This is a genomic window from Ruegeria sp. CG11, from assembly GCF_056537245.1.
Map to the genome: position 1 here is coordinate 332,075 of NZ_JBQFRE010000003.1, position 50,579 is coordinate 382,653.

Below are 50,579 nucleotides of genomic sequence, written 5' to 3' on the forward strand. Positions count from 1 at the left end.
CGCGGCACAGCCGACGCCCTGCGCGACCCGCGCAATCAGAAGCAGCTCCAGCGAAGAACTGGCCCAGGCGATGGCAGCGGACACGATGTACAAAGCCGAGCCGACATAGATCACTGGCTTACGTCCAAATGCGTCGGACAGAGGCCCCATGAAGAACGTGCCAACCCCCATGCCCAGTACGAAAGAGGTCAGGATCAGCTGCGCCCGGTTGATGTCATCGGGGCTGAGCTGTTCGCCGATCTCGGGCAGGGCTGGCAGCATCGAGTCGATGGAAAACGCAATCGTCGCAAACATCATTGCGACAAGTGCGATGAACTCACCTTTTGACATGCGATTGGTCATTGCGCCCTCCTGACCTGATCGCGCTATCACGACATGTCAGGCGGCGCTAGGCATCAATGCGCACAGACCCCTGTGCTAATTTGCAGGGGAGGCCTCAAGTTGAGACATGATCTCGCCGATCACTTTTTCCCACATTTCAGGCGGTTGCGCGCCGGGAACAGCGTGTTGATTTGCGACAATGAAGGTTGGCACCGAATTGACGCCCATCTGACGCGAATGGCTATCCCGATTGCGAATATCTTCACGATCCGCGTCCGATTTCAGAAGTTTCAGCACAACGGCAGCGTCCATGCCGACAGCGTCGGCGATGTCGGCCAGAACCTCGTGGTCGCCGATATCGCGGGCCTGCACGAAATAGGCGTCGAACAGAGCGTCCACGACCTCGTTCTGCTTGCCCTCGATCCCGGCCCAGTGGATCAGGCGGTGAGCGTCCAGCGTGTTGGGGGTGCGTTTCATGCCTTCGAAATCGATGTTCAACCCGGCTTTCTCGGCGTGTTCAACCACGGGGGCATAGGCCTGTACGGCACCGTCCTTGCCACCAAACTTGCGTTCAAGATATTCTCGCCGATCCATACCTTCGTCCGGCATGTCGGGGTTCAGCTGAAACGGGTGCCATTCGATCACCATCGGATGATCCGGAAGCGCGGCCAGCGCCTTGTCCAGATGGGTTTTGCCGATATAGCACCATGGGCAGATCGGGTCGGACATGATGTCGAGTTTGACGGTCTGGGTCATGGTGTGGTCGCCTTGAAATAGGCCGGCAGCGCCCGGCGCAGGAGTTTGCCGTTCCCGCCGGTCGGCAGTTCAGGCAGGTGGATGAACGCGCGCGGTTGTTTGTACCGCGCCAGATTTGCCTCCACATAGGTTTGCAGGGCACCGTCGTCCAGCTTTTCCGGCCCGGTATAGAAGGCAGCTATAACAAATGTGTCCTGTTTGACCTCAACCGCCGCTGCGCCGACCTGTGTGATGCCGGGGAATTTGGACAGGGCAGCTTCGACCTCGACCGGTGAAACGCGATAGCCGCCCGCATTCATCATGTCATCGTCGCGACCCAGATAGGTGATCTGCCCGTCAACGGCCATGGCGCCCTGATCGCCGGTCAGGAACCAATCGCCCTGCATCCGCGCCTCGGCCTCGTCCGGGGCGTTCAGGTATGTCAGCATCAGGCCGGGGTCCGAGCGGTGAATGGCGATGGTGCCCTCTTGCCCCTGCGGCACGGGGCCATCCGGCCCAAGGATCGCCACCCGGCGGCCTGGTTGCGGCTGTCCCAGCGACTCGCCCCGCGCCGGATGGGCCGGGCTGGATGAGATGAAGGTCGAGCATTCGGACATGCCGTAGGCTTCGTAGAGTTCGGTTTCCGTCACCTCGGTCCATTGCGCATGCAGGTGCCGCGACAGTTTCTCGCCGGCGCAGAGGCCGTGGCGGAGCGTGGGCAGGTGCATGTCCTCCGACGTTTTCAGCAGTTTGCGAAACACGCCGGGGGCCGCCGCAAAGATTGTCGCGCGGTTCTTCTTCAGCAAGGCGGGCAGGACGTCCGGATCGGTTCCCGGTTCAGGGATCAGGGCGGTCGCACCAATGGTCCACGGGTCCATCAACCCGGTGCCCAGCGTATAGGTCCAGTTGAACGCGCCCGCATGGCACAGGCGATCCGTATCCCGCAGCCCGTACCAGCCATCTACCATCATCTGACGCGCCCAGATCGCGCGATGCGCATGGGCCACCGCGCGCGGCTTGCCGGACGTGCCCGAGGTATAGACGACATAGGCCAGCCGCTCGGGGTCGCCCATCTGAAACTCGGCCGGGGGCAGGGTGCGCATTGCTGTCAGCTCGGACAACGTGATCTGCAGTGGGTGCGGTGCGCAGGCGACGGCCGGATCCCGTAGAATGGCGGCCGGTTGCAGATCCGCAATCATGCGTTCGGTTTCCGGTTCGGTCAGTTGTGAGGATGTCGGGACAGGCACGATTCCCGCAGCAATCGCTCCAAGATAGGCTATGGGGAAATCAACTGTGTTCCCCAACCGCATCAGCGCAATGTCGCCCGGTTTCAGCCCTGCACGCAGCAGACCTGTGGCGGTGCCCATGATGGCGGATTTGAGTGCACGATAGGTCCAGTCCTCAGCGCCGTCGGCCCGCAGAACCGACAACGCAATCTTCTCCGGATCATCATCCGTTCGGTGCAGCACATGAGCGGCCAGATTGAAGGGCGCAGGGCAGGCCGGAGGTGGCCCCTGATCAAAAACAGACAGCATGGCAACTGGCTACCTTGGTGCTTGGCGCGTTGCAAGCGGGACGGGCTGGGCCTATAGAGTTGAACATGAGCACCAATGAACAACCTTCCCTGATCCGCATTGCGCGGGACTCGGGTAACCATGCCGAGCTTGAACCGCTTGATCTGGGCGCACGCGTGCGCCAATTGCGCAAAGCGCGGAACTGGACGCTGGAACAGGCGGCCACGCAGGCGGGGCTTGCACGTTCGACCCTCAGCAAGATCGAAAACGGGCAAATGTCGCCCACCTATGACGCGCTGAAAAAGCTGGCGATCGGGTTGGAGATTTCTGTGCCGCAGTTGTTCACGCCGCCGCAACGCGATCAGGTGATCGGGCGCATGGCGGTGACGCGGATGGGCGAAGGGGCCGCACATCCTACCGCGACATATGAACATGAACTTCTGGCTGAAAACCTGACGAAAAAGCAGATGCTGCCCTATCGCGCCCGTGTGCGCGCGCGCTCAATGGATGAATTTGACGGCTGGGTGCGCCACGATGGCGAAGAATTCCTGTATGTGCTGACGGGGGTCGTCCAGCTTTATACCGAGTTCTACGAACCCGTCGAAATGCGTCGGGGGGACAGCGCTTATTACGACGGCAGCATGGGGCACAACGTGATTTCGGTCAGTGACGAGGATGCGATGATCCTCTGGGTCACGTCACTTGCTTAAAGACCGGCTGAACTCGCGGTTCAGGCCTTCGGTGAACAGAAAATCCTCAAGCTCTTCGTGTGCTTCATTCACGGTCAGGTGGTGGCGTTCGGCCAGATACGCTTCGAACCCTTTGCGGTCTTTGCTCAGCCGCACCTTGTCCTGATCGCGCAGGTTCGGAAAACGCCGTTTTGCGCGGGAATACATAGCGTCCCAGTCTTGCGTCAGGTCAGTCCAGTTCAACATTGTCAGCTTTCCGTAATTCGGGTTTCACGGCTGCTCGGCCCTCATAATCAGGGTACGGACGGCATAGGGGTCCGCGCGAATGACAAAATGTCGCACCTTGTTTGGGGTTACGTAGCGTCAAAGAGGCCCGTCACGCTGATCGCGCGACGGGCCTACGGACCTGAGGTGTGAGTGAGTGGAGGCCGGTCCGCAAAACTCAGGTAGGACGCGTCGAAAGATCAGCTATCTAACGAATTTATCAGTATTAATCTGATCAAACGGTGCGTCTAAATACAGATAGGCTATATCGTCGAGGGGCGATCCGTAAAGCCCCTTGTGGTTATTTTTCCGACTTTCGCTGGAAATGGGTGTTTTCACTGTATGTGGCGAAAGTCATATTATGTCTGCACTATATATGGTTGTAATTTGCGCGTGTGCCAAAATCCGCCGAAGGGTGCGACCATTTGGCATGGCATTTCATCCCGTTTAAACCTGCGGGTGAAGGACATCTTCGTGTCGAAGGTCCTGAGGCGTATTGCGCTGGTGATTAGCCCAAAATGGTCATTCTTCGTACCACCAAACCTGCGGCATATACTCCGGCCCATCACCGTAGATCGGCACGGTTTTGGGCTGCTTCAGTTCTTTGGCATGGGCAATGCGCCCGACGTCGAAATTCCAGATCGGAATGACATAGCGCCCGGCGGTCAGAACCCGGTCCAGCGCGCGGGTGGCGGCTACGAAGTCTTCGTGGCTTTCCGAGGCCAGCATCGCATCGATCAGCCCGTCCACAGCCGGTGAGGCAACCCCCATGAGGTTGCGCGTGCCCGGTGTGTCGGCATTTTCGCCCCCCCAGTACAGGCGCTGTTCATTGCCCGGCGACAGGGACAGAGCACGGCGGAAGAAGGTCATGTCGAAATCCTGTTCAGCTGTGCGACCAGTGAATTGGGCGCTGTCCACCTGTTCGACGGTGACCTGAATGCCCAGCCGTTCCAGCGCTCGGGTATAGATCTCAATCGCCGTCTGGCTTTCGGTGTCCCCCTGTTGCAGCAGGACGGTGATCGAGAAGTCTTCGCCGTTCTGATTGCGAAGGACACCGTCCTGAACAGTCCAGCCTGCCTCGGACAGCAGTTTATTGGCCTTGCGGATATTGGTGCGGTTGCGGACCGAGCCGTCGCCGACGGGCAACGCGTAGCCCTCCAGCGCTCCTGGTGGCAGGTCGGCGGCGTAGGGCTGTAGCAACTCGGCAACGCGGCCGGTGGCGGGCCCGGGCTGCATACCCAGATCCGAGCCCGAGAAATACGAGGTGATCCGGGGCTGTGCACCGCCGGTGATCGTGTCGTTGATGTATTCGAAGTTGAACGCCAGCAGCAGCGCCTCACGCACGCGCCAGTCGTCGAAGGGGGCTTTGCGCGTGTTCATCACGAACCCGGTCATGCCCGAAGGTTTGCCGTGCGGGATCTCGGTCTTGACGACATCGCCGCGTTGCACGGCAGGGAAGGTGTACTGAGTATCCCATTTGTCGGCGTTGAATTCGCGCACAGCGGTCAGTTCGCCAGCCTTGAACGCCTCGAACAGGACAGTGCCGTCGCCGTAGAACTCGATCCGCATCTCATCGAGGTTCATGGTGCCGCGACGAAACGGGATATCGGCGCCCCAGTAGTCGCGGTTCCGCCGCAGGGTCACATAGCGTCCAGCCTCGTAGTCATCGACCACATAAGGCCCCGATCCGAGAGGAATATCGTGCAGTGACGCGTTGGCGAAATCTTTCCCTTCCCATTGTGCTTTTTGCAGGATCGGGCGGAGGCCGGCGATCAGGGCCAGTTCCCGGTCCGGTTCGTTGAAGGTGATCCGCACCGTGCGTGGGCCGGTCTGTTCTATGCTGTCGATCTTGCCCCACAGCCCGCGATAGCGAAGGTGCCCCTCGGTGCCCAACGTCTGATACGACCAGATGACATCGTCCACGGTGACCGGGCTGCCATCCGAAAACCGGGCGTTTTCGCGCAGGGTGAATTCGACCCAAGAACGGTCCGGCGCAGTCTCAACTGATTCGGCTAACAACCCGTAAAGAGTGAAAGGTTCGTCCCAGGACCGCCCCATCAGGCTTTCGTGCGTCCAGAAGCGCAGCTGCCAGGGTGCGGTGCCTTTCTGCACGAAGGGGTTCAGGCTGTTAAAGCCGCCGGTATTTCCGAAAACAACTTTGCCGCCTTTCGGCGCCTCTGGGTTGGCGTAGGGCAGAGACACAAAATCCGGTGGTAGGGCGGGGTCTCCGTACATAGTTATGCCATGAGCCGATTCTGCATGGGCAATTGTGGCGGCAAAAACAGTTGCGATTCCCGCAATCACTGGACGAACGGGGCGTAGAAAATCGGGGCGCATTTTGGAAACAATCCTGCTCTGGCCTTATTTTGTTGGGATTCACCGTACCGATGATTTTTCTTATTTTCAAACTTTTAGCTTGGACGAAGGCGGGGAATTGCGTATAAAGGATGCACTGCTCGATAGGTTTCTTGCCTGTATGAAACCTGCCTCAATAACTTAACGCCCGCTTCGTGCGGGCGTTTTTTTTGGGCAATTTTCCCGGTGACTTCTGAACCCGGATGTTTCCCCGTTTTCTTTGCAGATGCAGCATGGCACTGTGCGCACAAAGCGGATTTTGAGGGAGAGAACCCATGGACCTTTCGGGAAAAACAGCGATCATCACGGGGTCGAATTCGGGGATCGGTTTGGGCGTCGCGCGCGAGTTGGCGAAGGCCGGGGCCGATGTGGTTCTGAACTCGTTCACCGACCGGGATGAGGATCACGCGCTGGCGGCAGAGATTTCACAAGAGACCGGCACCAAGGCGCGCTATATCAAGGCGGACATGTCCGTTGGCGGTGAATGCCGTGCGCTGATCGAAAAGGCAGGGGCTTGCGACATCCTGGTGAACAACGCGGGCATACAGCACGTCGCACCGATTGATCAATTCCCGGTCGACAAGTGGGACGCGATCATCGCGATCAACATGAACTCGGCCTATCACACCATGGCGGCGGCGCTGCCGATGATGCGTGCGGCCGGTTGGGGGCGGATCGTGAATATCGCCTCGGCCCATGGCTTGACAGCGTCGCCCTACAAGGCGGCCTATATCGCGGCCAAGCATGGCGTCGTCGGGATGACCAAGACCGTGGCACTGGAAACCGCGCAAGAGCCGATCACCTGCAACGCGATCTGCCCGGGCTATGTTTTGACTCCGTTGGTCGAGGCGCAGATTCCGAACACGATGAAGGAATACAACATGAGCCGCGAGGACGTAGTGAAAAACGTCCTGCTGGAGCGTCAACCCTCGAAGGAGTTTGCGACGGTTGAACAGCTGGGCGGCACCACGGTGTTCCTGTGCTCGGACGCGGCGGCGCAAATTACGGGTACGACGATTTCGGTGGATGGTGGTTGGACGGCTCTTTGATTCAGGAGGCCCATCGTGAAACGGATCAATCTGGCCTTGCAGGGTGGTGGCGCTCATGGCGCGTTCACTTGGGGTGTTCTCGACCGGCTGCTGGATGAGGAAGATATCGAGGTTGCGGCGATCACCGGGACCTCGGCCGGGGCGCTGAACGGGGCGGCCTTCAAATCCGGTATGGTCCGGGATGGGCGTGACGGCGCGCGCGCCAATCTGAATGGGCTGTGGGAGCGGATGGGCGCGGTCGGTGACATGCGCCTTGCCAACTGGATGCAGGCCATCGAGCCCGCGCAGATTGCGCAGGCGATGGAGTATTCCTTGCCGTTTTCCGTTGGGGACGCCTGGTCGCGACTGGTGTCACCTTATGCTTATGGTCCGTTTTACCGCAACCCGCTGGAGCCGGTGGTAGACCGGTTCAACTTTGATGAGATATGCGCTGACGAAGGCCCGCGTTTGCATGTCTGCGCCACCTGTGTGCGCAGCGGCAAGATCCGGGTGTTCACCGGGGATGAGATTTCGACGGATGCCATTCTGGCCTCGGCCTGCTTGCCGACCCTGTTTCAGGCGGTCGAGATTTTTGATCCCAAATCGGGCCGGACAGAGGCCTATTGGGATGGCGGTTATACCGGTAACCCGGCGCTGTATCCGCTGTTCAACAACGATCTGCCTGATGACGTGGTGATCGTGAACATCAACCCGCTGGAACGCGACGAGGTGCCGAAAACGCCGCAGCAAATCCAGAATCGGATCAACGAGATCAGCTTTAACTCCTCCCTGTTCCGCGAGCTGCGCGCGATCAGTTTCGTTCAGCGTCTGCTGGCTGAAGGGAAACTGAAGGCGGGTGAGATGAGCCGCGTTCTGGTTCACATGATCGCGGATGACGAGCTGATGAACGATCTGTCTGTGGCGACAAAGACGGTACCGAACCCGGTGATCCTGCATAAATTGAAAGACGCCGGGCGCGCGGCGGCTCATCGATTTATCTATGATCACAAAGCCGATCTGGGCGAGCGCAGCACCGTCAATCTGCCCGAGATGTTCGGCTGATTATTCCGGCGGCTGCGTCGGGTCTTTGTCGTTCGGATAGACAAGCCCGGCAGAAATCACCAACTTCGCGGCCTCTTCGATCGACATGTCCAGCAGGATCACATCTTCTTCTGGGAAGAACAGCAGAAAGCCCGAGGTCGGGTTGGGTGTGGTCGGGACGAAGATGCTGAGTAGTTCTCCGCCGGTTTCAGCGCGATCGCTGACCTCACCCTTGGCGGTGGTCGAGACGAACCCAATCGCCCAGATGCCGCGGCGCGGATACTGGATCAGGCAGGCCTTTTCGAACGACCTTTCTGTCTGCGCAAATACCGTTTCCGAAATTTGCTTGATCCCGGAATAGACCGACCGGACCACGGGCATTCTGTCGACGAGGCTTTCCGCGAAGTGGATCAGTGAACGGCCGAGGATACCCTTGGCAATCCAGCCGACTAGGACAGTGAAGATCAGGAAGATGACCACACCGACGCCGCGCAGGTTGACGCCCACGTACTCTTCGGGCTGGAACTGCTGGGGGATTAGCGGCAAGACTGCGCTGTCGACCCATCCCACCACGGACCAGATCAGCCAGACAGTCAGCCATACAGGTGCAATGACGACAATGCCCGTCAGAAAAGACGCGCGCAGCCGGGAAAACAGGCCCGGTCGGCGGTGAGGTTCTTCGTCAAAGGGCGTGTTCATTGCAGTCCTGAGTGGTTCGCCGAATTAGTTAAGCAGTCCGGGGCCTTGGTACAATAGGTTTATGTCACGCTGACCTTTCTGTGAGTGCGCGCGCGATTCCAGCAGCCAGTTTTGCATTGTTCCTGACCAAAGCGATGTTGGCGGTCAGCGAACGGCCCTCGGTCTGTTCGTAAATCCGCTGCAGCAGGTAAGGCGTGACGCCTTTGCCGGTGATCCGGTGCGTGTCGGCGTCGATCTGGGCCGAGGCGATGATGGGGGCCAGTTCCTCGGCCGGGATCTGATCCTTGGCGGGGATCGGGTTGGCGATCAGCTGGCCTCCGGGTACTCCAAGTGCGCGACGGGTGGCGTGGGCCTTGGCGATGTCCTCGGCGCTGTCCATGCGCAGGGGTGCGGCGTAGGGCGATTTGGCCGACCAGAAGGCGGGGAACTCGTCCTGACCATGCGCGATGACGGGAACGCCTAGCGTTTCCAGAACTTCCAGCGTTTTGGCCAGATCAAGGATCGCTTTTGCACCTGCTGCCACAACCGTCACCGGTGTTTGTGCCAGTTCGTGCAGGTCAGCTGAGATGTCGAATGAGGTTTCGGCCCCCTGATGCACACCGCCGATACCGCCGGTGGCAAAAACCTCGATCCCGGCGAAATGCGCGGCGATCATGGTAGCGGCGACTGTTGTGGCTCCGGTGCCGCCGGTGGCCATGCAGGCGGCCATATCCGCGCGCGAGAGTTTGGCCACGCCTTGCGCTTGACCCAGTGCCTGCAACTGATCGGATTCCAGACCGACATGCAGCTTACCGTCGATCACTGCGATCGTGGCCGGAACTGCGCCCGCATCGCGAATGTCCTGTTCGACCTGCGCCGCAACCTCGATGTTCTGAGGGTAGGGCATCCCGTGGGTGATAATAGTGCTTTCCAGCGCGACAATGGGTTGGCCTGCGTCTTTGGCGGCGCGGACCTCGGCGGAATAATGGATGTCGATCACAGTGGGGTTTCTCCGGAAACGTAAGTTGCTGCGGCGTGCAGAGCGCGGGACAGGGCCTCGTCGCTTGAGGCACCGCCGGATTCGGACGCGATATGCGCCGCCATAAAGGTGTCGCCTGCACCGGTCACGCGGGTGACCAGAACGGACGGGGGTGTTTGGGTCAGAATTTCATCGACGCTGCCGACGGTGGCCGAGTTGCCGCCATCCGTGACCAGCACCCGCAGCGCGCCGCGGTCCAGCAGGCCTTTGGCGGCGGATTCGGAATCGGTGAATTCGCGCTGGCACAGGATGCCAGCCTCTTCGAGGTTCACGTAAAGCGTTGCGCGGGCGTGTTTCAGGAAGGGCAGCAGGCGCTCTGCCTTACCGGGCGAGGCCGGGGCCACGCGCAGATCCGCCCGCGCAAAGGCCGGGCTTTGGGCGATTTCTTCCAGCAGGGTCAGCGTCAGGTTGCCGTCCAGCGCGATGGGGCCTTCAAACGGCGCATTCTCATAGCCCAACGGCCCGTGCATCAGGGGGCGCAGGATTTTGGCCCCTGCAGCCTCAAGCGAATGGGCATCCGCAATCGCGGCGATCAGACCGTTGGCGCCTTCGACGGCCATATATCGGTCGGTCGGCAAATCCTGAGAACGGTAGATGTGCTCTGTGACCATTCCCAAACGGGCACAGGCATTCACCAACTCGTCGCCCTCGGGGTCGCGGCCAATGGCGGTCAGCAGGGTTGGGGTCATGCCGAACCGGACCAAAGTCATGGCGATATTCATGGCGACACCGCCGGGCAGGCGGGTGATCCGCCCCGGCACGTCGGAACCTTGCCTCATGGCGCTGGCCGAACGCCCGATCACGTCCCACAGGACCGAGCCGATACATAGGATTTCGCTGTTCTGAGTCATGACGATCTCATGCCGCAGCCCTGGGGTGGGTGCAAGGGTTAACGCTCACATCGCGTCGGTGAGGGTCTTCAGCGCGGCAACCGAGTCTTCTTGCGACCAGATTTCATCGCCAATTCCAAAGAAATCGGTATGGGGGGCTAGGTCGTGGATCAGGTCAGGGGTCAGACCACCTTCGGCAACGACCGGAACCTCGATCATCTCGGACCACCACTGGAACAGGTCCTTTTCGGCGATGGTGCCATCGCCCAGGGCCGACGCACCGACCGGACCGAAGGCGACGTAATCTGCGCCAGCCTCTCCGGCGCTCATGCCGTCATGGCTGGAGGCGCTGCAGAAGCTTCCGACGATTGCATCCGCACCAAGTTCCTTGCGTGCTGCCCGAACCGAACGGGCTGCGTCGTCCAGATGCACCCCGTCCAGCCCCAGACGTTGCGCCAGCAGGACGTGGTTCGAGATCACGATGGCCACGTCCCGCGCATGAGCCACCTCGCGGCAGGCATCGGCTGCGCGGGCAATGGTGTCCTCGTCACTGCCCGCCAGCGCCAGCCGGATGCAGGCGATATCGGCACTGTCCAGCACGCGGCCAAGCTGGTCGGGGAACGTGCTCAGGGTAATCGTGGGCGGGGTGATCAGGTAAATCTGCGGCTGCTCGGGGGTGTCCATTGGCGCGTCCTTCGCTTTCAGTCATTGGCGCGGTTTAGCGGATTGCGCCGGGGAAGCAAACTTTTATGGCATTCGGGGGGTAAATTGCCGCCTCAGCGCCTTGCCCTGTTGGGGTACGACCATTACAGCATCCCGAAGTTTTCCGGAGACAGCCATGCCCAGCGACAAATCTCAGCCCTCCTTTGTGCTTGTGCGCCCGCAGATGGGTGAAAACATCGGTGCCGCCGCGCGGGCGATGTGGAATTTCGGTCTGGACCGGATGCGGATCGTTGCCCCTCGGGACGGATGGCCGAACCCCAAGGCGGTGGCGATGTCCAGCGGCGCGGGGCGGCTGCTGGATGAGGCGCAGCTGTACGACGATCTGGCCGGGGCACTGTCCGACAGTACCTTTGTTTTCGCCACCACGGCCCGGCAACGGGGCCTGACCAAGCCGGTTTACAGCCCAGAACGCGCCATGCAGATCGCGGCTGAAAAGGTGGCAGCGGGTGAGAAGGTCTCGGTGCTGTTCGGACCCGAACGCGCAGGACTAGAGAATGAGGATATCGCCAAGGCCAACGCCATCATCTCGGTGCCGGTGAACCCGGAATACGCCTCGCTGAACCTTGGCCAATGTGTGTTGCTGACCGCCTATGAGTGGATGCGCCAGACCGGGGATGTGGTGCATGAGGCCACCGATCTGGGCAAGGGCGACTGGGCCACAGGGATCGAGGTCGAAAAGCTGGTCGAACATTACGAGGATCGGCTGGACGAGGCCGGGTTCTTCTACCCGCCCGAAAAGGCCGAAGGCATGAAGACCAATCTGCGCAATCTGTGGTCGCGGATGCGGATGACGCGGGCCGATGTGCAGATGCTGCACGGGATCATGCGGCAGATGGTCCGCTGGAAGGACAAGGGCTGAGGCTGGACCTATCTCCACTCAGGCCCTAGCTTGCGACGAAAATCAGGACATGAGGACGGCATGAGCGGTAAGCGCAGCATCTTCGAAGAGGTCTCGGACACCGAGAAACAACAGGCGGTGCAGCCTGGCATGATCGACCGGGGCCGCGGCGGCGCACGCGGTGCGATCCGCGTCTGGCTGATGATCCTGTTTGCGCTGGTCGTTGTTATGATCGCCGTTGGAGGCCTCACACGCCTGACGGATAGCGGGTTGTCGATCACTGAATGGCGTCCGATCACAGGGGCCATCCCGCCTATGACCGAGGCCGACTGGCAGGCCGAGTTCGACAAGTACAAAGAGATCGACCAATGGCGCATCCAGAACCAGTGGATGGAGCTGAGTGATTTCCAATTCATCTACTGGTGGGAATGGGGCCACCGCCAACTGGGCCGCGTGATCGGTCTGGTCTGGGCGCTTGGGTTCTTCGGCTTCCTCGTCGCACGTAAAATCCCAACCGGGTGGACCGGCAAGCTGCTGATCCCTGGCCTTCTGGGCGGTGTTCAGGGTGCTGTCGGCTGGTGGATGGTGGCCTCGGGCGTGACACAGGGCGAGGGCATGATCGCCGTCGCCAGCTATCGCCTCGCGGTGCACCTGGGCCTGGCCTTCGTGATCCTTGGTTTCCTCGCCTGGTATATCTTTGAACTGGGTCGCGAAGAGCGTGACCTGATGCAGGCCCGCCGAGCGAAAGAGGCAAAATTGTTCTCGCTGTCGACCGGCCTGATGCACTTTGCGTTCCTGCAAATCCTGATCGGTGCGTTGGTGGCCGGGATCGACGCGGGTCGGTCTTACACCGACTGGCCGCTGATCGGCGGGCAGCTTTTGCCACCGGATGCGGCGATGCTGGAACCGATGTGGCGCAACTTCTTCGAAAGTCCCGGCTTGGTGCAGTTCATTCACCGCTGCGCGGGTTACCTGCTGTTCATCTTCGCCATCATTGTCTGGCGACGCGGCAGCACCAGCGCGCACCCGCAGACGCGCTTTGCCTTCAACGCGGCTTTTGCGGCGTTGTCGTTGCAGGTGGTCATCGGTATCCTGACCGTGGTCTACGCTGCCCCGTGGCAGCTTGCCATTTTCCACCAGTTCATGGCCATCGTAGTTTGGACCCTGATCCTGCGCGCGCGGTTCCTGACCGCTTACCCCATCGCCACTTCAATCCGCGGAGCCTGACCCCGATGACCGCCTATGACGACCTGATGGCCTTTCAGCGCGAAACCTCGGCCCTCGGGCAGATTGCCGGGCGATTGGGCTGGGATCAGGAAACAGTGATGCCGCGTGGCGCCGCCCCGCAGCGCGCCGAAGAGATGGCCGCGATCGAGGCAGTGCTGCACGCCCGCCGCTCGGACCCGCGCGTGGCCGAGTGGCTGGAGCAGGCCGATCCGCAAGACGATACGGCTCGCGCCCAACTGCGTGACATCCGCCGATCATACGAGCGCACGGTCAAAGTGCCCGCCGATCTGGCGAAAGCCATCGCGCGTGTGACCTCTGCCGCGCAAGGCACATGGGCGCTGGCCCGTGCGAACGAAGACGTGGCAGCGTTCCTGCCAGTGCTGCAAGAAGTCGTCGCGCTGAAACGCGAAGAGGGCGCGGCTCTGGCGCAGGGCGGCGATGTCTATGACGCCATGGTCGAGGATTATGAACCCTACACAACGGGTGCACAGATTGCCGAGATTTTCGACCAGATGCGCCCGCGTCTGGTGGCCCTTCGTGCTGCTGTTCTGGGCAAACCTGCGCCGCAAGCCCTGACCGGAAAATTCGACGAGCTGGCGCAAATGCGCCTGTCGCAAAAACTGGCGACCACCTTCGGCTATGACCTGAACACCGGCCGCGTCGACAAGGCGGTGCACCCGTTCAGTTCCGGCAGCGGGTTGGACGTGCGGATCACCACACGCACCAGTGCGACCGACCCGTTCAATTGCTTCTACTCGACCATTCACGAGGTCGGCCACGCCGCCTATGAACAGGGCATCGCCCCAGATCTTCTTCTGACGCCACTGGGGCAGGGCGTGTCTATGGGCGTGCATGAAAGCCAAAGCCGGATCTACGAAAACCAACTGGGCCGCTCGCGCGCTTTCACCGGCTGGCTCTACGGCCAGATGGTCGAGACGTTCGGCGATTTCGGAATTGCGGATGCCGATGCCTTTTATGCCACGGTCAATGGCGTCCATAACGGCTATATCCGTACTGAGGCCGATGAGGTGCAATACAACCTGCACATCATGCTGCGCTTTGATCTGGAGCGCGCCCTGATGGCCGGAGACCTGCAGGTCAGCGATCTGGAGGCCGCGTGGAACGACAGGTTCAAGGCCGATTTCGGCCATGCGGTCGACAAGCCCTCGAACGGGTGCTTGCAGGACGTGCATTGGTCGGTTGGGCTGTTTGGGTACTTCCCGACCTATTCGCTGGGCAATGTCTATGCAGGCTGCCTCTGTGAGGCGCTGCGGGCAGCGGTACCGGATCTGGATACGCAACTGGCCAAAGGCGATACATCCGGTGCAACCGGCTGGTTGCGGGAAAACCTGCAGCGTCACGGAGGCCTGTACGCCCCGCGCGACACCATCCAGCGCGCCAGCGGAATGGAGCCGGGGCCGGAGCCTCTGCTCAGCTATTTAGAAGAGAAGTTTGGGGTGCTGTACGGTCTGAAATGACTTGGGTGGCCTCGGCTACCCCGCTTGGTGATCGAAAAGTCGGTATCGGCTGAACGCGCCCTGCGCTTTAGCGTGCTGTGCAATTCATGACACGTCCGTCGGAACGCGCAACGCTCAGCGATCCATCGGCAATTTTTTCGACCCTACGTTCGTCGCCATATCCGTCCGAGGTGAGGCGACCGTCGACGCTTATGCTATATTCAGCCTCGACTGTCTTACCCCGCACGATAGCGGAATAAGGAACGGACGTGGCGTCCAGCGTCACGTCCGAAACGATCCATTCCAGAGGGTTCTCCCCCATCATGCAGTCAAAGTGCTGACCACTGATTTCTTCTATTAACGCAGGCCCGAGCAACTCATCGGCGTGTACTGGATGTGCGGCCAAGGCAGAAATAGCAGCGATGGGAAGAAAGAGGTGTTTCATTTTGCTTTCCGAAAAGAAAATGAGCGGCTTTTGCGCCGCTCATCTTTGTCAACATTAGGCGTCTGCCTCATCGTCCCCCTGATCGGCGATCCAGGCGACGCTGACGACCTCTTCGCCCTTGCCGGTGTTGAACACCTTCACGCCGCCCGCGCTGCGGGATCGGAAGGAAATGCCATCGACCGGCACCCGGATCGACTGACCCTTGGAGGTGGCCAGCATGATCTGGTCGTCGATCTCAACCGGGAAGGATGCGACCAACTCACCGCCGCGCATTGCCTTGTCCATCGCCGCAACACCCATGCCACCACGTCCGCGAACGGGGTAGTCGTGGCTGGAGCTGAGCTTGCCTGCACCTCCTGCGGTGATCGTCAGGATCAGGTTTTCGGCGGCCGACATTTCGGCATAGCGCTCTTGCGAGATTGCTCCGGGTGCGACTTCATCCTCATCCGTTTCGCCGTCATCCGCGATGCCTGCCACGGCGCGGCGCATCTTGAGGTAGGCTGCCCGCTCGTCCGGCCCGGCCTCAAAGTGGCGGATCACGGACATGGATACGACACGGTCGCCATTCGTCAGCCTGATGCCGCGTACACCGGTGGATTCGCGCGAGTTGAAGACACGCACATCAGTGGTGCGGAAACGGATCGCGCGGCCCGAGTTGGTGACCAGCATCACGTCTTCGTCTTCAGAGCAGATGCGGGCATTCACCAGCTCCACGTCCTCGGGCAGCTTCATCGCGATCTTGCCGTTGCGGCGGACATTGGTGAAATCCGACAGCCGGTTGCGACGTACGTCGCCCGCGCTGGTGGCGAAGACGATCTGCAGGTTCTCCCACTCTTCATCCGGGACATCCACAGGCATGATCGCGGCAATGGAAACGCCGGTTGGGATCGGCAGGATGTTGACGATGGCTTTGCCCTTGCCGGTCCGGCTGGACTGCGGCAGGCGCCAGGTCTTAAGCTTGTAGACCATGCCTTCGGTGGTGAAGAACAACAACTGGGTATGCGTGTTGGCCACGAAGAGGTTGGTAACCACATCCTCTTCTTTGGTCTGCATCCCCGACAGGCCCTTACCGCCGCGTTTCTGGGCACGGAAATCAGCCAGCGGGGTCCGCTTGATGTAACCGCCCGAAGTGACCGTCACGACCATGTCCTCGCGTTCGATCAGATCCTCGTCTTCCATGTCGCCGGACCAGTCGACGATCTCGGTACGACGGGGCACAGCGAACTGCTCGCGGATGCTGCGCAGTTCATCGCCGATGATCGACATGATGCGCTCTCGCGAGGACAGAATATCGAGGTATTCCTTGATCTTGGCGGCCAGTTCTTCCAGCTCGTCCGTGACCTCTTTGACGCCGATCTGAGTCAGGCGCTGCAGGCGCAGATCGAGGATGGCGCGGGCCTGAACCTCGGTCAGGTTATAGGTACCGTCATCGTTCATCTTGGACAGCGGATCGTCGATCAGACGCAGATAACCTTCGATTTCTGCCGCAGGCCAGCGACGAGTCATAAGCTTTTCGCGGGCCTCGGCTGCGTCGGCGGACGAGCGGATGGTGGCCACAACCTCGTCCACGTTCGAGACTGCCACGGCCAGACCACACAGAATGTGGCTGCGCTCGCGCGCCTTGCGCAAGTCGTACGCGGTGCGGCGGGCAACGACATCTTCGCGGAAGTCGATGAACGAAGTCAGGAACCGGCGCAGGGTCAACTGCTCGGGCCGGCCGCCATTCAGGGCCAGCATGTTGCAGCCAAACGATGTCTGCATCGGCGAGAAACGATAGAGCTGGTTCAGCACCACCTCGGGCGTAGCATCGCGCTTCAGCTCGACCACAACCCGCACGCCGTTGCGGTCGGATTCGTCCTGAACGTGGGCCACGCCTTCGATGCGCTTTTCACGCACGGCCTCGGCGATCTTTTCGATCATCGCGGCCTTGTTCACCTGATAGGGGATCTCATCCACAACAATGGCGTAGCGGTCCCTGCGGATCTCTTCCACGCGGGTCTTGGCGCGGATGATAACGCTGCCGCGGCCTTCCAGATAGGCTTTGCGCGCACCAGACCGGCCCAGCATCACGCCGCCGGTCGGAAAATCGGGGCCGGGGACGTATTCGATCAATTGCTCGGACGTAAGGTCCGGGTCGTCGATCAGCGCCAGCGTGGCGTCAACCACTTCGCCCAGGTTATGCGGCGGGATGTTCGTCGCCATACCCACGGCGATACCACCGGCACCATTGACCAGCATGTTCGGGAAACGGGCGGGCAGGACGGTCGGCTCCCGGTCCTTGCCGTCGTAGTTGTCCTGAAAATCAACCGTCTCTTTTTCGATATCGGCCAGCAGGGCGGCGGCGGGTTTGTCCATCCGCACTTCGGTATAACGCATGGCCGCCGGGTTATCGCCGTCCATCGAGCCAAAGTTGCCTTGACCATCGAGCAGCGGCAGCGACATCGAGAAATCCTGCGCCATCCGCACCAGCGCGTCGTAGATCGCGCTGTCACCATGCGGGTGGTACTTACCCATCACATCACCGACCGGACGGGCCGACTTGCGGTACGCCTTGTCATGCGTGTTTCCGGTCTCATGCATTGCATACAGGATGCGCCGGTGCACCGGTTTCAGGCCATCGCGCAGATCGGGGATCGCGCGTGAGACGATGACCGACATGGCATAGTCCAGATAGGACGTGCGCATCTCGGATTCGATGGACACCGTCGGGCCGTCGTATACGGGGCGCTCGGGCGGGGTTTCATCCATGTTTTCTGGGGTTTCTGGCGTATCGCTCACGTAAACTGCCCGTGTATTGTTCTGGGTCTATATCTTGTGGATGTACCTTATCAGACCCGGCACATAAGGTGCAAGCAAGCAACCCTTTTGCCTGTGAAAAACCCCGGTATCACCAGAGTAACATATTGTTAACTAAGGATTAGGGTATTTTCGTGCTACCATGAAGAGACCTTGCAACAAAATTGGAGGTCTGCATGGAGCAAAGCGAAACCGAATTGATGCTCAAGGGGTACGGGCTGACAACGGCGGAATTCTTCTACCACATGCCCGACTACATTCACGTTCTGAACACGTTCATCTGGCAGGATTACGATCTGGCGCCGGACCATCCAAAGCTCTTTAAATTTGTTGAGTTCTGGCAGCGTGAGATCGAAGGTCCGCTGCATTCGGTCCGGTTCACGCACCGTAAGATGATCGCGCCCGGAGAATGGCGCAATGTCGTGGGTGAATTCAGAGTAAATTGAGTATCAGGCCACATTTTTCGGCCAGTAACGATTGAGACGCATTATTTTTTTAATGCTTGGGTTAAGGTGTCGACCAATTCATTGGTCACATACGGAATCGCTTTATGTCCCGGGTTTTGTTTCTTGCTGCTGCCTTGTTGGTTGGCGGATCTGCCAGCGCCGAAGGCGTTCTGGATAAAATTAAAAAAGGTGCTGAGAATACCGCCGACGCCATCGGGCGCGGAGCCGAAACGGTGGGTGACACCGTACAAAAAGGCGCGGAAGTCGTTGGTGAGACCGTAGATTCGACCGCTGATCTGGTGACGAATGAGGCCACGCCGGCAGAAACCCGCGTCAAACTGGACCTGATGGCCAGCGAGGTTCTGACCCAACTGCTGGCGGATGACCCCGAGGCAGACGCTCTTTTTGGCATCAGCGCTGGCTATGCGGTGTTCGACACGCGCAAGGTTACGGTGTTTCCGGTTTCGGCCGGGTACGGGCGCGGGGTGGCGGTGTCGAAGGATACCGGTCAGCACACCTATATGAACATGGGAACGGGCGGCGTTGGCGCGGCCGTGGGTATCGGCGGGTTCGAAACCAAATTCGTGATCCTGTTCGAAACCGCCGCTGATCTGCAGAAGTTCATCGAACATGGCTATGACGCGACCGCAGAAACCGGCGCCATGTATGGGGAAGACAGCAGCGCAGAAACCGTGCGGTTCACCGATGGCCGGTCGTTCTTTGTGCTGGGCAAGAAGGGCTGGCGGGTCTCGGCCGGAGCGTCCGGCACGAAGTTCTGGAAATCCCCCGAACTGAACTGATCAGCCCGAGCAGCTGGCCCCACCCAATACACAGAATTTCGCGCAATGCGGATGGTTCAGGTGCACGTCCGCTTCGGCTTCGGCCAGGGTGTGCCCCATCTCGAATTCGGGCGCATAGGGCAGCAGGGTGCAGGCCAGAACCGCCGGACGGTCCGCGCCCTTGCGTTTCACGACCATGCGAGCACTGGCGCACATCACTGCGTCAGGCGATTTGTTCAGGATGCCCCAGCAGGCGGTGGTGATTTCGGGGACTTCGACAGTTTCATCCATCTCGGGGAACAGAACGGTCTGACCCGGGTTTTGCGCGTCAATCTCGAACCCATGTTTCGCAAAAAAGGCGGCGTATCCGGCGCGGCTTTCGGTGTCGGTGTCGCCCCAAACTGTCCGCCCGGCAACCGCCATTTTGAACCCGTGGTCGCGCAGCCATTCCATCCCAGTCAGGGTCTTGGCGAAACTGCCTTTGCCGCGCTCTTCGTCATGCAATTCGGGTCGGTAGTGATCGACGGAAATCCGCAGCGTCAGCTTGTCTCCAAAGTCACGTTGCAGCTCCACCAGACCGTCTTGCACCCTGCGGCGCATCATCGGCTGCATCGCGTTGGTCAGGATCAATACCTCGTACCCGCGCTCAAGACAGGCGCGGGTCATGTCGATCATTTCGGGGTTCATGAAGGGCTCACCGCCAGTGAACCCGATCTCACGCACCGACCACTTGCGGTCTTTGATCTGATCCAGATAATCCCGCACCTCATCAGCGGTGATATAGACGAGCGCGTCATTGGTCGGGCTGCTTTCGATATAGCAGTTGAGGCACTCGATGTTGCACAAGGTTCCGGTGTTGAACCAAAGCGTCTCGGGGTTGCTGAGCGGCACCGAGGCCCGCGTTTGCCCGTCAGCTGTCACCAATTTGTTCTGAAACTTGCCGATATTGGCGCTTTGAGGGGCGTTGTCTTTCATTCCGGTATCCGGTTCTTTGGTGTCTCAGTGCTGACTTAGCGCTTCGACACAGGTTAGTTAAGGGCGGCAGGCCGGACCTGACAGAGTTTTGATGATCGGAAAAAAACCGAAAAATGATGGCGCTAACATTAGACATGGCCGCAGGGGTAAGGTAGGGAAAACACATGGTTTCTCGTGTCATCCCCGTTGACCCGTTCGATCTGGTCATTTTCGGCAGTACCGGCGATCTTGCGCAGCGCAAGATCCTTCCGGCGCTGTTTCGAAGGTTCTGTTCGGGTCAATGGCCCGATGACGTGCAGATCATCGGTGCCGCCCGCGCGGTTTACGACCGGGATGCGTTCCGGGATATCGTCGCCGAATCGTTGCGCACCCACGCGGCCAAGCAATGTCAGGACGCCGATGCGCTGAGCACGTTCCTTCAGCGGGTCGACTATGTTCCGTTGGATGCTCTGTCGGACGAGGGATGGGACCTGCTGGCAGAAAAGCTGACCGTCGATCGGGTGCGGGCATTCTATTTCTCGGTCGGTCCGCGGCTGTTTGGTCCTTTGGCGGAAAGTATCAAGTCGCACAAACTGGCGACCAAGCAGACACGAATTGTCGTGGAAAAACCATTCGGTCACGATCTGGAAAGCGCCCGGGCATTAAATGCAACGCTGGCCAGGCATTTTACCGAAGGGCAGATTTACCGGATCGATCATTACCTGGGCAAGGAAACCGTCCAGAACTTGATGGCCGTGCGGTTCGGCAATATGCTGTTCGAACCGTTGTGGAACAGCCAATACGTGGATCACATCCAGATTACGGTTGCTGAATCCGTTGGTATCGACGGACGCGAGGAGTATTATGATCGCGCGGGTGCCATGCGCGACATGATGCAGAACCACCTGATGCAGTTGCTCTGTCTGATAGCGATGGAGCCTCCTGCCAAGTTCGACCCGGACGCGGTAAGGGACGAAAAGCTGAAAGTAATCCGCGCGCTGGACCCGGTTGAGCCACACCACATTGTGCGTGGACAGTTCGAAGGTGGGGAAGGCGGCCCAAGTTATCGAGAGACCGTCGGCAACCCACGTTCGACCACAGAAAGCTATGTGGCGTTGCGGGCACATGTCAGCAACTGGCGGTGGGCGGGTACGCCGTTCTATCTGCGCACGGGCAAGCGTTTGGTGGCACGGTCCTCGGTGATCAACGTGATGTTCAAGGACGCGCCGCATTCGATCTTTGGCGCGGATGCCGGGCGCCATGCCAACGTGCTGTCGATCAGGCTGCAGCCGAACGAAGGCATCACGCTGAAGGTGACGATCAAAGAGCCGGGTCCGGGTGGTATGCGCCTGGTGGACGTGCCTTTGGACATGAGTTTTGCCGAGGCGCTGGGGCCGGAAAACCAGGACCCGCCGGACGCTTATGAACGTCTGGTGATGGACGTGATCCGCGGCAACCAGACCCTGTTCATGCGCGGGGATGAGGTCGAAGCCGCCTGGGCTTGGACCGACCCGATCATCGCGGGCTGGCAGGCGCGTGGGGATGTCCCCAAACCTTATGAAAGCGGCAGCACAGGCCCGGGCGACGCCGAGCTGCTGATGAAACGAGACGGTCGCCGCTGGCAAGGGATAAACCCATGAAACTACAAGAATACGCCGACAGGGATATGCTGGCCATCGACGTTGCAAATGAGTTGGCGGGCGAGCTGGAATCGGCCTTGCTGCATCATGACGTGGTCTCGATGGCGGTTCCGGGAGGCACCACACCGGGTCCGGTTTTTGACGTCCTGTGCGCGGCCAATCTGGAATGGGACCGGGTGCGGGTTCTGCCCACGGATGAACGCTGTGTGCCGGGCGACCATGAGCGTTCGAACGAACGTCTGATCCGGGAACGGTTGCTGACCAACCGCGCCGCGGCGGCGCAATACATCCCCCTTTATGTTCCCGGCGAAGAGCCAGAGGATGTACTGCCCGAACTTGAAAGCCTGATAACGCCGATCCGCCCCTTGTCGGTTGTCGTGTTGGGGATGGGCGAGGACATGCACACCGCGTCCCTGTTCCCGGGCATGGATGGGCTTGAGGCTGCGCTGGACAGCCACGCGCGCCCGCTGGCGGTGGCGCGGACTGACGTGCAGCCCGAACCGCGGATCACGCTGACTGCTCCGGTACTAGATGGCGCCTTGTCGAAACACCTGATCATTTTTGGCGCGGCCAAGCGGGACGCGCTGGAACAAGCCATGTCCCTGCCACCGGAAGAGGCCCCCATTGCGGCGGTGCTCGGTGGTATGACGGTTCACTGGGCGGAGTAGGCGCGATGCAACTGGACAGACTTTCCACCCTGGCCGACGAACGTAAAGATCAGACCATCCTAGGTCTGTTTGGCAACGATTCGAACCGGGCCGAGGCTTTTTCGGCCTCGACCGGCGATCTGCTGTTTGACTATTCGAAAACGCAGATTGACGCAGATATCCGGGACGCTCTGATCCAGCTTTGCGATGCGGCCGGACTGGCCGAACGGCGCGAGGCGATGTTCTCGGGTGAAAAGATCAACGAAACCGAAGGGCGGGCTGTGCTGCACACGGCGCTGCGCAATCTGGATGGCGGCCCGGTCGAGGTTGACGGTCTGGACGTGATGCCCGACGTGCTGGACACGTTGCAGCGGATGCGGGTTTTTGCCGAAGAGGTGCGCGGCGGTGCGATCACCGGGGCAGGGGGCAGCTTTACCGATGTGGTGAATATCGGCATTGGCGGGTCCGATCTGGGGCCGGTGATGGCGACCCACGCGCTGGCCCCGTATCACGACGGCCCACGGCTGCATTATGTCTCCAATGTGGACGGCGCCCATATCGCCGATACACTGCGCCAGCTTGACCCGACACGGACGCTGATCATCGTGGCGTCCAAGACATTCACCACCATCGAAACCATGACCAACGCCCGTACCGCGCGGGCCTGGATGGTGGATGGCGGCGGTGATCCGGCCAAACAATTCGCCGCCGTGTCCAGCGCCGTGGACAAGACCGAAGCTTTCGGCATCCCCGAAGACCGCGTGTTCGGCTTTGCCGATTGGGTCGGCGGGCGCTACTCGGTCTGGGGGCCGGTCGGCTTGCCAGTGATGATTGCTGTGGGTTCGAACGCCTTTGACGCCTTCCTGCGGGGCGGACAGGCGATGGATGTGCATTTTCGGGCCGCAAACTGGGCTGAGAATATGCCGGTGATGCTGGCTTTGGTCGGCATCTGGCACCGTCAGGTTCTGGGCCACACCAGTCGGGCGGTTCTGCCTTATGACCAACGCCTGTTGCGCCTGCCAGCCTATTTTCAACAGCTCGAAATGGAGTCGAACGGCAAGTCCGTCGCCATGGATGGCAGTTCGCTGACCCTGCCTTCTGGCCCGGTGGTCTGGGGGGAACCCGGCACCAATGGACAGCACGCGTTTTATCAGTTGATCCATCAGGGCACCGATGTGATCCCCTGCGAGTTCATGGTCGCCGCCGAAGGGCACGAACCCGAACTGGCCCACCATCACCGCCTGCTTCTAGCTAATTGCCTGGCCCAATCCGAGGCACTGATGCGCGGCCGGTCGCTGGATGAAGCCCGGCAACGTATGGCCGATAAAGGCCTGCAAGGCGATGAGCTGGAGCGTCAGGCCCGCCACCGCGTGTTCCCGGGCAACCGGCCTTCCTCGACCCTGATCTATCCGAAGCTCACACCGTTTGTGCTGGGCCAGATCATCGCCCTGTATGAACACCGCGTGTTTGTCGAAGGGGTGTTGCTGGGGATCAACTCCTTCGACCAGTGGGGCGTGGAACTGGGCAAGGAGCTGGCGACCTCGCTTGGCCCGATTGTGGATGGTGAGGAAAGCGCAGAGGGCAAGGATAGCTCGACCGCGGCACTGGTCGCCTATGCGATGCGCCACCGGGATTAGGTCCGGGTAAGCCCGCAGCCTGCCGCAACGGCAGGCTGCATTCTTTTATTGTCAGAAAATTAAATGATTGGCAGGATTTCCCCCAAGCAAAAGCCTAAACGACCCGGGCAGTCATAAAGTCCGGGGAAGGCAACAGATGGCGCCGCCATACAGAAGCGGGGCCACCAAAGGGAGGATGCCCATGCTGGGACAGATGATGACGCAGCCTTTGCTGATCTCGTCGCTGATAAATCACGCAGACAAATATCACGGTCAGACCGAGATTACCTCGGTCGAGACCGACGGTACGGTGACCGAGACAAACTGGGCAGAGGTTGCGGAAAACGCGCGGAAACTGGCCTCGGCGCTGACCAAGCTAGGGTTGGAGCCGCAGACCCGGATCGGGACCCTAGCCTGGAACAACCGGCGGCACCTTGAGATCTATTTTGCCGCGTCGGGCGCAGGGTTCGTCTGCCACACGGTCAACCCGCGCCTGTTCCCCGAGCAACTGACCTATATCATCAACCACGCGCAGGATCAGGTGCTGTTCTTCGACGCGACCTTCATCCCGCTGGTGGCCGCGTTGAAAGAGCATCTGACCGAAGTTCAGCACTTCGTCCTGATGGGGCCACGGAATGAGGACGCGGTTGCCCAAATCCCCGGCGTCCAGTTCTATGACGACCTGATCGATACTGGCGATGCGGGATTCCAATGGCCCAGCTTTGACGAAAACACCGCGTCCAGCCTGTGTTATACGTCTGGCACGACCGGGAACCCCAAGGGGGTGCTGTATTCTCATCGCTCGACCGTGCTGCACAGTTTTGGGTCGAACACCCGCGACGTGATCGGGTTCTCGGCGATGGATGTGGTGATGCCCGTGGTGCCGATGTTCCATGTGAATGCTTGGGGGTCGCCCTATGCTTGCGCCATGTCGGGCTCTCGCATGGTGCTGCCGGGGCCGGATTTGCATGGTGAGGCGTTGGTCAAGCTGATCGACACATACGGCGTCACGCTTGCCTTGGGGGTGCCGACGATCTGGCAGGGGTTGCTGGCCTATGCCGCGCAATCCGACACCACGCTGGCCAGCCTCGAACGCACGGTGATCGGTGGGGCCGCGTGCCCGCCGTCGATGATAAAAACCTTCCGCGAAACCTATGGCGTCGACACCGTCCACGCCTGGGGCATGAGCGAGATGAGCCCGCTGGGTACCGCAAACCAGCCTTTGGCCAAATACCTCGACCTGCCAGTGGACGAGCAGCATAAGCTACGGGAAAGCCAGGGGCGGCCCTGTTACGGCGTTGAGTTGAAGATCGTGGACGACAACGGCAACGACCTGCCGCATGATGGCGAAACGCAGGGTGATCTGCTGGTGCGTGGGTTCTGGGTGCTGGACAGCTATTTCCAGATGCAAGATCAAGAACTTTTGCAGGATGGCTGGTTCGCGACCGGGGATGTGGCCACGCTGGACCCCGATGGGTACATGACCATCCGCGACCGCTCGAAGGACATCATCAAATCCGGGGGTGAGTGGATCAGTTCGGTTGAGTTGGAAAACATCGCCGTCGCACATCCCAAACTGGCGACGGCTGCCGTGGTTGGCGTACCGCATCCGAAATGGGACGAACGTCCATTGTTGGTTGCGGTCAAAGCCGAGGGCGAAGAGCCGACCGAAGAGGAAATCCTGGCGTTCTACAACGGTAAAATCGCCAATTGGCAGGTGCCGGACAAGGTTGTGTTCGTCGAGGCTTTGCCCTTGAACGCTACCGGTAAGGTTCTGAAGCGAAATCTGCGCGCGGATTTCGAGAACGCCTTTACGGCCTGAACTTCGAATGAAGGGGATATGGCTCCGGCGGTAGGGATCGAACCTACGACCAATTGATTAACAGTCAACTGCTCTACCGCTGAGCTACGCCGGAACGGTTCGCGCCATATAGCAACCTGTTTCTGCGGCGTCCAGAGCGGGTCTCAAAATTTTTTAGGAAAAGTTTCCCAGTCGGAAATCTGCATCCTTGCAGCCACGTTTGAGATCACATTCGAGACTGCGTCGAGTAGAGTATTGGAGCAACTAAACACCCTAGAAGACCTTGGGCTGCTTTATGTTGGGCCTGTATCCGCCTTGGCGCCAAACACTCTGCATAGGCCTGACTAATACTCCAGTTGCTTTCATTGTAGTGGGATGATTTGCAGTATAAAAATTCGAAGGCCTGCCATTCGGCTAGCGCTTTGGCGTCAGGTGTAAATCGCTAAGGAATTCTGGAGAACGAATTGAAAACAGCCGAACTTGAAAAACCTGTTTTGACGATGCCTGAAGATGCCCAACAAGCCCTTCGCGAACATTACGAGGGGGCTTCTGTCATTCTTGAATACGGGTCGGGTGGCTCAACCGTGGTGGCTGCAGAGATGGAGGCAAAAACTGTCTTTAGTGTCGAAAGTGACCGGAGATGGGCCCGCAAAATGCGACGTTGGCTCCAAGAAAATCCACCCAACACAGGAACTGAGGTCAGTATTTCGTGGGTGAATATCGGCCAAACCAAAAAATGGGGTTTTCCTGCAAACCGTGACAGGGCGGATCTGTATCCAAGGTACCCTTTGTCAATTTGGCAAAGCGAAGGGTTCAAGCACCCCGACGTAGTTCTGGTCGATGGGCGTTTCCGGGTTGGGTGTGTTTTGGCTACGGCATTCAACATTAAACGCCCAGTAACGCTTTTGTTTGACGACTACGGAGATCGTCCGCGAATGCAAGTTGCTGAGGAATTCCTGAATAAGCCCGAACTTGTTGGTCGTATGGCGATATTCAAAGTAGAACCCCTTCAGGTTCCAGCTGAGAAGTTGATTCGCATTATTCGTTTGTTATCAATGCCGTAATGTAAGAACTTCGGGTGGGCTTCTGAATTCTAGTAGACTTTTCCAGTAAACGGTCCACCGTGAAAAACACACGAATGCCGCCAGCTAAGTTGAGTGAACTCATACGCAAAGTGCGTGTTGCACAGAAGGTCGATTGAGTGGTTGTTTCTTCAACAATCCCCACGCAACGCAATAGTGTTCTGCACAAAGAAACGGAGTATCTAATGGGGGATTTTTGGCTCCGGCGGTAGGGATCGAACCTACGACCAATTGATTAACAGTCAACTGCTCTACCGCTGAGCTACGCCGGAACTGAGGGGCGTATAACAACCCGTATTTTCGCCGTCCAGAGGGGAATGTGACGTTTTCCCAAAAAAGTTCCGCGCACTCAGGATTGTCTGTGAAAACGGGCGGTGGCGGATAGGGCTCCATCGGTGGCGACCATCGATTTTCCAAGCAGATCAATCAGATGCGCGAAAACGTTTCTTTCCGCGGCTGGCAACAGCGCGGTCGGAGTTACCACATAGATGCGCTCGGCCAGGTCCCGGGCCGTGCCGGGTTGGGCTTCGAGTGCCGACAGAATCTGTGCCTCGCGCGTCAGGCGGTGATTGATCAGCCATTCCAGCCGCGTGGCAGGGTCGGGAATCGGGGCGCCGTGACCAGAGTGAAACACCGACCAGTCGCGCGCCCGAAGGCGATGGCAGGCGGTCATGAAATCGGTCAGGTCCCCGTCAGGGGGCGAAACCAGTGAGCTGGCCCATCCCATGACGTGATCGCCGGTGAAACAGACGTTGCCCCAACCCAAAGCGATGTGGTTGCCCAGATGTCCGGGGGTGTGAATCACCTCTAGCAGCCAGCCGTCGCCGGTGATCTGCGCACCATCGGGCAGTTCGATATCCGGGCGGAATGCAGTGTCGATGCCTTCGCCGCCTCCAGCCATTCCGCCTTGCGCCAGTTCGGTCATCACCAAGCTGCGCCCGGCTTCAGGGCCGCCAAAGGCCAGAATGGGTGCGCCGGTCCGTTCGGCCAGAGGGCGCGCCAACGGAGAATGATCCAAATGGCTGTGGGTGACGATGATGTGGCTGATGCGCCGGCCGGGCTGTACCGCGTCCAGAATCGCCCCAAGATGAGAATCGTTGAGCGGCCCGGGGTCGATTACGGCCAGATCGCCAGTGCCCAGCAAGTAGGTGTTGGTCCCGCGATAAGTCATGGGAGACGGATTCGGGGCCAAAATGCGGCGCAGTCCCGGTTGCAACTCGATGGCTGGACCGGCGGGTGGGTTGAAATCTTCCGGGGTCTGCATTCTGCGCTCTTTCTCTTGTCGTAACAGCCCGTTAGGTTTAGCGCATGTCCGCGCAATGGCTCAAACCCTATATGCCGCGCAGCCTCTATACCCGTGCTGCGCTAATACTGGTACTGCCAGTGGTCGTCCTGCTTTTGGTGGTGGGCGTCGCGTTCCTGCAAAAGCACCTTGAGGATGTTACCGCGCAGATGACCCGGGCGGCCTCGCGCGAGGTGATGTTGGTGATCGATGCGGTGAACGAGACCGAAACACAGCAACAGGCACTGGCGTCTATCCGGCCCGATTTGCAGGCGCTGGACATGAAGGCGCGATTTCTGGACATCAACGAAGAGCCGATGGTCGGGCACCGCCGCTGGTACGATTTCATTGCACCGCAGGTCGACGCGGACCTTCGCGCCTTACTGCCGGACCTCGATACGGTAGCACTGCCCAGTGGGCAAGTGGCGCGCGTTTACATGCAGACCGACCTTGGCCTGTTGCAGCTGACTTTTGATCGCCGCCGCCTGTCGCCGGTGGCACCGCACCAGTTGATCGTGACGATGCTGTTTTTCGCGATCATCATGACCTCGATTTCGTTTCTTTACATGCGCAATCAATTGCGTCCGATCACCCGGCTGGCCGAGGCCGCGCAGGCCTTCGGCCGGGGCAGGGTGGTGCCCTATTCACCGGGCGGCGCGATCGAAGTGCGCGAAGCGGGCAGTGCGTTTTTGGACATGCGCGCCCGTATCGAACGCCAGATGGAGCAGCGCACCATGATGCTGTCGGGGGTGAGCCACGACCTCAGAACCCCGCTGACCCGCCTGAAACTTGGCCTGTCGATGCTGCCCGAGGATGAGGCCGCGCCGCTGCAACAGGACGTTGATGAAATGCATCTGCTGCTGGACGCTTTCCTTGAGTTTTCGCGCGGTGCGGCTGAAGGATCGCCCGAATCCGTCGATCCCGAAGCCTTGTTGCAGCAGATCGTCAAGGATGCACGCCGGGCGGGATATGCGGCTGATCTGGTCTCGGTTGAAGGCGAGGGGATGGCCATGCTGCGCCCCACCGCCATTCGGCGCGCGGTAGAGAACTTGATCGGGAATGCCGTGCGATACGGCAAGCGCGCCGATGTCAGCCTGTCGATCACGCCGAAATCCGTGCGTTTTCGGGTCGAAGATGACGGACCCGGTATTCCGCCCGATCAGCGGTCCGAGGCGGTGAAACCTTTTTCGCGCCTCGATCCGGCGCGCAATCAGAATCGGGGCCCCGGCGTTGGGCTGGGCCTTGCCATCGTGTCCGATATTGCGCGCGCGCATGGTGGCGTGCTGCGTCTGAGCAAGAGCGAGCGTCTGGGTGGCCTCTGCGCGGATATCATCATCGGTCGCTGACGCCGTGGCGGTCACCGCAATCCGGCAACCGATTTTTGCATGGCAACGATCAGGGCGTCACGCGCACGGGCCAGTTCGGCCGGGGATTTTCCTGCGGCTTCGGCTTCGACCCCCTGTGTCAAAATGCTTGTGACCTCATCGGTCAGGTGGATCTGGCCCAGATCGTCCCACCAGCCGTTGAATGTGTCCGAGAAATGGTCGCAGAAGGCTTGCAACCCGCCTTCGCCCGCGCCGAGGTTGAACAGCATGGTCGGTCCCATGGCCGCCCATCGCAGGCCAGGCCCGGCCCAGACGGCCTTGTCCACATCCTCGACTGAAGCGACGCCTGAGACGACGAGGCTGATCGCTTCGCGCCAGATCGCGGCCTGAAGGCGGTTGGCGACATGGCCGGGGACCTCTTTGTGCAGGCGGATCGTGGTTTTACCGACCGCCTGATAGAAGCGCTCAGCCGCATCAACCACACCATCGGCGGTATGTTCGTTGCCCAAAACCTCGACCAGAGGGATCAGGTGTGGCGGGTTGAACGGATGGCCCAGAACGAACCGCGCGGGATCTTTCCAGCCAGGCTGCATCTGGCTGAGGGTCAGGCCCGAGGCAGAGCTGGCGACGATGGCGTCGGGCGAAAGCGCGGGTTCGATCTCGGCAAAAGTAGCGTGTTTGACCGGCAGGCGCTCGGGGACGTTCTCTTGCACGAACCCGGCACCTTCGACCGCTTGGGCTGCGCTGGTGTGAAACGTGATGGCGTCGGGCGTGCCTTGGGTAGTCAACCCAAGCTCGGTCATCGTGGGCCAGGCGGTTTCGATATAGGCCCGCACCTTGCCTTCGACTCCCGGGTCCGGGTCGAACATCGCCACCGACCGCCCCGAGGCCAAGAATAGCGCCGCCCAACTGGCGCCAATGGTTCCGCCGCCTAGACAGGCAGTGTGTGAGAATTCCATCAGAACAGTCCCGGATTGAGGGGAGAGGCCGCCGTCAGGCCGCCATCCGCGGTAAACAACTGGCCAGTGGTAAAGCTGGCCTCGTCCGAGGCCAACCAGACGGCCATGCTGGCGATGTCCGCAGGTCTGCCAAAGCGGCGCATGGCGTGGCGGGCCAAGGCGTCTTGTTTTGCTGCCTTGGGGTCAGTGGCTAGTTCAAAACCAGCGTCCAGCATTCCCGTTTCAATCCAGCCCGGGCAGATCGCGTTACAGCGTATACGAGGGCCGTGATCGACGGCTATGGACCGGGTTAGCCCGTGCACAAAGGCCTTGGACGCGTTGTACAGCGCCATTGACGGGTCCGCGGCCTGGCCTGAGATCGAACCGATATTGATGATCGATCCGCCCTCGGACATCTGGGGGATATACACCCGGCAGAGGTTGAAGACGCCTTTGCAGTTTGTGCCGATCACTGCGTCCCAATCCGCGTCTGTGCTTTCAGCCACGGTCTTTTCAACCTGAACGCCCGCATTGTTGACCAGAATGTCCGTGCCGTTTGTCGCGAAGGCCAGTTCTGCAACGGCTTCGACGTCGGTGACATCCAGCGAATACCAGATGACGCCGTCCGCCAGCCCATCTGGGCGCGGACCCCGACCGCAGGTTGTGACGGCTGCGCCTTCGCGCAGGAAGGCTTCGACAATACCGCGCCCGATACCTTGGCGGCCACCGGTCACAAGTGCGCGTTTCCCCGCCAGCCGCATCAGTGCGCCACCATCACATGCCGCACGGATGTGTATGCGTCCAGCGCATAGACCGACATGTCACAGCCGGTGCCCGAGCCCTTCATCGCGGCCCAGGGCATTTCCGCCGCAGGCATCCCGTGCGTATTCACCCACGTCATGCCATAGCGCAATTGAGCGGTCATTTTCATCGCGGTTGATACATCCTTGGTCCAGACTGACGAGGCCAGACCATAGCGTCCGGCATTGGCGATCCGCAGCGCGTCTTCGGCCTCGGAAAAGCGCGAAATTGTGACGACGGGTCCGAACACCTCACTACACGCGATCTCGGCATTGTTGTCGACGTTGGCCACGACGGTCGGTTGATAGAAAAATCCAGGGCCGTCTGCGACCTGGCCGCCCACGGCGATCTCGCAACTGCTACGGGCGCGGTCGACGAACCCGGCAACTCGGTCCCTTTGGGTGGCCGATACGATGGGGCCCATTTCGGTGCCCTCGGCCCTTGGGGCACCGATCCTGATCTGGCTGGCCTGATCCGATACGGCAGCAACAAGCCTGTCATAAACTTCGTCCTGCACCATTACCCGGCAGGGTTGGGCACAGTCCTGACCCGCATTGAAGAATGATCCGTAGCGGATCGTTTCCGCCACCGCGTCGATCTCGGCGTCGTCGAACACGATGACCGGAGCTTTGCCCCCAAGTTCCAGATGCACATGGCGGATCTGGTTCGACGCTGCCCGCATCGCCGCCATCCCGGTGGCGGGAGAGCCGGTGATCGAAATCCCCTCGATCCGTGGGTCGTTGATCAGTGTGTCTCCAACCGAAACTCCCCGGCCATGCACCACATTCAGCACACCTTTGGGCAGCACATCGGCCAGCAGTTCCGCCAGCCGCAGAGTAGCCAGAGGGGTGATCTCGGACGGTTTCATGACGATGGTACAGCCTGCAGCCAGTGGAGCAGCAATCTTCCACGCGGCCATCATCAGCGGATAGTTCCACGGCGCGATTGAGGCGACAGAGCCAATCGGGTCCTTGCGGATCATCGAGGTATGGCCCGCTGCGTATTCTCCGGCCACCGATCCGGTCATGGTGCGCGCGGCACCAGCCATGAAGCGGAACGTGTCGATGGTCAGCGGCATTTCTTCGTCCCGGGCCATCGGCCAGGGTTTGCCGACATCCAGCGTTTCAAGCTCGGCCAGTTCTTCGATGTTTTCTTCGATCACATCGGCAATTGCGTTGAGAAATCCGGCCCGATCAGCGGGCGTGGTAAGTCGATAGGTGTCAAATGCCTCATGCGCCGCACGTGTCGCAGCCATAATCTGTTCCGGCGTGGCCTCGGGCACCTGCGCGACGGTTTCTCCGGTCGCCGGGTCCAATACCGGGAGGGGTTCGCCATCGCCGGCGACCATCTCTCCGTTGATCAGCATTTTTGTCTGCATGTTTTCCCCCATAAGCCCCGATTTCTCAAAGCTTCATCTGCTGAACCTGCGCGCTCAGCCCGCCGTCTAGAACCCATAGCTGGCCGCTGGCGTAACGGGCCTCGTCAGAGGCCAGCCAGTTGACCAGATTGGCGATGTCGTCCGGCGTTCCATAGGTGCGCATCGGATGGACATCGCGAACAGCTTGCTGCAACTGATCGATGGTTTTACCGCCACCGCCCGAGCCGTCGCCGGTGAAAAAGCTCTGCAACATGGGCGTGTCGACATAGCCGGGGCAGATCGCGTTCACACGAATACCCTCGGGGCCGTGATCGCAAGCCATCGCTTTGGTCAGCGCATGAACCGCCCCCTTGGTCGCACAATAGGCAGCGAGGCCGGGATCGGCGATGAAGCCATCATAGCTGCCGAAATTGATGATTGAGGCCGTGTGGCCCTTGGCCGCCTTCCGCATCAAGGGCAGCGCGTGTTTCGAGGTCAGGAACGTGCCGGTAACGTTGACCGCAAAAGACAGATTCCATTCTTCCAGTGTTGTTTCCTCGATGGTCTTTTCGATTTCGATCCCTGCGGCGTTAACCAGAATGTCCAACTGACCCGTATCCGCGCCAACTTGTTCCATTGCCGCAATAGCATCCGCCTCCTGTGTCACGTCCAGTTTGACAAAGATGCTGCCGTCATCGTCATGCGCGGCCAGAGACCCTTCGGGCGTTAGATCGGCGGCATAGACCCGCGCCCCTTCGCGCTGAAACCGGGCCACGATAGCGCGCCCAATTCCGCCGTGCCCGCCAGTGACAAGTGCAGTTTTGCCTTTCAGCATCATTTGTTGGTCTCCTTCAAAGGCGGATAGCGATAGCGCTTCGCCGCAACGGTCCAATCCAAGTGATTGCGCACGTATTCCTGAGAGGCATCACGCGGCGGGTTGTAATCCCAGCTTTCTCCCGGATTGGCCTCCATCGCGGCGTGCAGGGCGCGGCGGGACTTTTGCGTGGCAATCACATCTGCGCGAAGATTCTCGCTGTTCCACCGACGCGCGACTTCTGTGACAAAGCCCGCGACCTGTGTCGCATAGTCAGGATCTTCCGCTCGATTGACCTTTTCCAAAGGGTCGATAGCCAAGTCAAACAGCTGTGGCGGGTCCGGGTCGCAATGGATGTACTTCAACGATCCACGCCGGATCATGAACACAGGGTAGGGGGTCATTTCGGCGCAGTATTCGCCTATGGCCTCGTCAATCGGATCGGTTTCTCCGCGCGCCAGCGGCATCAGGGAACGGCCATCCACCGGCTCGCCGAGCATAGCAACGCTGCCTCCGGCGATTTCAACAAAGGTCGGCAGCAGGTCGATCAGCGAGCAGGCGTTTGATGCGGTGCCCTGCGCGACGCCCGGACCAGCCATTATCAGCGGCACGCGGGCAGAGTGTTCGAAGAAGTTCATCTTGTACCACAGCCCGCGCTCTCCCAGCATGTCGCCGTGGTCTGCGGTAACGATGACGATGGTGTTGCCCAGTTCTCCGGTCTCTTCGAGCGTTTTGACCATCGCGCCCAGCTTGCTGTCAAAATAGCTCACATTCGCCAGATAAGCGCGACGGGCGCGGCGGACTTCCTTTTCGGTCAGAGGGACATAGCTTGCCTCGATCCCGTCCATCACCCGGCGCGAGAACGGGTCCTGTTCCTCGGGCGTCAGAGTGAATGCCGGCATGGGAACGTCGTCATCCGAATAGAGGTTCCACCACACCGGCTTGGCGGCATACGGGTCATGCGGGTGGATGAAGCTGGCGACTAGACAGAATGGAGCCTCATCCCCTGCGGCCCGATCCCGGCCCCGGTCGATCAACCAGCGGCGGGCCGCAAATTCGACCTCGTCATCGTAGTCGGTCTGGAAAGTGGCGATGGCCTCACCACTTTCCTTGACGGTTGCCATGTTGTGATACCACTTGTCGATGCGCTCGTCCGGGGCTTCCCAATCCGGGGTCCAGGCGAAGTCCGAAGGGTAGATGTCGGTGGTCACGCGATCCCGAAACCCGTGTTTCTGGTCGGGGCCGACAAAGTGCATTTTGCCCGACAGGCAGGTGCGATAGCCCAAAGCCTGCAGGTAATGCGCAAAGGTGGGGATCGAGGCGCGAAACTCGCTGGCATTATCATAGGCCGCAATCCTGCTGATCAACTGTCCGGACATGAAGGCAAACCGCGACGGCGCGCAGAGCGGAGAGTTGCAATAGACCGCATCGAACCGCATTCCGCGCGCAGCCAAGGCGTCTATGTTGGGCGTTTTCACTGTCGGATGGCCGTAAGCACCGCAGAATTGCGGCGCCAGCTGGTCGGCCATGACCACAACGATATTGGGCCGTGTCACGGTGCGGCCTGCTTATAGGCGTCCAGCACCAGCCCGTGGAAGTGATGCACCGCATGTTCCGATTTACCCGAGCCGTTCGGGTCATGCACGATGCGGCCTTGAGTAAATGCAGGTGTGCTCATGCCGCGCTGTACGCTTTCGACGATGTCGATGTCCTCGCGCTGCAACACCTCGTCGAGATAGCGGATCGCCTCCAGTTCAGCGGCATCCGGCTCGGGCGTTTCGAGGAAGAAGTCATAGGTCTCCAGCGTGCGGTCCGGTCCGACCGGAATGATGTTCAGCACGATCATCGATGACCGCCCCGGATAACGCATCAGGCAGGTTGTTGGCCACAGCCACCAAACCGCATGGGTGCGCACGGTGGCGTTGGAGACGTCATAGGCAGTGTTTGCGCCTTTGCCCGCTTCGGCCATGTGGCTGGAATAGATGCCGTAGGTCGTCACCTTGTAGGTGTCCATGTCGACCAGATCGCAGAAATCCTTATGCGCGGTCGGGCAGTGGTAGCATTCGAGGAAGTTATCGACGACGTTCTTCCAATTCGACTTGATGTCATAGGTCAGCCGGTGGCCAAAGGTCAGGTTCTCGATATCCGGGGCCCAGTGGCGGATTTCGGTTTCCAGATTGCCGGAAACCTCGCGCAGAGGCCGCGCCTCGGGGTCGAGATTGACATAGATGAAGCCTGCGAATTCCTCGACCTGCACCTGATCCAGGCAGATGTCCTTGGTGTTGAACCCGGTCAGGCTCTCGGTTTCAGGCGCGCGCACCAACTGGCCGTCCAGCTTATAGACCCACGCATGGTAGGGGCACATGATGCGGGTTGTTTCGCCCTCGCCGGACAGCAGGTGGTGGGCGCGGTGTTTGCAGACGTTGTAAAAGGCGCGCAGCGTACCTTCGCGGTCGCGCACCACAGCAACGGGCCGGTTTGCGATCTCAACAGTCACATAGGACCCCGGCGCGCGCAGCTTTTCGACATGGCACACCCATTGCCATGTCTTGGCGAGGATTTCGTTCAGGTCCACTTGATGCCATGCCGGGTCAACATAGGCCTCGGCCTTCAGGGATTGCGTGTTGAACGGGTCGGGGCTGAACCCGTCGGAAATCCGGTCGAATTGCTCTTTGGACGGCAGCGCGCTCATTCTGGGGCTCCACATAACGCGTCCGGGTTTGGCCCGGAGGATTGGCTTGCTGAAACTATGTTCCTCGGAAAAGAAGCGTGACGCTTAACCTTTTACGCCAGACAGTAAACTTTTATCGCCGCCCGGCGAGATCAGGCTTTGGGCTTTCGATGCATTGGCCAGGCGCGGTATTCGAACGGCACGCGCCCCTCTGTCCGGTCCTGGCTAGGGGGCAGGCCGAAACGGTCCTTATAAGCCCGACTGAAATGGACCTGACTGGCAAAACCCGAAGCCATTGCGACCTGTGCAATCGGCAGTTCGGTCTGCGTCACCAGCCCGCGCGCCCGATCCAGCCGGATATCGCGATAATACAGGGCAGGGGTCTTCTTGATGTAGGTCGCAAACAGTCGGTCGAGCTGGCGATGCGAGACCCCGGCCTGTTCGCAGATATCGGGGATAGACAGGGGGTCCTCCAAATGCGCCTCCATCACCTGAATGGCTGCTTTCAGGGTTGCGGGGACAAGCGCGCCCAGCGGCTCACTGCCTTCGGGCTGCTGCATGGCGGCGGGGCCGCGAAGACGGTCGTGAAAAATATACCGCGCGGCTGCGTTGGCCAGCGCGCTGCCATGGATGCCCTGAACAATCTGCAGCGCGAAATCCACCGAGGCGCCGCCACCGCAGCAGGTGATCCGGTTGCCGTCCAGCGCATAGAGGTTCTCGACCACTTCGATATCCGGGTAGAGCTCCTGAAAGGCGTCGATATGTTCATAATGCACAGTGGCGCGGCGACCTTTCAGCAATCCGGCCTGCGCCAGAACAAACGCGCCTGTGTCCAGCGCGCCCAGCGTGGCACCAGATCGCGCCCATTGGCGCAGGACGCTGCCAAGCCGATCTGTCAGGTGTTTCTCGGGGTTCCAACTGGTCGAAACGATGGCGATGTCGGGCGGCTCAGGACTGAGATCACTCAGGGCTTGCGATTCAATACTGGCTCCATTGCTGGACACGCACAGCCCTCCGGTTTCCGACACGAACTCCCATCTGAAATAGGATCGACCGTCCAGATAGTTGGCCGCCCGAAACGGATCGGTAAATCCCATCGTGGCCGACATGTTGAAGCTGGGCGCGACGATGACAACAAGACGGGTCGTGGGCTGAATTGCCTCAACCATGTCCGAATGACCTCGCTTGTTGCTTCATTGGATCAAGAAAAAAGCGATTTGTGCGGGTGAAGCAAGATCGGATGCAGCGCGATGTTTTTGAAGAGGCAGGGATTTGGTAGGCCGGGCAGGACTGCAGATATCCCGAAATTGTTGTTTGTTTTCATAGAGAGTGTCCCACGTTGGAACACCCCGTGGACACATTACCAGCCCATCTGGGCCAATTTTGACGCGTCCATTTCTGCCAATTTCATACGCTCGACACTCTCGGAATAGACTTCAGATGTGCTTGCTTGGGCGTGTCCGTGGATAGACATGATCTCGCATTGGGTGGCCCCGTGGAGCGCGAGAAGGTGACCCGCAGCCTTTCTGATTCCGTGGCTAGATCGGTTGGGCAGACCTGCCTCGACGCACCAATCCTTAAACTTTTTCCGCAGGACCTCGGGGCTGGCAAAAGGTTTGCCGTGGCCGTTCAGGATATAGGTGGTGCCGACAACCATTTGCGCGCGGGTAGCGGTCAGGAGAGGGGCGAGCATTGGTAACTCAACGTATTTCGATCCCTTCTACTTCGGCTGCCAGCTTAACCAGGTCTGACCGTTGACGATCTTTTCCTGCCCGCGCCCATGCCAAACCGCATCGCTGATACGGCATGCTGTGAACATGAAATCCGTCAAGGTTAGGGGGGCTTCTCCCGATACTTTTTCAGGTCTTCCAGCGTCCATGGGATCGCTCCGCCTTGGCTCTTGTAGTCGACCTTGATGGCGGCGGCCGGGTTTGTCTGGCAATAGCCGCGTTCGCCCGTCCATTTGAACATGGCCTTGAGAAACTTGAACACGTTCGTGGCCTTGCCGGGGGGGCCCATCAGTGTGTCACGAAACAGGATCAGCTCGTGTGTGGGCACTTCCGCAGGCAGGCCGGCATATTTTCGGCCGACGCTCTTGCCTGTGGAACTGGTGTGATCCAGCAGCAGCGGCCTAAAGCTCTTGCGCTGTTTCAGCGTCATCGGGGAGGCTTGGCCCTCGTCCACCTGTTCTTTCAGGTAGGCGAGATATTCTTCGACCAGCCATTCCAAAATGCCGCGGCTTGCGCCGGAGTTTTCTTCGCTGGGATTGATCTTCACGCCTTCACGGGCGGCAAGGTAGATCTGGTGGAACTCGGGGTGTTCCGGGCCGACAGGCAAGGTGATGCGGCGCTTCTTGTCACCGCGGACCCGAACCCGGTAACGCATGTTCCCCGACTTCAAGGGCTCGATCAGAAGCCCGTCATACCCCAATTTGACCACTTCACCACTCATTCAGATTATTCGGCTCTTTCTCATAGGGGAGGTTGTCGGCGTAGGCGTCTAGGTCGGCAATCTCGCGCAAAATGACATGGTGTGGGGGTTGATCCCATTGGGCGATGATGCCGAAGTCTGGCTAGGTTCCAGTCAATTGCTGAAAACCCTCGCAAGCAAACGCGCCTAGTTGATCGTAGCCAAAATCAGTGATGCGCCTGTCGACCATCCGATCATTGAACGGCGTTCCCTTGGTCGACATCTTCTTAAAGTCTGTAGTCAGGCCGCTGAACGACACCGTGTCCGGGCGCGCGAGGCACCAGAGGTCTGTGCGCTCGTCCTTCCACGCCATCGTGCATTCCGGCACGCCTTCCATGGCCGCGGAGGCAGCTGGGTCTGATGCAAGCGCACCTCCCATAGCGCAGATCAGGTCCCATTCTGTCTTCGTGATGATATCGCGTACGTCTGCGTCTACGTCATGCCAGAACTTGACGGACCGGATCCTGGCCTCTGTTCCCATGCCCTTGTCATAGGCTTCGATCTGGCCTGCGGTCGGTCGTTTTGGCTTGTTCCCTGGCAGAACCCGGAAGTGTTGGGAAACCTGTTCCTGTCCGCCTTCAATGAAGGCGGCCATAGCGCTCCCCATGCGCAGCGCCGGGCTGTCCTTGCTTTCCCAACGGTTCGGATTCAGCAAATGGAACGCCCAGACGTCAGCTGGGGTGTGCAATTCCATCTTCCGCAAGATACCGCTGGTCACACTCACCCCGTCGCCGGGCTGCGAGTGGTGGCGTTCAAGCGGGATCTGGTAAAACCCTGGCTCCTGAATAACCTCGTCAGGGCCCAGCGTTCTGATTTCGATGTCACTTACATCAAACATTGCTTCGGCTCCTTTCAGGGCTGCAAGGATTTGTTAGGTGCCTCGGCGGCTATCTGGGTGGATAGGTGACGTCCGCCGAGGTCTTCCTCGCTCCCGGGGGGGGGACAGAAGTCCGGGCGAGAACAGGTAATGGACTGTGAGGATGACGAAGAAGAAACCGAAGTCAGCTTTCATAGCGACTCTCCTGTCATCCAAGTGAAGAACGCCGAATAACCGCCATCCATATTCTGTAACGACCTGATTCTGATGACGGAGGACGAAAGGCACCGCGGCGCAGCAAACTCCTGGATGCTGTGTCGCGGTGCTATTCAGATGCTCAGGCAAGCGCTGCCAGTTGCGGTTGCAAGTGTGACCAATCGGTCGTGGGATCAAAGCCATGATCGATGAAGCGCGGGAACCTTAGCTTTCAGGGGTGTACCAAATCGGCGAGGTGTAGGCGCGATCCTGAAGCTGCATAACTGTACCTTCAGGCATTTCGACATCAAAGAACTTTGCGTCGTATGCTGTCCATCGGGGGGTCGGTATTTCAAGCACGCGCACGTAGTAGAACGCCATTTGAGCGGGATCGAACTCGGGGTCGATCCAGTGAGCCGACAGGACTGCTCGCCCAATCGAGTTAGTGTATGATGCATCCGCTATGTCTACTGTGTTGCCTACATCAGAAATGCACGCACCGTCCGTAACCTCCCGGTCGGAACACGCGATATCCCAAATTTTCTCCTGGGTCTGACCCTCCGCGTCGACCCATCCCTTGACGATCTGTATGCGGTCGAGGTTCGCGCCGTCAGGGTCCCGCAGCGCGCGCACCAAAAAGCTTGGAGCGGCTCCATCTGGGGCATTTGTAAGGTCTCCTCCCATTGGCACCCCTCGAGCGTATCCCTCGCGTGCGAAATCGGGTCTGACTACTTCGTCGGCCTCAAAATCCCAACCGCCGAACACGCGCACCCGGATCCGCGTTCCAGTTGTCGCAAAGGTTTCCTTGCGAGCCATTGCGTCCCAAATCGCCTCGCGCGTGTTTTCTCGCGCCCAGACTGCGGCCAGCCCGGCTGCACCCAGATCTGTCATCATGATCGACAGGGCGGGGTCAGGTGCCTCGACCAGAGCATGTTTAAACCGATCGGCTGAAGGCTCAGCGATATGGGCTTTGCTGAAGTTGTTTTCCTCGCGGCTTGTAGGCAGGGCTCCATGGGCGTCGGTGCTACCGATCATACCGAACTTGAACGGGTTAGCGCCAAGCTCGGCTTCCACTGCCAGGCCATTCTTGAGCGCTTCTCGCGCGTACTCGAATGGCAGCATCTCAGAGGTCTTGGCCTCCTTGCCGCTCAAATTGCCCGCATCGATTGTCTCGAAGTCAGCGAAAACATCATCAGGGGAAAGGAAAGGATGCGCTTCACCGTCGCCTTTCATCTGCGTCACTTCGACCAGAGGCTCATACTGCTGCCGCATCTGCACATATTCCGGTGTCAGCGGACCGCCCGAATAGGTTTCCAGCTTGAACATATAGCCGTTGGATAGGTTGCCGTTGTGCGGAATGGCCAATACACGCCCGCCGGTTTTTTCCTCGTAGCCCGCCATATAGGCCCAGAGATCCTCGGCATCGACCGAGTCATACTGTGAGAACGGCAGCACTTGGTTTGTCCGGTCTTCACCGTCCCGGAAAATGACGACACGGTGCATGTTGTTGCCGCCCGGATGTGATGTCCACTCAAACCCGTGTAGCGTCGTGAATACGCCGGGCTGATAAAACTCGTCAGCGAGTTCTGTCGCCATTGCCCATGCCGACTGTAGCATTCTTGGCTCGTCGATTAAGTCGGTGCTCTCGTCGCGCAGCCACTCCAGAAAGGCATTGTACCCATCGCCAGACTTCACCATATCGTGCCATCTTTTGCCGGTCTCATTGGCGAGCACGAGGGGATCAGATCGCTGAATGAAGTCGGACAGGCCAAGGTTCTCGGCATGATCCGCAACCACGACGAAGTCGAGCGGACGGATGAGCTTCACTTCCCAGCCAGAATGACTGGTCACCCGTTCCCCGCGCGAAGCCCGATACGCAATATCCGGGCCGAGGGTTGCCCCACCCAAGCCGGAGTCGGCTGACCAGGACGAGTGCAAGTGCGTATCACCAAAGAAGACCTGATTTGGAAAGTAATCATCCACATAGGGGGAGTATTCTTTTTGCGGGCCGGTGTATGTGCTTCTTTCAATTAGAAGGTCCTGCGCAAAGGCTGGGACAGCTAGGAACGCAGCAATGGCAGTGGCATTGGCAAGGCGGGTCATGTCAGTGTCTCCGAAGGCTATTCAATATTGCACTGTTTTACATAGGCGGCGGCTTTAGCGCTCTGCCCTCCTTGGGGTCCGAGATAATCAGGCTCTTCTTTCGTCTCGCAGAGGCTGGCCCATAGGACGCGCAGCAGTGCAAGCATTCAGAAATGCCCGATCTTTTCATTTTCCAGGGTCGCGCGTGGGAAACTGCCGCAGCTTTTCAATAGAATATCAACCTAACGACCCCGGGACTGTCAACTGGGTAGATCTGTCTTAAGAAACAGCGAAAGGATGCTTTAGGCTCCTAGCTGCCTAACGCACTGACAGCACCCTAGTTCGACAGTAACGTCGGCTATGGGCTCATAGACCTGTTCAGGCTCAACGCAGAGATCGTCCGCAGTGAGCCCGTTTCTCGAATGCTTCAGTAAGCACAGATGACGGCGAAGCGCAGATAGCTGACTTTGCAAAGGCGGGGAACGTTTGGCACATAAGCGGACATTGGTGACTTTCAAGTTCCTGCGATGAAAGGCACTCTTCAAGAAATGTTCAGTACAAATAGATCAGCAATATTGGCAATACCATTTTTAATCAAACCTCGACCTCTTTGACAAAATAGTCATGATTTACCCCTGCAATCATAAGTGTCTTTCCAAGCGGGATTTGTGCGTCGAATGCGCGGTTGAAAACTCCAATCGGATCATTGGTTTCAGGGTCAGCAGACATCGCATCCCGAGCTTGCTCCTTACGATGCTCCTCCCGCATGTCAATCACTTGAAAAGGATCATAGAACCGTTTGGCGTTTTGACCGAAGACAGGAGCTGATCACAGCGTCATCATCCAAATCACGACAAATAAGCCTCTCTAACAGAAGTCGCAGATTAGCACTTTTAGGAGCGCGGAGTTCTTTTACGATGCTGCTATCGCTCGCGTATTGAGTGATCAGGTACTCGGTCCTCTTAGCCACCGTGTCCTCCTTAGATTTGGCGCCAACGATATGGCAAAGTGAACATAGCTTGCATTCATACACATTGCAGAATTTGTCACTACGGGGCTTGCAGAGGTCCTTCACTGTAATCCGTGCCAAAGACCGTTTTGGGCCTGGGAGTTGTCATAGCGGCTGAACAAGTCAACGGCGGCTCAGCGCCCTTTGAAATCGAGCAAAAAAATGCTCGGCAGAATTGCTATCCTTGGAACTTCAATTGTCGGGTAAATTGACGCTGAGCCAAGCGGAGGTCGACATGGACCCTGAGCAAGACATCCAGAAATTACTGGACAACATCAGCCCGGAGGCCAAGGCGTGGTCCGACGGTATGTATATGTCAGCGCTGATCACCGGAGCCGTAGGGCTGGAAGGTGATGAACTGCGCGGATACATCCAGATCCTAGTGCAGCTATCCTATGACGAAGGGGCAGGGGCCGGGTAAAGAAAAACCCCGCCGAGGCGGGGTTTGGGAGGTCGAATTGCGCGAAGCCCAGAAAGCTATTGGCAGCAAGTATTACCGACCCGGCAGCAATCAGGCAGACTAGAACTTCCACTATAGCTTGGACCTGTTCTTACGGTTGGCGTGGAGTCGTAGTAGCTGTCGCCATCCAAATCCGAGGCGTAGTCGGACATTGCGCGTCCCCAGCTCGCCATTTCCTCGTCGCTGCAACCGGCGATGAACGCAGTTGCTGCAATTAGACAAATTAAAGCTTTCATATATTTCTCCGTGGGGCGTTCAGACGCCAACTGCTCATGTTTTTCTCTAAGGATAGTTGTATTTGAAGGGGGGTAGGTTCCGCATGTGTCAAATTGCACATGACGCGACAGAAGGTCTCTATTTGGGATGCTTTGCCCCATCGAAGAACGTCCAACCAATAAACTGATAAAGAAAAACCCCGCCGGAGCGGGGTTCTTGGCACTCATAGTGCTGACCTGAAATTAGCCTTAGGTGGATACTTTGTCTGTCTCTATGTGGTTGATGATTGGGAGCTTACCAACGAGTCTCTCATCACCCCCGTCTAAAGATACGAAAAACTCCAACAGACCTGGCTCCTTAATATGTAATCCGAATCTGGGGAGTACAAATCCACCGATGTTTAGGTCTTCGGAACTTCCAATCTCGCCGCCCCCTTGCGCGGCTCTTTCACCATTATGTCTAATCTCAAATTCGAGTTTGTTATCACCGGCCGCTAGGTCTTGAAAGCGCACCCAAATTGCAAGAAATACTTCTGTAGGAAGCTTCACTGTCAAATTGTCTTGGTACGCTCCAATTAATATCAGCTTTCCGGTCGTTTCCTGGCGAATGTCATCGCAAAAAACGGTGCTGAACTGGACATTAGTAGCGTCCACCTCTTAAGCCTCCAACTCAACATCTTGTTGTTCGATGTGCACCTTGATCCCTACATTGCTGTTGGAGTTTGAAGTTGGTACAGAATAGCCTTCTGACGGGCCACCAAATTGTAAGTAGGTTACATTGCTTTTGGCGTCGGATGGTAATTCCTCCAAAACCAACCTTGGCTCCACTCCGATGGCCCAGCATATTTCCGCTAAAGTACGCTCTGTTAAGTTGTTTCTTCCGCTCAAAGCTCTTGAAATCACCGATTTATTCACCCCAATTTTATCAGCGATTTGCTGTTGCGATATTCCATGCTTTTTCTTGGCTCGAATAGCGGCAGCTACAAGAGCTCTGTGATTCCTGCCCATGAATACCGCAGCGGCTTCATCTTTCGGGTCGAGGTCAAATTCAAATTCCAGTGACATGCTGTAGGTCTCCGAATTCAGTTTTCGGTTCGTCGAGATTTAGGTGCTCACGGTAGTCGCAGCATCTTTGTACATATTCATCATATAGTGTTTTATCAGCTTCCAGCCGCGCCTTGATGTCAGCTGAAACCAAAATAAAGATACGAGGCCTCCAAAACCAACCATACAACCGAAGGTCGGGCGTGCGAATAACCCAAATCCCCTCATTCTTTGGTTCCATGATATGGGGTTCGAGTTCTTCTTCGAGGCTGTCTCCAACAATAAACGCATGAACAATGCTCATCGCTTGCTGAATCGGGGTACGTGAACCTTCGATGACATGGTCTGAAACTGCGTCTTTCAATTTTTCTTGGAACCACGCTATTACCTCCTTAGAAGCATACATGGTACGCTCTGGTACTTCGTGTGGCCGAAGGTTCCCCTTCATTCTAATTAAGTGTTTTTCTTTCGCTAGATCAACGACTGTTGCCATTTATGTCAACTCAAATATTACTTCAAGGGTTAAATCTAGGTAACCGTACGTACGGGGGTAACACGCTTTTTTGAGACGAACACACTGCTTGAGATTCCGCAATGCTGCGCGCGATCTATGGCTAAGTGTCCATCTGATACGGTTATACACTCAGACATATTTTGGAATAACAACACGTTAGTAGGTTTAACCGGATCGGTAGGGGGGAATGTCGACCTTGCAGGTGGCAGGTGCCTTCGATTCGCGCCCAACGACATAATGATTGGCAGGTTGTCCAATCGCACCCCTGTCCTTACTACCGATTGGCGTATTCCACTATCACTAGTGGTAGTATTTGGTTGTATTTGCAGGATTTTCTTGACTGCGCTACTTGCACGGCCCAGCCTTCTAGAAACTGGGAAATTCCCTAGAGGAAACAAAGCCTGAAATGTCTAAAATTCACAACATCTGGTGTTCCAGGTGGCGGGTTAGTCATGTCCGCTCGACCTCATCACCACATATCGCGACTGGATGTTCCGGTAGGGGTTGGTTGAAATGTGAGAGTCGAGGAGATCGGAGCTATCCTTGAGCACCTCTCACGATCCCTTTCCCGCAAGAACGGGTTTTTGCTGCCGGATTTTTAGGAATCGTGGGATTGCATGAAGGAGTTCGCCAACTTTCGAAGCGCTATCATTTTTGCCCTGGGAGTAAGGTTGGCGAAGTTGGGAGTGGATCTCAACTGGGTGTTTGATCCGCTTCACTGTCTAAAGATGCTAGCTCCGGGAAAAGACGATCCTGCACATCATGGGGAAGCTGAACAAACTCGCCAACAATCAAAAAATTGAAGTCTATCCGGTGCTCTCGGTGCAAGAACAGCATCATATCACGACTAGGGAATGACCTTGCCTTCTCAGCATTGCTGATGGCAGCTTTTCCTTTCCCAACGGCTTCAACAAATTTTTCCAGGCTGAGTCCTGCAACTTGCCTGGCTGCGCGCAGACGTAGTCCAGCTGCCTCCATCGAGGAGTCTCGAGTTCTAGCAAGTCGCTCTTTTTCTTCAAAAGTCATTCTTAATTTCTACTTTTGGTACATAAAATGTGAACGTATCTGTTTTGTTTTTCTTGCGGGTACATAAATAATGTACACGCTTCAGTGTCATGATGACGGTTGAGCAAATCTGTGACGAGATAGGGCGAAAGCAACTCGCTGATGCGCTCAATGTAAGCAAGTCGGCAATCACCAATTCAACTGCCGCCGGGAAGTTCTCATCCCGATGGTATCGGGTTGTTTCTGATCTCTGTCTCGAGAAGGGCATCGATTGCCCGGATAATTTGTTCGGCTTCATTCAGCCGGACAACGTGAAAGCGGAGGCCGCCGACCAATGACGACGGTCCCCGGTTCAATGCTTTCGTACTTGAAAACTCACTTAACAACATGCGCTCAACATACGGCGAGTTCCGCTCAGCGCCAAGGAAAAGGCATTTCCCATGGGTGATTTGCGCCGTCGCATAGCCTCTCAGATGGCCGCTTTGATCAAGGGCCCGGCCTTCGGTTGCAACGCTTCTGCGGCAGCGGCGATCTATGCTGCGACAGGCCAATCGGTCAGTGAAGGAACACTGACGAAGAGAAAACAGGGCATCTGTGGTTGGCCGGCCGATGAGGTGGCGGCGCTTGAAGACGCTTCGGATTCTTACGGCGTCACCAAGCTTTTGAACCGGCGCATTGAGGCTGACAACGACCGGGCGGGCGGATCCATGCTCACTCACGCGGGCGCGATCAGAAAGGAAACCGGCGAAGTCGTCAATGCGATCCTGCGCCTTCTCGATTCCGAATGCCCCGACGACGAGGCGCAAGCCCTCATCGAGATCGATGAGGCCATCGAAGTTCTCAAGAGCGCGCGCGCTCTCATTGAGGCCAGGCAATGACCGGCCGTCTGAACACCCGTGAAAGGGTACTCTTCCAGTTTCCCTGTTGGGCAACTGCCCTGATCGTCCAGTGCGGCCGGGGCCTTTTTTTGAATGAAATGCAATGAGCAGCGCGATCGGACTTCCAGGGCCAGATATCTCAGCCGCAAGGCGGCACCGCGCAACCTGCCGCCACAAGCCCAGACCGAGACCATTTGACCGTTGCCTCGGCCGATACGCACCGAAGGAGGGTTGCGAGGATTGGTGGCCGCGGTTCAAGGACCGGCTTGAAGAGGATTTGAAAACATGGGCGTGGCCGACCGTCGGCGAGATCAAGGTCGCAGCGCTCGCAATCACCGAACCAGGTCAAAAGCGGGTAGCCGAAGCCGATGACCTACAGCCGCTCAAGGTTGCGGCGCGGCGGATGGAAAACAACGAACCAGTTGGCGATGGATACCTCTACGGGCGGATGGCGGTGGATCTGATCGCCGCTGATCTGGTCGATGAGGCGACGATGAGACGCTATCGCTCCAGCCTGTTTGGCCAACTCAAAGCCACCTACGGCGAGGCTAAGGCGCTGGAAATGGAGGCCAAACTGAAAGCCAGCCATGAGAGCGCCCTTGAGAGTCACCGGCAGAGATCGGAACCGCGAGACCTTCCGCAACCAGAACTCAAAACGATGGCGGGTGAGTAATGCGCGGACAGCCCCGGATAAGACGGTCTACGGGATGGCGAACGCAGAGCCCCCAACAGGGGTGGAGGCGGATAGACGTTATCAGGAGGCCTACAGGCAGGCATGGCAAAAGCTCGGGCTCATCGTGATCGACCCGGAAACCGTTCTGGATGACTGGACACGTCAGGCCCTCATAAACGAGGCGAAGAAGCTGTACGGGGAGTGGCGCAGGTGACAAAAAAGCCGGGTAGGCGAGAAACAGAATTCATGCGGCGGATGGCGGCAGGCGGCGCGCCGGTCTCTCGTGCCAAGTCAGGTGATCTATGAACGCAAGCCCACCGCCAATGGCGACAAGGAGGAGCGGTTGACCTGGCTAGATCACGCCAATGATGCGCGGTTCCTGATGTCATCGAAACTGGTCATCCGGGATGAACTCCGCGCGGTCGGAAACTATTACGGCGGCAGCGTGCAGCTGGCAGAGCTTGGCCACGGCAACACCTTCGCGCAGGAGGCGGTAGACGGCGGAAAACACGGGGTAGGGGGCGGCGTCACCCCGGCGATGATCGAAGCACGGCAGATAGCAGATGTCACGCAGCGCTCCATGAAAGACCTACCCGTCATTCTCCACCGCGCCAACAGCCGCAAGTTCAGGATGGGTGAGCACAGGAACATTCTTGCCCGCCAGTTGGTTGATGCCATCTGTGTCCATCAGTTCGAAATGACCGAAGTGGCCATGCGGTTTGAGTGGTGGGCGCAGCGCAGCGACACCGGAACCCAATTCGTTCCCAAGCAGCAATCCCAGAAGTTGAAAGCGGCCTTGGTCGACGCGCTCGAGGCCATAGACGAGGCATTTCAGGAGTTCGGAATAGACGCCCGGCGGATCGGCGTCGCGAGAGTGAGATGAGAATATGGATTTTGGACGAACAGCGACGGCTACGGCCGCCACAGAACCGGAATCCAGATCCGACGGTTGTGGAGGGCACTCACGACATGACCGCCTTCGATGAGGCCCTTGAACACAGCTGCTGGTGCCGAGATCGCGGAATGGCACGGCAGGACGTTGCTGAAAGCGTCAACAGCGAGCATGTGCCCAACACATGGGGCGCGGTGATCGATCATCTGGACCGGTACATTATCAAAATGCGCCGTCAGAAATCGTAGTTCTTCCTCATCTGGATGATGTATATACAACCTGCCGTGTAGGCATCGATCTGAGTGCCATCGGCAAGTGTAGTGTCAAAGGGATCTTCAACTCGCGTGAAACCCTCTGGCGGTGCATCCGGAGCGTCTCCATCTTGGACAGGCATGTTCTCAGGTGCCATTTCTCTACAGGCGTTGTAGGCAGTGATATAATTCACCACACGGTCCAATCGGCGATCATTCCTTTCGGACAAATACTGTCAGAGTGGGAGTATCGCCAACAGCGCAGCAGCGGTTACAACCAAACGCTCAACAATCTCAAAATACCTCAACAGTCTAACTCCCTTGAAATCCACCGAAAAAAAATTGACTCCACATTATCAGAATACCGAGCATTTGCCTTTCAGTGTGAAAAAGTTGCGGGGCAAAACGAGGGTCGGCAATGGGTGAAAATACCGCCTCACTTTCAAAAAAATCTTGAAAGGAGTCCTTAGGTACGATATCTGCGCATTATCGAAGAGGTGGGCCCAAAATGAGCCCGCCTCTTTCATTTTCGGCGAATGATATCTCTTTCACACCCGCGATGGAGGCAGTCATGCACCCGCGTTGGGGAAAGCCCGACAATCTGAAAGGGGCGAAATACCTTTACGTCCCGCTCTATGTTTAATATCTTAGGACGCCCCAGAAAGTTTGGGTGTTCTCGTGTTTGAAAACGATTTTCCACTCCTGAGTATGGCTAGCCTCGTTGCGTTAATCCTGCACAAGGCGGAAGCCGGTCCGGTGACGCTGGATAGTTGCGAAGCTGCTCTTGTGGCACTTTTCAAACAAGCAGATGAAACGCCCGCCTTGCCGCCCAAAGAACTCCGAGAGAGGTTGTCCGGCCATCTTCGTGACCTTGAAATAGCGCGTATTCTGGTGTCTGGAGAAGACGGCACGTGGAACCTGACCCATCGTGGCCACCGAGCACTGTCAAACCATCCCGAGGGACTCGACCAGACGGATTTGGTCCGTTACCGGGAGTTCGCCTCGCACCTTCGAGAGAACGCCCACCATGCACGTGGCATGGACCCAAGAGAGATGAGCTTCAGCATTGGCTATCAAGCCCGACGTTCCGGTCAACGGCTCACCGCCAACCCGTATGAGTTTGACAGCGTCGATCACACATCCTGGGAAAACGGTTGGATGGCGGCGGTCGACGAAGAAGATAAAGGCTGACGCAGTCGCCCAGACTGCCCCTAAAAACTTTATCCCATTCAAAGCCATCCTTAACCGGAACCTTCCCCCTCGGGTCAGCACTGGCTTTGGATAAGAGACGGGGGCGCAGGTGGCAGCAAGTGCCTCCGTCTCACCACTTCGATCTGAAAAGAAGTGGTCAGTAGTAAACTGGTTTAGTCGATTGAATTACACCAGAAGTAGCGCTTCGGGTATTTTGGCGCTTCGATTTTTTTGTGCTTATTGCATTCCGTCCAATCTTCATATGTGTCATGGACTTTCTCGTCAGCATTCCCAGATCTGTTTGCAGATTTTAACTGGTAAGTGCCCGCGTATGCCTGGCTTGCAGTGACAGTGAGTGCTAAGCAAAACAGCCCGGCTAAGCTTTTCCGTGTATTCATCATTCTTCGTCCTAATGTTTATCAATTTGGTCGATTGAGCCCCCACAACCGACTTATTTCACCCGATGCCTTAGGCCGCATGTGCCAAATTACACATGCGTTCTTTTTGTCACATGAAAAACGGGAGAACCCAAAATCCATGGCTACAGAAGGTGTCTGGATGATTTGCAGAGTATCGCTAGGGTCAGGATTCATAACCAGTAGATGACGGTTGCTGCGAGCGCGATGACAGAAAGGAATACTTTGGGACAGCGGTCATAGCGGGTTGCGACGCGCCTCCAGTCCTTGAGCCTGCCAAACATGATCTCGATCTGGTTGCGGCGTTTGTACCTGCGCTTATCGTGTTTGACCGG

Annotated in this window: 51 protein-coding genes, 2 tRNA genes and 1 pseudogene (1 of these 54 cut by a window edge); 22 read left to right on the forward strand and 32 right to left on the reverse strand. The window is 58.4% G+C overall.

What is annotated here, in order from left to right; genetic code table 11:
- The 3 genes from ACR0KW_RS11015 to ACR0KW_RS11025 all read right to left on the reverse strand — a co-directional run.
- Positions 1 to 342, reverse strand: partial view of a multidrug effflux MFS transporter gene (locus ACR0KW_RS11015; protein WP_480805012.1) — the start only. The gene continues 867 nt to the left of window position 1, outside the view; 342 of the gene's 1,209 nt are visible here — the first part of the coding sequence; it begins with the start codon at positions 340 to 342; its stop codon lies beyond the left edge, outside the window.
- 75 nt (positions 343 to 417) lie between these two features.
- Positions 418 to 1,077 (reverse strand): DsbA family oxidoreductase, encoded by a 660-nt coding sequence (locus ACR0KW_RS11020; protein ID WP_170325115.1) that lies wholly within the window; start codon positions 1,075 to 1,077, stop codon positions 418 to 420.
- Entirely contained in the window at positions 1,074 to 2,591 is a 1,518-nt protein-coding gene (locus tag ACR0KW_RS11025) for a class I adenylate-forming enzyme family protein (protein WP_480805013.1), read from the reverse strand. The genes ACR0KW_RS11020 and ACR0KW_RS11025 overlap by 4 nt, the downstream gene beginning before the upstream one ends.
- Positions 2,592 to 2,656: 65 nt before the next feature.
- On the opposite strand from ACR0KW_RS11025, the gene ACR0KW_RS11030 reads away from it, so the two are divergent.
- Complete coding sequence (locus tag ACR0KW_RS11030; protein ID WP_170399337.1) at positions 2,657 to 3,280, forward strand: helix-turn-helix domain-containing protein; 624 nt, start codon at positions 2,657 to 2,659, stop codon at positions 3,278 to 3,280.
- Here ACR0KW_RS11030 and ACR0KW_RS11035 read toward each other — a convergent pair.
- Together ACR0KW_RS11035 and ACR0KW_RS11040 are read right to left on the reverse strand one after the other, a co-directional pair.
- Positions 3,269 to 3,505: a hypothetical protein gene (locus ACR0KW_RS11035; protein ID WP_170325112.1), complete on the reverse strand. Its 237-nt coding sequence runs from the start codon at positions 3,503 to 3,505 to the stop codon at positions 3,269 to 3,271. The genes ACR0KW_RS11030 and ACR0KW_RS11035 overlap by 12 nt on opposite strands.
- Positions 3,506 to 4,045: 540 nt before the next feature.
- Positions 4,046 to 5,860 (reverse strand): extracellular solute-binding protein, encoded by a 1,815-nt coding sequence (locus ACR0KW_RS11040; RefSeq protein ID WP_480805014.1) that lies wholly within the window; start codon positions 5,858 to 5,860, stop codon positions 4,046 to 4,048.
- A 293-nt stretch (positions 5,861 to 6,153) separates the two neighbouring features.
- On the opposite strand from ACR0KW_RS11040, the gene ACR0KW_RS11045 reads away from it, so the two are divergent.
- Positions 6,154 to 6,927, forward strand: coding sequence for a 3-hydroxybutyrate dehydrogenase (locus ACR0KW_RS11045; RefSeq protein WP_480805015.1), 774 nt, complete (start codon positions 6,154 to 6,156; stop codon positions 6,925 to 6,927).
- A 12-nt stretch (positions 6,928 to 6,939) separates the two neighbouring features.
- Positions 6,940 to 7,968, forward strand: a complete 1,029-nt coding sequence (locus ACR0KW_RS11050) for a patatin-like phospholipase family protein (protein WP_480805070.1) — start codon at positions 6,940 to 6,942, stop codon at positions 7,966 to 7,968.
- Here ACR0KW_RS11050 and ACR0KW_RS11055 read toward each other — a convergent pair whose 3' ends face one another.
- The 4 genes from ACR0KW_RS11055 to ACR0KW_RS11070 form a co-directional block, all read right to left on the reverse strand.
- Entirely contained in the window at positions 7,969 to 8,646 is a 678-nt protein-coding gene (locus ACR0KW_RS11055; RefSeq protein WP_480805016.1) for a DUF502 domain-containing protein, read from the reverse strand.
- A 64-nt stretch (positions 8,647 to 8,710) separates the two neighbouring features.
- Complete coding sequence (locus ACR0KW_RS11060; RefSeq protein WP_480805017.1) at positions 8,711 to 9,625, reverse strand: pseudouridine-5'-phosphate glycosidase; 915 nt, start codon at positions 9,623 to 9,625, stop codon at positions 8,711 to 8,713.
- Positions 9,622 to 10,515 carry a PfkB family carbohydrate kinase gene (locus ACR0KW_RS11065; protein ID WP_480805018.1) on the reverse strand — a complete coding sequence of 298 codons (894 nt, stop codon included), beginning with the start codon at positions 10,513 to 10,515 and terminating at the stop codon, positions 9,622 to 9,624. Before ACR0KW_RS11065 ends, ACR0KW_RS11060 begins: the two co-directional genes overlap by 4 nt.
- A gap of 45 nt (positions 10,516 to 10,560) precedes the next feature.
- The gene (locus ACR0KW_RS11070) at positions 10,561 to 11,178 is read right to left on the reverse strand and encodes a thiamine phosphate synthase (protein WP_480805019.1); all 618 of its coding nucleotides are present in this window, start codon (positions 11,176 to 11,178) and stop codon (positions 10,561 to 10,563) included.
- 154 nt (positions 11,179 to 11,332) lie between these two features.
- Here ACR0KW_RS11070 and ACR0KW_RS11075 point away from each other — a divergent pair, with 154 nt between their 5' ends.
- The 3 genes from ACR0KW_RS11075 to ACR0KW_RS11085 are packed head-to-tail and all read left to right on the forward strand — an operon-like array spanning position 11,333 to position 14,760.
- Positions 11,333 to 12,076, forward strand: a complete 744-nt coding sequence (locus tag ACR0KW_RS11075; protein ID WP_480805020.1) for an RNA methyltransferase — start codon at positions 11,333 to 11,335, stop codon at positions 12,074 to 12,076.
- A 60-nt stretch (positions 12,077 to 12,136) separates the two neighbouring features.
- Positions 12,137 to 13,282 (forward strand): heme A synthase, encoded by a 1,146-nt coding sequence (gene ctaA, locus ACR0KW_RS11080; protein ID WP_480805021.1) that lies wholly within the window; start codon positions 12,137 to 12,139, stop codon positions 13,280 to 13,282.
- Positions 13,283 to 13,287: 5 nt separating this feature from the next.
- Positions 13,288 to 14,760, forward strand: coding sequence for a carboxypeptidase M32 (locus ACR0KW_RS11085; protein WP_480805022.1), 1,473 nt, complete (start codon positions 13,288 to 13,290; stop codon positions 14,758 to 14,760).
- 67 nt (positions 14,761 to 14,827) lie between these two features.
- Here the strand turns inward: ACR0KW_RS11085 and ACR0KW_RS11090 are convergent, their stop codons facing one another.
- Together ACR0KW_RS11090 and gyrA are read right to left on the reverse strand one after the other, a co-directional pair.
- On the reverse strand, positions 14,828 to 15,184 hold the full coding sequence (locus tag ACR0KW_RS11090) for a hypothetical protein (RefSeq protein WP_480805023.1): 357 nt from the start codon (positions 15,182 to 15,184) through the stop codon (positions 14,828 to 14,830).
- 54 nt (positions 15,185 to 15,238) lie between these two features.
- Positions 15,239 to 17,962: a DNA gyrase subunit A gene (gyrA, locus tag ACR0KW_RS11095; RefSeq protein ID WP_480805024.1), complete on the reverse strand. Its 2,724-nt coding sequence runs from the start codon at positions 17,960 to 17,962 to the stop codon at positions 15,239 to 15,241.
- A gap of 194 nt (positions 17,963 to 18,156) precedes the next feature.
- Between gyrA and ACR0KW_RS11100 the strand changes: the two genes are divergently transcribed.
- Positions 18,157 to 18,426, forward strand: a complete 270-nt coding sequence (locus ACR0KW_RS11100; RefSeq protein WP_170325099.1) for an usg protein — start codon at positions 18,157 to 18,159, stop codon at positions 18,424 to 18,426.
- 104 nt (positions 18,427 to 18,530) lie between these two features.
- Positions 18,531 to 19,226, forward strand: coding sequence for a lipid-binding SYLF domain-containing protein (locus ACR0KW_RS11105; RefSeq protein ID WP_480805025.1), 696 nt, complete (start codon positions 18,531 to 18,533; stop codon positions 19,224 to 19,226).
- On the opposite strand, the gene ACR0KW_RS11110 is transcribed toward ACR0KW_RS11105, so the two are convergent.
- Positions 19,227 to 20,180, reverse strand: coding sequence for a radical SAM protein (locus ACR0KW_RS11110; protein ID WP_480805026.1), 954 nt, complete (start codon positions 20,178 to 20,180; stop codon positions 19,227 to 19,229).
- A gap of 164 nt (positions 20,181 to 20,344) precedes the next feature.
- On the opposite strand from ACR0KW_RS11110, the gene zwf reads away from it, so the two are divergent.
- The 4 genes from zwf to ACR0KW_RS11130 all read left to right on the forward strand — a co-directional run bounded on the left by zwf (position 20,345) and on the right by ACR0KW_RS11130 (position 25,884).
- Complete coding sequence (gene zwf / locus ACR0KW_RS11115; protein WP_480805027.1) at positions 20,345 to 21,799, forward strand: glucose-6-phosphate dehydrogenase; 1,455 nt, start codon at positions 20,345 to 20,347, stop codon at positions 21,797 to 21,799.
- On the forward strand, positions 21,796 to 22,467 hold the full coding sequence (gene pgl, locus ACR0KW_RS11120) for a 6-phosphogluconolactonase (protein ID WP_170325095.1): 672 nt from the start codon (positions 21,796 to 21,798) through the stop codon (positions 22,465 to 22,467). The genes zwf and pgl overlap by 4 nt, the downstream gene beginning before the upstream one ends.
- A gap of 5 nt (positions 22,468 to 22,472) precedes the next feature.
- Complete coding sequence (gene pgi / locus ACR0KW_RS11125) at positions 22,473 to 24,083, forward strand: glucose-6-phosphate isomerase (protein WP_480805028.1); 1,611 nt, start codon at positions 22,473 to 22,475, stop codon at positions 24,081 to 24,083.
- A 181-nt stretch (positions 24,084 to 24,264) separates the two neighbouring features.
- Positions 24,265 to 25,884 (forward strand): long-chain-fatty-acid--CoA ligase, encoded by a 1,620-nt coding sequence (locus ACR0KW_RS11130; RefSeq protein ID WP_480805029.1) that lies wholly within the window; start codon positions 24,265 to 24,267, stop codon positions 25,882 to 25,884.
- Positions 25,885 to 25,903: 19 nt separating this feature from the next.
- Here the strand turns inward: ACR0KW_RS11130 and ACR0KW_RS11135 are convergent.
- Positions 25,904 to 25,978: transfer RNA gene (locus ACR0KW_RS11135), tRNA-Asn, on the reverse strand.
- 349 nt (positions 25,979 to 26,327) lie between these two features.
- Between ACR0KW_RS11135 and ACR0KW_RS11140 the strand changes: the two genes are divergently transcribed.
- Positions 26,328 to 26,927 carry a hypothetical protein gene (locus ACR0KW_RS11140; protein ID WP_480805030.1) on the forward strand — a complete coding sequence of 200 codons (600 nt, stop codon included), beginning with the start codon at positions 26,328 to 26,330 and terminating at the stop codon, positions 26,925 to 26,927.
- A gap of 215 nt (positions 26,928 to 27,142) precedes the next feature.
- Here the strand turns inward: ACR0KW_RS11140 and ACR0KW_RS11145 are convergent.
- Both ACR0KW_RS11145 and ACR0KW_RS11150 read right to left on the reverse strand, forming a co-directional pair.
- Positions 27,143 to 27,217: transfer RNA gene (locus tag ACR0KW_RS11145), tRNA-Asn, on the reverse strand.
- Positions 27,218 to 27,294: 77 nt separating this feature from the next.
- Positions 27,295 to 28,209: an MBL fold metallo-hydrolase gene (locus tag ACR0KW_RS11150; RefSeq protein ID WP_480805031.1), complete on the reverse strand. Its 915-nt coding sequence runs from the start codon at positions 28,207 to 28,209 to the stop codon at positions 27,295 to 27,297.
- Between the two features lie 44 nt (positions 28,210 to 28,253).
- Here ACR0KW_RS11150 and ACR0KW_RS11155 point away from each other — a divergent pair, with 44 nt between their 5' ends.
- Complete coding sequence (locus ACR0KW_RS11155) at positions 28,254 to 29,573, forward strand: ATP-binding protein (protein WP_480805032.1); 1,320 nt, start codon at positions 28,254 to 28,256, stop codon at positions 29,571 to 29,573.
- Positions 29,574 to 29,584: 11 nt separating this feature from the next.
- Here the strand turns inward: ACR0KW_RS11155 and ACR0KW_RS11160 are convergent, their stop codons facing one another.
- The 12 genes and pseudogenes from ACR0KW_RS11160 to ACR0KW_RS11215 form a co-directional block, all read right to left on the reverse strand.
- Positions 29,585 to 30,511 (reverse strand): 3-hydroxyacyl-CoA dehydrogenase NAD-binding domain-containing protein, encoded by a 927-nt coding sequence (locus ACR0KW_RS11160; protein WP_480805033.1) that lies wholly within the window; start codon positions 30,509 to 30,511, stop codon positions 29,585 to 29,587.
- Positions 30,511 to 31,251 carry an SDR family NAD(P)-dependent oxidoreductase gene (locus ACR0KW_RS11165; RefSeq protein ID WP_480805034.1) on the reverse strand — a complete coding sequence of 247 codons (741 nt, stop codon included), beginning with the start codon at positions 31,249 to 31,251 and terminating at the stop codon, positions 30,511 to 30,513. The genes ACR0KW_RS11160 and ACR0KW_RS11165 overlap by 1 nt, the downstream gene beginning before the upstream one ends.
- Complete coding sequence (locus tag ACR0KW_RS11170) at positions 31,251 to 32,669, reverse strand: gamma-aminobutyraldehyde dehydrogenase (protein ID WP_480805035.1); 1,419 nt, start codon at positions 32,667 to 32,669, stop codon at positions 31,251 to 31,253. Before ACR0KW_RS11170 ends, ACR0KW_RS11165 begins: the two co-directional genes overlap by 1 nt.
- Positions 32,670 to 32,694: 25 nt before the next feature.
- The gene (locus ACR0KW_RS11175) at positions 32,695 to 33,486 is read right to left on the reverse strand and encodes an SDR family NAD(P)-dependent oxidoreductase (RefSeq protein ID WP_480805036.1); all 792 of its coding nucleotides are present in this window, start codon (positions 33,484 to 33,486) and stop codon (positions 32,695 to 32,697) included.
- The gene (gene betC, locus ACR0KW_RS11180) at positions 33,483 to 35,018 is read right to left on the reverse strand and encodes a choline-sulfatase (protein ID WP_480805037.1); all 1,536 of its coding nucleotides are present in this window, start codon (positions 35,016 to 35,018) and stop codon (positions 33,483 to 33,485) included. Before betC ends, ACR0KW_RS11175 begins: the two co-directional genes overlap by 4 nt.
- Positions 35,015 to 36,154 (reverse strand): aromatic ring-hydroxylating oxygenase subunit alpha, encoded by a 1,140-nt coding sequence (locus ACR0KW_RS11185; RefSeq protein ID WP_480805038.1) that lies wholly within the window; start codon positions 36,152 to 36,154, stop codon positions 35,015 to 35,017. The genes betC and ACR0KW_RS11185 overlap by 4 nt, the downstream gene beginning before the upstream one ends.
- Positions 36,155 to 36,285: 131 nt before the next feature.
- Positions 36,286 to 37,302 (reverse strand): GlxA family transcriptional regulator, encoded by a 1,017-nt coding sequence (locus ACR0KW_RS11190; RefSeq protein WP_480805039.1) that lies wholly within the window; start codon positions 37,300 to 37,302, stop codon positions 36,286 to 36,288.
- A 191-nt stretch (positions 37,303 to 37,493) separates the two neighbouring features.
- Positions 37,494 to 37,841 (reverse strand): annotated as a pseudogene (locus ACR0KW_RS11195) (tyrosine-type recombinase/integrase); the annotation flags it as partial.
- A 125-nt stretch (positions 37,842 to 37,966) separates the two neighbouring features.
- Positions 37,967 to 38,584 (reverse strand): hypothetical protein, encoded by a 618-nt coding sequence (locus ACR0KW_RS11200; protein ID WP_480805040.1) that lies wholly within the window; start codon positions 38,582 to 38,584, stop codon positions 37,967 to 37,969.
- Positions 38,585 to 38,705: 121 nt separating this feature from the next.
- Entirely contained in the window at positions 38,706 to 39,440 is a 735-nt protein-coding gene (locus ACR0KW_RS11205; RefSeq protein ID WP_480805041.1) for a PD-(D/E)XK nuclease-like domain-containing protein, read from the reverse strand.
- Positions 39,441 to 39,839: 399 nt separating this feature from the next.
- On the reverse strand, positions 39,840 to 41,717 hold the full coding sequence (locus ACR0KW_RS11210) for a DUF3604 domain-containing protein (protein WP_480805042.1): 1,878 nt from the start codon (positions 41,715 to 41,717) through the stop codon (positions 39,840 to 39,842).
- A 573-nt stretch (positions 41,718 to 42,290) separates the two neighbouring features.
- The gene (locus ACR0KW_RS11215; protein ID WP_480805043.1) at positions 42,291 to 42,464 is read right to left on the reverse strand and encodes a hypothetical protein; all 174 of its coding nucleotides are present in this window, start codon (positions 42,462 to 42,464) and stop codon (positions 42,291 to 42,293) included.
- 476 nt (positions 42,465 to 42,940) lie between these two features.
- Here ACR0KW_RS11215 and ACR0KW_RS11220 point away from each other — a divergent pair, with 476 nt between their 5' ends.
- Positions 42,941 to 43,126: a hypothetical protein gene (locus tag ACR0KW_RS11220; RefSeq protein ID WP_480805044.1), complete on the forward strand. Its 186-nt coding sequence runs from the start codon at positions 42,941 to 42,943 to the stop codon at positions 43,124 to 43,126.
- Between the two features lie 503 nt (positions 43,127 to 43,629).
- Here the strand turns inward: ACR0KW_RS11220 and ACR0KW_RS11225 are convergent.
- From ACR0KW_RS11225 to ACR0KW_RS11240, 4 genes are all read right to left on the reverse strand, one after another.
- Positions 43,630 to 44,034, reverse strand: coding sequence for a DUF6941 family protein (locus tag ACR0KW_RS11225; protein ID WP_480805045.1), 405 nt, complete (start codon positions 44,032 to 44,034; stop codon positions 43,630 to 43,632).
- Between the two features lie 3 nt (positions 44,035 to 44,037).
- A complete protein-coding gene (locus tag ACR0KW_RS11230; RefSeq protein WP_480805046.1) occupies positions 44,038 to 44,445 on the reverse strand; it encodes a helix-turn-helix domain-containing protein in 408 nt (135 codons plus the stop codon).
- On the reverse strand, positions 44,429 to 44,917 hold the full coding sequence (locus ACR0KW_RS11235) for a hypothetical protein (RefSeq protein WP_480805047.1): 489 nt from the start codon (positions 44,915 to 44,917) through the stop codon (positions 44,429 to 44,431). Before ACR0KW_RS11235 ends, ACR0KW_RS11230 begins: the two co-directional genes overlap by 17 nt.
- Before the next feature lie 714 nt (positions 44,918 to 45,631).
- Positions 45,632 to 45,964, reverse strand: coding sequence for a helix-turn-helix domain-containing protein (locus tag ACR0KW_RS11240; RefSeq protein ID WP_480805048.1), 333 nt, complete (start codon positions 45,962 to 45,964; stop codon positions 45,632 to 45,634).
- Between the two features lie 89 nt (positions 45,965 to 46,053).
- On the opposite strand from ACR0KW_RS11240, the gene ACR0KW_RS11245 reads away from it, so the two are divergent.
- The 7 genes from ACR0KW_RS11245 (at position 46,054) to ACR0KW_RS11275 (ending at position 49,828) form a co-directional block, all read left to right on the forward strand.
- Positions 46,054 to 46,281, forward strand: a complete 228-nt coding sequence (locus ACR0KW_RS11245) for a helix-turn-helix domain-containing protein (protein WP_480805049.1) — start codon at positions 46,054 to 46,056, stop codon at positions 46,279 to 46,281.
- Between the two features lie 102 nt (positions 46,282 to 46,383).
- Complete coding sequence (locus ACR0KW_RS11250) at positions 46,384 to 46,821, forward strand: hypothetical protein (RefSeq protein WP_480805050.1); 438 nt, start codon at positions 46,384 to 46,386, stop codon at positions 46,819 to 46,821.
- A 277-nt stretch (positions 46,822 to 47,098) separates the two neighbouring features.
- Positions 47,099 to 47,494, forward strand: coding sequence for a hypothetical protein (locus tag ACR0KW_RS11255; protein ID WP_480805051.1), 396 nt, complete (start codon positions 47,099 to 47,101; stop codon positions 47,492 to 47,494).
- 343 nt (positions 47,495 to 47,837) lie between these two features.
- Entirely contained in the window at positions 47,838 to 48,377 is a 540-nt protein-coding gene (locus ACR0KW_RS11260; protein WP_480805052.1) for a hypothetical protein, read from the forward strand.
- Positions 48,378 to 48,463: 86 nt separating this feature from the next.
- Positions 48,464 to 48,634: a hypothetical protein gene (locus ACR0KW_RS11265; protein WP_480805053.1), complete on the forward strand. Its 171-nt coding sequence runs from the start codon at positions 48,464 to 48,466 to the stop codon at positions 48,632 to 48,634.
- A 511-nt stretch (positions 48,635 to 49,145) separates the two neighbouring features.
- Positions 49,146 to 49,280 (forward strand): hypothetical protein, encoded by a 135-nt coding sequence (locus ACR0KW_RS11270; protein WP_480805054.1) that lies wholly within the window; start codon positions 49,146 to 49,148, stop codon positions 49,278 to 49,280.
- Positions 49,281 to 49,315: 35 nt separating this feature from the next.
- Positions 49,316 to 49,828 (forward strand): ribosome modulation factor, encoded by a 513-nt coding sequence (locus ACR0KW_RS11275; protein ID WP_480805055.1) that lies wholly within the window; start codon positions 49,316 to 49,318, stop codon positions 49,826 to 49,828.
- A gap of 589 nt (positions 49,829 to 50,417) precedes the next feature.
- Here the strand turns inward: ACR0KW_RS11275 and ACR0KW_RS11280 are convergent.
- Positions 50,418 to 50,579, reverse strand: a 162-nt coding sequence (locus ACR0KW_RS11280) for a transposase (RefSeq protein ID WP_480805071.1), incomplete at its 5' end; no start/stop codon positions are given.

Bases quoted from the DNA above. Each gene is read 5' to 3' on its own strand.
- ACR0KW_RS11090 (WP_480805023.1), bottom strand. From the start codon at position 15,184: ATGAAACACCTCTTTCTTCCCATCGCTGCTATTTCTGCCTTGGCCGCA.
- ACR0KW_RS11110 (WP_480805026.1), bottom strand. From the start codon at position 20,180: ATGAAAGACAACGCCCCTCAAAGCGCCAATATCGGCAAGTTTCAGAAC.
- ACR0KW_RS11160 (WP_480805033.1), bottom strand. From the start codon at position 30,511: ATGGAATTCTCACACACTGCCTGTCTAGGCGGCGGAACCATTGGCGCC.
- pgi (WP_480805028.1), top strand. From the start codon at position 22,473: ATGCAACTGGACAGACTTTCCACCCTGGCCGACGAACGTAAAGATCAG.
- ACR0KW_RS11130 (WP_480805029.1), top strand. From the start codon at position 24,265: ATGCTGGGACAGATGATGACGCAGCCTTTGCTGATCTCGTCGCTGATA.
- ACR0KW_RS11250 (WP_480805050.1), top strand. From the start codon at position 46,384: ATGGGTGATTTGCGCCGTCGCATAGCCTCTCAGATGGCCGCTTTGATC.
- ACR0KW_RS11220 (WP_480805044.1), top strand. From the start codon at position 42,941: ATGGACCCTGAGCAAGACATCCAGAAATTACTGGACAACATCAGCCCG.
- ACR0KW_RS11085 (WP_480805022.1), top strand. From the start codon at position 13,288: ATGACCGCCTATGACGACCTGATGGCCTTTCAGCGCGAAACCTCGGCC.
- ACR0KW_RS11165 (WP_480805034.1), bottom strand. From the start codon at position 31,251: ATGCGGCTGGCGGGGAAACGCGCACTTGTGACCGGTGGCCGCCAAGGT.
- ACR0KW_RS11185 (WP_480805038.1), bottom strand. From the start codon at position 36,154: ATGAGCGCGCTGCCGTCCAAAGAGCAATTCGACCGGATTTCCGACGGG.
- ACR0KW_RS11025 (WP_480805013.1), bottom strand. From the start codon at position 2,591: ATGCTGTCTGTTTTTGATCAGGGGCCACCTCCGGCCTGCCCTGCGCCC.
- ACR0KW_RS11235 (WP_480805047.1), bottom strand. From the start codon at position 44,917: ATGGCAACAGTCGTTGATCTAGCGAAAGAAAAACACTTAATTAGAATG.
- ACR0KW_RS11170 (WP_480805035.1), bottom strand. From the start codon at position 32,669: ATGCAGACAAAAATGCTGATCAACGGAGAGATGGTCGCCGGCGATGGC.
- pgl (WP_170325095.1), top strand. From the start codon at position 21,796: ATGAAACTACAAGAATACGCCGACAGGGATATGCTGGCCATCGACGTT.
- ACR0KW_RS11240 (WP_480805048.1), bottom strand. From the start codon at position 45,964: ATGACTTTTGAAGAAAAAGAGCGACTTGCTAGAACTCGAGACTCCTCG.
- ACR0KW_RS11270 (WP_480805054.1), top strand. From the start codon at position 49,146: ATGAGCCCGCCTCTTTCATTTTCGGCGAATGATATCTCTTTCACACCC.
- ACR0KW_RS11210 (WP_480805042.1), bottom strand. From the start codon at position 41,717: ATGACCCGCCTTGCCAATGCCACTGCCATTGCTGCGTTCCTAGCTGTC.
- ACR0KW_RS11065 (WP_480805018.1), bottom strand. From the start codon at position 10,515: ATGACTCAGAACAGCGAAATCCTATGTATCGGCTCGGTCCTGTGGGAC.
- ACR0KW_RS11175 (WP_480805036.1), bottom strand. From the start codon at position 33,486: ATGATGCTGAAAGGCAAAACTGCACTTGTCACTGGCGGGCACGGCGGA.
- ACR0KW_RS11020 (WP_170325115.1), bottom strand. From the start codon at position 1,077: ATGACCCAGACCGTCAAACTCGACATCATGTCCGACCCGATCTGCCCA.
- ctaA (WP_480805021.1), top strand. From the start codon at position 12,137: ATGAGCGGTAAGCGCAGCATCTTCGAAGAGGTCTCGGACACCGAGAAA.
- ACR0KW_RS11075 (WP_480805020.1), top strand. From the start codon at position 11,333: ATGCCCAGCGACAAATCTCAGCCCTCCTTTGTGCTTGTGCGCCCGCAG.
- ACR0KW_RS11155 (WP_480805032.1), top strand. From the start codon at position 28,254: ATGTCCGCGCAATGGCTCAAACCCTATATGCCGCGCAGCCTCTATACC.
- ACR0KW_RS11030 (WP_170399337.1), top strand. From the start codon at position 2,657: ATGAGCACCAATGAACAACCTTCCCTGATCCGCATTGCGCGGGACTCG.
- ACR0KW_RS11055 (WP_480805016.1), bottom strand. From the start codon at position 8,646: ATGAACACGCCCTTTGACGAAGAACCTCACCGCCGACCGGGCCTGTTT.
- ACR0KW_RS11205 (WP_480805041.1), bottom strand. From the start codon at position 39,440: ATGTTTGATGTAAGTGACATCGAAATCAGAACGCTGGGCCCTGACGAG.
- ACR0KW_RS11040 (WP_480805014.1), bottom strand. From the start codon at position 5,860: ATGCGCCCCGATTTTCTACGCCCCGTTCGTCCAGTGATTGCGGGAATC.
- ACR0KW_RS11265 (WP_480805053.1), top strand. From the start codon at position 48,464: ATGACCGCCTTCGATGAGGCCCTTGAACACAGCTGCTGGTGCCGAGAT.
- ACR0KW_RS11190 (WP_480805039.1), bottom strand. From the start codon at position 37,302: ATGGTTGAGGCAATTCAGCCCACGACCCGTCTTGTTGTCATCGTCGCG.
- ACR0KW_RS11150 (WP_480805031.1), bottom strand. From the start codon at position 28,209: ATGCAGACCCCGGAAGATTTCAACCCACCCGCCGGTCCAGCCATCGAG.
- zwf (WP_480805027.1), top strand. From the start codon at position 20,345: ATGGTTTCTCGTGTCATCCCCGTTGACCCGTTCGATCTGGTCATTTTC.
- ACR0KW_RS11100 (WP_170325099.1), top strand. From the start codon at position 18,157: ATGGAGCAAAGCGAAACCGAATTGATGCTCAAGGGGTACGGGCTGACA.
- ACR0KW_RS11200 (WP_480805040.1), bottom strand. From the start codon at position 38,584: ATGAGTGGTGAAGTGGTCAAATTGGGGTATGACGGGCTTCTGATCGAG.
- ACR0KW_RS11245 (WP_480805049.1), top strand. From the start codon at position 46,054: ATGATGACGGTTGAGCAAATCTGTGACGAGATAGGGCGAAAGCAACTC.
- ACR0KW_RS11035 (WP_170325112.1), bottom strand. From the start codon at position 3,505: ATGTTGAACTGGACTGACCTGACGCAAGACTGGGACGCTATGTATTCC.
- ACR0KW_RS11045 (WP_480805015.1), top strand. From the start codon at position 6,154: ATGGACCTTTCGGGAAAAACAGCGATCATCACGGGGTCGAATTCGGGG.
- ACR0KW_RS11215 (WP_480805043.1), bottom strand. From the start codon at position 42,464: ATGCGGGAGGAGCATCGTAAGGAGCAAGCTCGGGATGCGATGTCTGCT.
- ACR0KW_RS11070 (WP_480805019.1), bottom strand. From the start codon at position 11,178: ATGGACACCCCCGAGCAGCCGCAGATTTACCTGATCACCCCGCCCACG.
- ACR0KW_RS11230 (WP_480805046.1), bottom strand. From the start codon at position 44,445: ATGTCACTGGAATTTGAATTTGACCTCGACCCGAAAGATGAAGCCGCT.
- ACR0KW_RS11105 (WP_480805025.1), top strand. From the start codon at position 18,531: ATGTCCCGGGTTTTGTTTCTTGCTGCTGCCTTGTTGGTTGGCGGATCT.